47 protein-coding genes and 1 pseudogene (1 of these 48 running past the window's edge) are annotated in these 57,671 nt (G+C 65.1%); 13 read left to right on the top strand and 35 right to left on the bottom strand.

The features are described from left to right. Positions 1-524: 524 nt before the first annotated feature. Entirely contained in the window at positions 525-965 is a 441-nt protein-coding gene (locus tag A9975_RS23750; protein ID WP_183034961.1) for a DUF4399 domain-containing protein, read from the bottom strand. A gap of 54 nt (positions 966-1,019) precedes the next feature. Next, entirely contained in the window at positions 1,020-1,445 is a 426-nt protein-coding gene (locus A9975_RS23755; protein ID WP_150993583.1) for a DUF4399 domain-containing protein, read from the bottom strand. A gap of 422 nt (positions 1,446-1,867) precedes the next feature. Here A9975_RS23755 and A9975_RS23760 point away from each other — a divergent pair, with 422 nt between their 5' ends. After that, positions 1,868-3,877 carry an SUMF1/EgtB/PvdO family nonheme iron enzyme gene (locus A9975_RS23760; RefSeq protein WP_183034962.1) on the top strand — a complete coding sequence of 670 codons (2,010 nt, stop codon included), beginning with the start codon at positions 1,868-1,870 and terminating at the stop codon, positions 3,875-3,877. Positions 3,878-3,902: 25 nt separating this feature from the next. On the opposite strand, the gene A9975_RS23765 is transcribed toward A9975_RS23760, so the two are convergent. Then, entirely contained in the window at positions 3,903-5,984 is a 2,082-nt protein-coding gene (locus tag A9975_RS23765; RefSeq protein WP_183034963.1) for a serine/threonine-protein kinase, read from the bottom strand. A 433-nt stretch (positions 5,985-6,417) separates the two neighbouring features. Between A9975_RS23765 and A9975_RS23770 the strand changes: the two genes are divergently transcribed. From A9975_RS23770 to A9975_RS23785, 4 genes are all read left to right on the top strand, one after another. After that, the gene (locus A9975_RS23770; protein ID WP_183034964.1) at positions 6,418-6,675 is read left to right on the top strand and encodes a hypothetical protein; all 258 of its coding nucleotides are present in this window, start codon (positions 6,418-6,420) and stop codon (positions 6,673-6,675) included. Between the two features lie 58 nt (positions 6,676-6,733). Then, on the top strand, positions 6,734-6,991 hold the full coding sequence (locus A9975_RS23775) for a hypothetical protein (RefSeq protein WP_183034965.1): 258 nt from the start codon (positions 6,734-6,736) through the stop codon (positions 6,989-6,991). A gap of 100 nt (positions 6,992-7,091) precedes the next feature. Further along, on the top strand, positions 7,092-7,355 hold the full coding sequence (locus A9975_RS23780; protein WP_183034966.1) for a hypothetical protein: 264 nt from the start codon (positions 7,092-7,094) through the stop codon (positions 7,353-7,355). A gap of 180 nt (positions 7,356-7,535) precedes the next feature. Next, positions 7,536-7,754, top strand: a complete 219-nt coding sequence (locus tag A9975_RS23785; RefSeq protein WP_174428212.1) for a hypothetical protein — start codon at positions 7,536-7,538, stop codon at positions 7,752-7,754. A gap of 130 nt (positions 7,755-7,884) precedes the next feature. Here the strand turns inward: A9975_RS23785 and A9975_RS23790 are convergent, their stop codons facing one another. The 3 genes from A9975_RS23790 to A9975_RS23800 form a co-directional block, all read right to left on the bottom strand. Beyond that, a complete protein-coding gene (locus tag A9975_RS23790) occupies positions 7,885-8,445 on the bottom strand; it encodes an NADPH-dependent FMN reductase (RefSeq protein WP_183034967.1) in 561 nt (186 codons plus the stop codon). 132 nt (positions 8,446-8,577) lie between these two features. Continuing rightward, positions 8,578-9,654 carry an enoyl-CoA hydratase/isomerase family protein gene (locus A9975_RS23795; RefSeq protein WP_183034968.1) on the bottom strand — a complete coding sequence of 359 codons (1,077 nt, stop codon included), beginning with the start codon at positions 9,652-9,654 and terminating at the stop codon, positions 8,578-8,580. Between the two features lie 87 nt (positions 9,655-9,741). After that, positions 9,742-11,304, bottom strand: a complete 1,563-nt coding sequence (locus A9975_RS23800; RefSeq protein ID WP_183034969.1) for a methyl-accepting chemotaxis protein — start codon at positions 11,302-11,304, stop codon at positions 9,742-9,744. 242 nt (positions 11,305-11,546) lie between these two features. Between A9975_RS23800 and A9975_RS23805 the strand changes: the two genes are divergently transcribed. After that, positions 11,547-12,443 (top strand): sterol desaturase family protein, encoded by an 897-nt coding sequence (locus A9975_RS23805; protein WP_183034970.1) that lies wholly within the window; start codon positions 11,547-11,549, stop codon positions 12,441-12,443. A gap of 105 nt (positions 12,444-12,548) precedes the next feature. Here A9975_RS23805 and typA read toward each other — a convergent pair whose 3' ends face one another. Further along, entirely contained in the window at positions 12,549-14,369 is a 1,821-nt protein-coding gene (typA, locus tag A9975_RS23810) for a translational GTPase TypA (RefSeq protein WP_183034971.1), read from the bottom strand. Positions 14,370-14,592: 223 nt separating this feature from the next. Here typA and A9975_RS23815 point away from each other — a divergent pair, with 223 nt between their 5' ends. The 4 genes from A9975_RS23815 (at position 14,593) to A9975_RS23830 (ending at position 19,618) form a co-directional block, all read left to right on the top strand. Then, entirely contained in the window at positions 14,593-15,072 is a 480-nt protein-coding gene (locus tag A9975_RS23815; protein ID WP_183034972.1) for a MarR family winged helix-turn-helix transcriptional regulator, read from the top strand. 89 nt (positions 15,073-15,161) lie between these two features. Further along, on the top strand, positions 15,162-16,682 hold the full coding sequence (locus A9975_RS23820; protein WP_183034973.1) for an efflux transporter outer membrane subunit: 1,521 nt from the start codon (positions 15,162-15,164) through the stop codon (positions 16,680-16,682). Positions 16,683-16,757: 75 nt separating this feature from the next. Next, positions 16,758-18,011 (top strand): HlyD family efflux transporter periplasmic adaptor subunit, encoded by a 1,254-nt coding sequence (locus tag A9975_RS23825; protein WP_183034974.1) that lies wholly within the window; start codon positions 16,758-16,760, stop codon positions 18,009-18,011. Between the two features lie 2 nt (positions 18,012-18,013). Then, positions 18,014-19,618: a DHA2 family efflux MFS transporter permease subunit gene (locus A9975_RS23830; protein ID WP_255503410.1), complete on the top strand. Its 1,605-nt coding sequence runs from the start codon at positions 18,014-18,016 to the stop codon at positions 19,616-19,618. Positions 19,619-19,797: 179 nt separating this feature from the next. Here the strand turns inward: A9975_RS23830 and truB are convergent, their stop codons facing one another. From truB to A9975_RS23870, 8 genes are all read right to left on the bottom strand, one after another. Continuing rightward, entirely contained in the window at positions 19,798-20,745 is a 948-nt protein-coding gene (gene truB, locus A9975_RS23835; RefSeq protein WP_183034975.1) for a tRNA pseudouridine(55) synthase TruB, read from the bottom strand. Between the two features lie 118 nt (positions 20,746-20,863). Continuing rightward, a complete protein-coding gene (gene rbfA / locus A9975_RS23840) occupies positions 20,864-21,232 on the bottom strand; it encodes a 30S ribosome-binding factor RbfA (protein WP_006162086.1) in 369 nt (122 codons plus the stop codon). A gap of 63 nt (positions 21,233-21,295) precedes the next feature. Continuing rightward, positions 21,296-24,196 carry a translation initiation factor IF-2 gene (gene infB, locus A9975_RS23845; RefSeq protein WP_183034976.1) on the bottom strand — a complete coding sequence of 967 codons (2,901 nt, stop codon included), beginning with the start codon at positions 24,194-24,196 and terminating at the stop codon, positions 21,296-21,298. A gap of 93 nt (positions 24,197-24,289) precedes the next feature. Continuing rightward, positions 24,290-25,765, bottom strand: a complete 1,476-nt coding sequence (nusA, locus tag A9975_RS23850; protein ID WP_043347317.1) for a transcription termination factor NusA — start codon at positions 25,763-25,765, stop codon at positions 24,290-24,292. Then, positions 25,762-26,250 (bottom strand): ribosome maturation factor RimP, encoded by a 489-nt coding sequence (rimP, locus tag A9975_RS23855; RefSeq protein WP_043347318.1) that lies wholly within the window; start codon positions 26,248-26,250, stop codon positions 25,762-25,764. Before rimP ends, nusA begins: the two co-directional genes overlap by 4 nt. Before the next feature lie 330 nt (positions 26,251-26,580). Beyond that, a complete protein-coding gene (gene rluB / locus A9975_RS23860; protein ID WP_183034977.1) occupies positions 26,581-28,515 on the bottom strand; it encodes a 23S rRNA pseudouridine(2605) synthase RluB in 1,935 nt (644 codons plus the stop codon). A 5-nt stretch (positions 28,516-28,520) separates the two neighbouring features. Further along, the gene (gene scpB / locus A9975_RS23865) at positions 28,521-29,597 is read right to left on the bottom strand and encodes an SMC-Scp complex subunit ScpB (RefSeq protein WP_183034978.1); all 1,077 of its coding nucleotides are present in this window, start codon (positions 29,595-29,597) and stop codon (positions 28,521-28,523) included. 591 nt (positions 29,598-30,188) lie between these two features. After that, on the bottom strand, positions 30,189-30,953 hold the full coding sequence (locus A9975_RS23870; RefSeq protein ID WP_183034979.1) for a sulfite exporter TauE/SafE family protein: 765 nt from the start codon (positions 30,951-30,953) through the stop codon (positions 30,189-30,191). Between the two features lie 298 nt (positions 30,954-31,251). On the opposite strand from A9975_RS23870, the gene fnr reads away from it, so the two are divergent. Further along, positions 31,252-31,977: a fumarate/nitrate reduction transcriptional regulator Fnr gene (gene fnr, locus A9975_RS23875; protein WP_150990999.1), complete on the top strand. Its 726-nt coding sequence runs from the start codon at positions 31,252-31,254 to the stop codon at positions 31,975-31,977. A gap of 86 nt (positions 31,978-32,063) precedes the next feature. On the opposite strand, the gene A9975_RS23880 is transcribed toward fnr, so the two are convergent. From A9975_RS23880 to A9975_RS23940, 13 genes and pseudogenes are all read right to left on the bottom strand, one after another. After that, the gene (locus A9975_RS23880; protein WP_043421572.1) at positions 32,064-32,309 is read right to left on the bottom strand and encodes a hypothetical protein; all 246 of its coding nucleotides are present in this window, start codon (positions 32,307-32,309) and stop codon (positions 32,064-32,066) included. Positions 32,310-32,311: 2 nt separating this feature from the next. Then, the gene (locus A9975_RS23885) at positions 32,312-32,527 is read right to left on the bottom strand and encodes a hypothetical protein (protein ID WP_183034980.1); all 216 of its coding nucleotides are present in this window, start codon (positions 32,525-32,527) and stop codon (positions 32,312-32,314) included. Between the two features lie 68 nt (positions 32,528-32,595). Next, positions 32,596-34,095: a cytochrome c oxidase accessory protein CcoG gene (gene ccoG, locus A9975_RS23890; RefSeq protein ID WP_183034981.1), complete on the bottom strand. Its 1,500-nt coding sequence runs from the start codon at positions 34,093-34,095 to the stop codon at positions 32,596-32,598. A 55-nt stretch (positions 34,096-34,150) separates the two neighbouring features. Next, entirely contained in the window at positions 34,151-35,080 is a 930-nt protein-coding gene (gene ccoP / locus A9975_RS23895) for a cytochrome-c oxidase, cbb3-type subunit III (protein WP_183034982.1), read from the bottom strand. A 96-nt stretch (positions 35,081-35,176) separates the two neighbouring features. Then, a pseudogene (locus A9975_RS38590) lies at positions 35,177-35,311 on the bottom strand (cbb3-type cytochrome oxidase subunit 3); the annotation flags it as partial. Between the two features lie 3 nt (positions 35,312-35,314). Next, entirely contained in the window at positions 35,315-35,992 is a 678-nt protein-coding gene (gene ccoO / locus A9975_RS23905; RefSeq protein ID WP_150990991.1) for a cytochrome-c oxidase, cbb3-type subunit II, read from the bottom strand. Between the two features lie 19 nt (positions 35,993-36,011). Continuing rightward, entirely contained in the window at positions 36,012-37,460 is a 1,449-nt protein-coding gene (ccoN, locus tag A9975_RS23910) for a cytochrome-c oxidase, cbb3-type subunit I (protein WP_006162068.1), read from the bottom strand. Positions 37,461-37,640: 180 nt separating this feature from the next. After that, the gene (gene ccoS, locus A9975_RS23915) at positions 37,641-37,787 is read right to left on the bottom strand and encodes a cbb3-type cytochrome oxidase assembly protein CcoS (protein ID WP_006162067.1); all 147 of its coding nucleotides are present in this window, start codon (positions 37,785-37,787) and stop codon (positions 37,641-37,643) included. A 4-nt stretch (positions 37,788-37,791) separates the two neighbouring features. Further along, complete coding sequence (locus A9975_RS23920; RefSeq protein ID WP_183034983.1) at positions 37,792-40,344, bottom strand: heavy metal translocating P-type ATPase; 2,553 nt, start codon at positions 40,342-40,344, stop codon at positions 37,792-37,794. Positions 40,345-40,452: 108 nt separating this feature from the next. Continuing rightward, on the bottom strand, positions 40,453-41,550 hold the full coding sequence (gene zapE, locus A9975_RS23925) for a cell division protein ZapE (protein ID WP_043347352.1): 1,098 nt from the start codon (positions 41,548-41,550) through the stop codon (positions 40,453-40,455). Positions 41,551-41,699: 149 nt separating this feature from the next. Further along, entirely contained in the window at positions 41,700-43,136 is a 1,437-nt protein-coding gene (gene lpdA / locus A9975_RS23930; protein WP_150990985.1) for a dihydrolipoyl dehydrogenase, read from the bottom strand. 143 nt (positions 43,137-43,279) lie between these two features. Next, entirely contained in the window at positions 43,280-44,533 is a 1,254-nt protein-coding gene (gene odhB, locus A9975_RS23935) for a 2-oxoglutarate dehydrogenase complex dihydrolipoyllysine-residue succinyltransferase (RefSeq protein WP_183034984.1), read from the bottom strand. 97 nt (positions 44,534-44,630) lie between these two features. Beyond that, positions 44,631-47,486, bottom strand: a complete 2,856-nt coding sequence (locus tag A9975_RS23940; RefSeq protein ID WP_183034985.1) for a 2-oxoglutarate dehydrogenase E1 component — start codon at positions 47,484-47,486, stop codon at positions 44,631-44,633. Positions 47,487-47,909: 423 nt separating this feature from the next. On the opposite strand from A9975_RS23940, the gene A9975_RS23945 reads away from it, so the two are divergent. Beyond that, on the top strand, positions 47,910-49,571 hold the full coding sequence (locus A9975_RS23945) for a SulP family inorganic anion transporter (protein WP_183034986.1): 1,662 nt from the start codon (positions 47,910-47,912) through the stop codon (positions 49,569-49,571). 36 nt (positions 49,572-49,607) lie between these two features. Here A9975_RS23945 and ugpQ read toward each other — a convergent pair whose 3' ends face one another. The 5 genes from ugpQ to ugpB all read right to left on the bottom strand — a co-directional run bounded on the left by ugpQ (position 49,608) and on the right by ugpB (position 54,711). Beyond that, positions 49,608-50,354, bottom strand: coding sequence for a glycerophosphodiester phosphodiesterase (ugpQ, locus tag A9975_RS23950; protein WP_183034987.1), 747 nt, complete (start codon positions 50,352-50,354; stop codon positions 49,608-49,610). Between the two features lies 1 nt (position 50,355). Then, positions 50,356-51,459: a sn-glycerol-3-phosphate import ATP-binding protein UgpC gene (locus tag A9975_RS23955; RefSeq protein ID WP_183034988.1), complete on the bottom strand. Its 1,104-nt coding sequence runs from the start codon at positions 51,457-51,459 to the stop codon at positions 50,356-50,358. 68 nt (positions 51,460-51,527) lie between these two features. Further along, positions 51,528-52,376 (bottom strand): sn-glycerol-3-phosphate ABC transporter permease UgpE, encoded by an 849-nt coding sequence (ugpE, locus tag A9975_RS23960; RefSeq protein ID WP_183034989.1) that lies wholly within the window; start codon positions 52,374-52,376, stop codon positions 51,528-51,530. A gap of 12 nt (positions 52,377-52,388) precedes the next feature. Beyond that, the gene (gene ugpA, locus A9975_RS23965; protein ID WP_174423278.1) at positions 52,389-53,270 is read right to left on the bottom strand and encodes a sn-glycerol-3-phosphate ABC transporter permease UgpA; all 882 of its coding nucleotides are present in this window, start codon (positions 53,268-53,270) and stop codon (positions 52,389-52,391) included. 124 nt (positions 53,271-53,394) lie between these two features. Beyond that, entirely contained in the window at positions 53,395-54,711 is a 1,317-nt protein-coding gene (gene ugpB / locus A9975_RS23970) for a sn-glycerol-3-phosphate ABC transporter substrate-binding protein UgpB (protein WP_183034990.1), read from the bottom strand. A gap of 176 nt (positions 54,712-54,887) precedes the next feature. Between ugpB and A9975_RS23975 the strand changes: the two genes are divergently transcribed. Continuing rightward, complete coding sequence (locus A9975_RS23975) at positions 54,888-55,679, top strand: HAD-IIB family hydrolase (RefSeq protein WP_183034991.1); 792 nt, start codon at positions 54,888-54,890, stop codon at positions 55,677-55,679. Positions 55,680-55,765: 86 nt separating this feature from the next. Here A9975_RS23975 and ntrC read toward each other — a convergent pair whose 3' ends face one another. Both ntrC and glnL read right to left on the bottom strand, forming a co-directional pair. Continuing rightward, positions 55,766-57,310: a nitrogen regulation protein NR(I) gene (ntrC, locus tag A9975_RS23980; RefSeq protein ID WP_183035096.1), complete on the bottom strand. Its 1,545-nt coding sequence runs from the start codon at positions 57,308-57,310 to the stop codon at positions 55,766-55,768. A 115-nt stretch (positions 57,311-57,425) separates the two neighbouring features. Then, a protein-coding gene (gene glnL, locus A9975_RS23985; protein WP_006157794.1) for a nitrogen regulation protein NR(II) crosses the window boundary here: on the bottom strand, positions 57,426-57,671 show its final stretch. Its footprint extends 906 nt past the window's final position; only the last 246 of its 1,152 coding nucleotides appear in the window; the start codon falls outside the window, past its right edge — the gene reads right to left on this strand; its stop codon occupies positions 57,426-57,428.

Raw genomic sequence — 57,671 nt, forward strand, 5'->3', positions numbered from 1 at the left:
GCTGAAGACAGGCATGAAGGGCACGAAGCCGCCGCGCACGGCGCGCATGGCGCGGGTGTCGAGTTCTTCGGTGACCGACAGGTCCTTGATGGCGAGGGTGGTAGTCATGGCAGTTCTCCTTGGGAGCGATTGGGACTTTGGTTCATTTGGGTTGAGCATCTGTGCTGCGCTCGGGAGGTACAAACGCATGGAGTGTGCCAAGGCGGGCCATGCCATCGCAGATCGCCCGCAAACGCAGGCGGGGCTTGGGAAAAAGATTTATCGAGCCGGAAAAGACATGCCAGCAAGCGGTTCGGGGCGGCCTGGATCTGATGGGTGGCGGCCAACACAACAGACACCATGTGTTTGCTCGCTGGCGACAAACGCTCGCACCGTGCGACGCGCGCGGCCGTGGCAACGAGTTTGCAGGGGAATTGTGCAGCGAGCGCGGCCTGGCAAGCGCGCGATGAGATCAGCAGCGAAGCACGCGCGGCACGCGTCATGCGGCGCCGCGAAAAAACCCGAACCCGAATGAACGTTCGGCGTTACTTCACGTAGATCGTGATCTTCTTGGAGTAGATCGGCGGGTTGTGCGGAATGTGCTTGTCGTCGGCCATCAGCAGTTGCAAGGTATGTTTGCCCGGCGGCAGCTCGATTGTGGTCTCCGTCTCGCCGGCGCCGAAATGCAGATGGTTGCGGTCGTTCGGGATCTCCTTGTCCATGGGCGGCAGGTCGGTATCGATCAGCAGATGATGATGGCCGCTGTTTGGAAACTTCACGCCGCGCGGCGCCACGCCCATGCCGCGCAGCCCGAACCACACCTTGATCGGCTTGCCCGCCGGCAGCACCTGGTTGTTGTTGGGAAAGCCGATGTACAGGTAGGCATTGGCGGGTGCGGGCGTGGCGTCCGCGCTTGCACCGCTCGGCATGCCACCGATCAGAAACAGGCTGGCGGCGAGCGCAGCAGCCGGAATGAGCTTACGCATGGACTGTCTCCCGTATCGTGCCGCCGGCCCGGCGGCCCGGGGCCTTATCGAAACTTATCGAACGGTGATCGTGATCTTCTTGGAGTAGATCGGCGGGTCGTGGGGCTTGTGATCCTTGTCGCCGAGCAGCAACTGCAAGGTGTGCTTGCCCGGCGGCAGCTCGATCCGCGCCTCGGTCTCGCCGGCGCCGAAGTGCAGGTGGTTCCGGTCATTCGGAATCTCCTTGTCCATCGGCGGCAGGTCCGTGTCGATCAACAGGTGATGGTGGCCGACGTTGGCCATGTCGACGCCCTTGGGGGCGATCCCCATATTGCGCAGGCCCATGCGCACCCAGAATTTGCCGCCATCGATCACGGCGCCGTCGGGCGGCCAGATGATGTAGACCTCGGCATTGGGCGGGGATGTCGTGGACAACGAGATCGAAGGCAACGGGGCCAGCAGCGACGCTGCCAATGTGCCGAGCACGGTTCGCCTGTGCATACGTTAGCCCTCCCGAACAGCTTGTCTCGAAATGCGGTGAATTCTTGCTATTGGTGCTTGGCTTCTGGCTGATTCGTTGATTGGCTTCAGGCCGGCGCGCTGCATTTCACCATCCAATTTCGTCATTCAGCTTAGAACGGAAAACAGCAAAAAGATACTTGGCGATACCCTGCGCCGCGTAGGCGCCGCGTGGCTGTGCGCTTGCTGCGCCACCCGGTGTTGCGAAGCACCTCCGGATTCACAATCGCTGTGCTATGGTTGATTGAGCCAGCCCAGTGCCGCTAGCGCTGCATCACGTCGGCGCAAAGGACGAGGCGGTCCGGCCAGGTGATGGCCGGGCATCATCGCTTTCGCGTGCCGCGCCACGCCGTTGGCACGTGGACCGCCGATGCACTTCGGCGCCGTACGAACAAGGCCTGCATATGTGGCGAAAATTCCTTGTCGTGTGCCTGCTCGGGTTGGCTTCGGCCGTGCGCGCCGAAGCCGGTATCGACACGCCAACCCTCCCCCCCCAAGCAACAAGGCAACCGGCCGCCGCCCCCACAGGCGGTCCGGGCAGGCGCCTCGCCCTGGTCATCGGCAACGGCGCCTATGTGGACGAGCCGCTGCCCAACGCCGCCAATGACGCAAGCGCAATGCGCCGCACCTTGGCCGCGCTCGGCTTCGACGTCATGTTCCGCGAGAACCTGGACCGGGAAGGCATGGCGCGCGCGCTTGCCGAATTCCAGCAACGCCTGCAGACCGGTGGCATGGGGTTGTTCTATTTCGCGGGGCACGGCATCGAGGTCGCGGACAGCCCGGTGATGATTCCCATCGATGCCGGCAGCCGTGCACCTGGCCGCTTGCTCACCGCGGGCACCGCGCTTGACGCCGTACTGGCCAGCATGTCGGCGCCAAGGCCGGACATGCTTAACGTGGTGATCCTCGATAGCTGCCTGGACAACCCCTATCGCGGCAGTGCCGTCAAGCCGCCCGCCGCCCCCGCCAACACGCTGATCGCCTATGCCACGGCCCCGGGTGCCGTGGCAGCCGAGGGCGCGCGGCACGGCGCGTTCACCGGCGCCCTGCTGCGCACGATGCGCATGCCCGGCCTTGATGCCGAGGCCGCCCTGCGCCGGGCTGGTGAAATCGTGAGCCAGCAAACCGGGCGGCGGCAACAACCGTGGATATCATCGTCGTTATCCGCCCCGCTTCGATTCGCGGCAAACACCGGAGCCACTACCGGAAGCGACAACATCAAACACGACGACGCAGCCTTCACGCACGCGCACAGGCAAGCCGATCCGCCGATCCTTGCGCAGTACCGCGGCATCCTTCCCAAGGACAGCGACGAGCAGTACGAGCTCAGCTTCTGGGACTCCATCAAGAACAGCAACTTCGCAAGCGACTACGAGGCCTACCTCAAGGCCTATCCAAACGGCCGCTTCGCGCCGCTGGCGCGTGCCAGGATTGAGCGGCTGCGCGCGGCGGGGCCGCAGGCCGGCGCGCCTGCCGAGCGTGCTCGCACGCCAGGCGCCTCATCCGGGCAAGCCACCGCGCAAGGCACCGTCACGCCACCGCCAGTGCGCGCGCAGTCGGGCAAGGTGCAGGTGCCGCCTGCTGCGCCCTCGGCAACCGCACCTGCCGCATCCACTCCACCCGCTCCGGCCGCAAGCGCGCCTTCATCCGCCACGCAGCGAGCTGCCGCGGCCGGCGCCGTGACGGTCGAAATCAAGCCGGGCGAGATCAAGGACTGCCCGGCCTGTCCCGTGTTGCACAGCCTGCCGGCGGGCAGCTTCACCATGGGCAGCAACGGCGGTGACCCGACCGAGAAGCCGCCGCATCACGTCGCCATCGGCCAGCCCTTTGCCATCGGCAAGTACGAAGTCACGGTGGAACAATGGGGCGCCTGCGCCGATGCGGGGGCATGCCAGCGCATCGCCACTGTCGCCAACGCCCCCAGGAACGCCCCCGTGCGCGATGTGAGCTGGGACGATGCCCAGCAGTACGTCGCCTGGCTGAGCAAGGTCAGCGGCAAGCACTACCGCCTGCCGACCGAAGCCGAGTGGGAGTATGCCGCCCGGGGCGGCACCGCGACGCTTTACTGGTGGGGCGACCAGATGCGCAAAGGCACGGCCAACTGCAAGGACTGCGGCGAACCGTGGAATGCCGACGCGCCCGCCAACGTCGGCTCCTTTGCCGCCAATGGCTACGGCCTCCACGACATGAACGGCAGCGTGTGGGAATGGGTCGCCGACTGCTGGCACATCTCCTACAAGAACGCGCCTGCCGACGCACGCGCCTGGGACGAGCCCGGCTGCGGCGTACGCGTGATCCGCGGCGGCTCATGGCATGAAGGCGCGAGCTACATGCTCTCCTCCACTCGCTTCAAGTACAGCGCGAGCGTACGCCAGTCGCAAAACGGATTTCGCGTCGTACGGGACCTGAAGTAGCCGCTGCCAATGGTGCCTTGCCTGGCTAGCGCGGGTTGGTGGATATCTGCACCATGTCGGCACCGATGTGGCTTTCTCCGTGCTTCGCCGCCATCGGACCCAGTTGCCTGTCGAGCGCGCGCAGGTAGTCCTGCCTGGGCTCTGACTCGGGGCGCAGCGCGTCGAACAGCGGCGCAGGCGTGGTGAGCAGCACGATCAGCTCCGTGCCGAACGGCTTCGAGATCACCCAGTCCCCGAGGCTGCCCACGGCAGCGGTGTAGCTGGCGGGTGCCTGGTTGGCCTTGGCACGCTGGCTTGGCACCATATGCACGACTTTGCCATCGGCCATGTAGTAGTCGACGTAGACGTAAGTGTCGTAAGGCGGCGTGGTGATATCCACGATCAGTGGCGTTCCCTCCGTGAGTTGCGCGCCGGGCGCCCGGGTGCGGATCGTGGTCAGCGCGGTTGCGCTGCGGCGCCCCGACCAGTAAGGCGAGATCAGCTTGACCACGTCGCACTTGTCATCGCCCAGTGTCTGCACGTCCAGGTTCAGCGTCTGCGCGCCGGGCACCGCGCTCAGTTCGTCTTTCAGGCGCTTGACGCCAAAGCGCTCCGCCACGTAGCCACGCACCTGCAGTGTATGGTCCTGCCCCGTGGCCGACAGCAGCGAGCAAGGCGCGCGTGCCAGCACCGGCGCCACGGCCTGCATGGAGAGCGCGCGCTCGGGCCGGGCTTGCTCGCCCGGTTGCGCCAGCGGCGGCGACCCCGGCGCGGCGGATGGCGTCACTGCGGCTTGGGGCGTGGCGGGTACCACCGCGCTTGCCGCGGATTGCGCCGCAGGCTGCTGGCCCTCCTGCGCGGTGCGCGCGCGCCACACGTAGTAACCCAGCCCGCCGGCCAGCAGCACGCCGGCCACGGACGCGGCGCCCAGCTTGGCCATTGGCATGGCACCGTGGCGCTCGGCGCCCATCTCGGCCAGGAAGCGCGCCACGGTAGGCGTGCGCGTCGCGCGATCGAAAGACAGCGCCGCGCGCAGTGCTCGCCACTGCCCGCGGCTGAGCACCTTGGGGCGCTGTGGCTTGAGGCCGGCGCCGCGCGCCTGGTTAGCCGACAGCCGCTCATAGGGGTGCCTGCCAGTCAGCAGTTCATAGGTCACGCAGGCCAGCGCGTAGATGTCGTCGCGCGGATCCGGCTCCCGATGCTCGAACATCTCGGGGCTGGCATAGGCGGGGGTCATGCCGCCGAGCGTGCCCGGGTCGAACACGGTCGGGTCCGCGTCGTCCGCCGGCTGCTGGAAGACGCGCGCGATGCCGAAATCGATCACCTTCACTTCGCCGCTATCGGTGAGGAAGACATTGGCGGGCTTGAAGTCGCAGTGGACGAAGCCGCGCTCGTGCGCATAGGACAAGGCACGGCCCATGCCGGTGATGATCGGCAGCGCCTTGGCGTAAGGCATGCCGGCAAAATCTGGCGCGCGCAAGACACGATTGAGCGACTTGCCCGACAGGTACTCCATGGTCAGGTAGACCACCGAGCCATCGCGGTCGAAATCATAGACCGTCACGATATTGCGGTGCGCCAGCGTCTGCGCCTTGCGCGCCTCGCGCTGCAGCGCGATCAGCGATTTCGGATGACCGCGGAACTGCACATTGAGGACCTTGATGGCGATGTACGGCTTGCGGTCCGAGGCCTCGAGCTTGCGCAGATCGAGCGCCTTGTAGACCGTTCCCATGCCGCCCACGCCCAGGCATTCCTCCAGCACGAAGCGGCCATTCAAGGTATCGCCCACCCCTTTGGTCTGCTCCGCCCCGGCAATCGCCTGATCGCTCGCGCTCGGCTGCGGTGGCGAGGAGGGCGCGGACGCCATGCCGGCGTGGCCAGTCTGCACGCGGGTTTCCTCGCCGCCATCCTCGAACTGGGTTGCCCCGCGGCGCTCGATACGCCGCAACACCTCTTCATAAACGCCAGGCGGCAGCGGGAAGCGGGTGTTCTCCTCGCTGAGCATGTCCGCTAGCTGCGTGGCGCTTGCCTGGTCCACGGCCAAGGTGCTGTCAATGCGGGCCAACAGTTCGTCGTGCGACAGACCACCGCTTTGGAAGGTACGTATCAGGTCTGGAATGCTAGGCATCGATGCAGCCACGACGTGATTGCGCGAAGTTGCGCATTGAGCGCCCACTCGCCCGTCTACAGCGAGTACCTGCCCACGATGGATACTAGTGCGCACTCACGCCAATCGCAAACCCCTCGTGCTCTGCATCAACGCCGGCAAGCCACGCAAGCGGCACGACGGCGCCACAAGAGCCACTGCCTGTCGCACATGCGCGAACACCCGGTGTTGTTGTGTTGGCCGCCACCCATCAGATCCAGGCCGCGCCAAACCGCTTGCTGGCATGTCTTTTCCGGCTCGATAAATCTTTTCCCCAAGCCCCGCCTGCGTTTGCGGGCGATCTGCGATGGCATGGCCCGCCTTGGCACACTCCATGCGTTTGTACCTCCCGAGCGCAGCACAGATGCTCAACCCAAATGAACCAAAGTCCCAATCGCTCCCAAGGAGAACTGCCATGACTACCACCCTCGCCATCAAGGACCTGTCGGTCACCGAAGAACTCGACACCCGCGCCATGCGCGCCGTGCGCGGCGGCTTCGTGCCCTTCATGCCTGTCTTCAGCTCGGTCAAGCTCGACTCGACCTTCAATGCCTCGCAACTGATCGGCCAGACCCAGAACGTCGTGAACATGAACGGCAACAACGCCGCCTTCGTGACCGACATCAAGTCCCATGTCGACTCGACGCAAAACGCCACCAACAACATCTACTGAGCCGCGGGCCGCGCCCCAAGCCGAATTCGCAATCCACTGAATACCCCGGAGAACTGCCATGACTACCATCCTCGCCATCAAGGACCTGTCCGTCACCGAAGAACTCGACGCCCGCGCCATGCGCGCCGTGCGCGGCGGCTTCGTGCCCTTCATGCCTGTCTTCAGCCTGACCAAGATCGACTCGAACTTCAATGCTTCGCAGCTGATCGGCCAGACGCAAAACGTTGTGAACATGAACGGCAACAACACGGCCTTTGCCGACGACATCAAGTCCCACGTGACGTCGACCCAGAACGCCAGCAACAACATTTATTGAATGGTCCCGGCACCGGCAAGCGGCGGCCCCGCCGCCTCCGCTGCCAGCCAGTGCCCACCATTTCCAGCAATCAAGTCAAGTGAAGTCTAGGAGAACCATCATGTCATCCATCATCGTGCGCGACCTCGCCCTGAACCAAGACCTCGACAGCAAGTCCCTGGCCGCGGTGCGCGGCGGCAATTCCTGGTTGCAAGGACTGGGCCCGGTGGCCAACGTCAATGTCAACGTCAACCAGAACATCGCCCAGCTGCAGAGCATCAACGTAAACACGCTCAACAACGTCGGCGTGATCGGTTCCGGCTTCGGCCCCCTGAGCGTCGACGTCAACCCGTCGCAGTGGGCCGCCACCCACGCCGCGGTCTGAGCGAGATGCGCCCCCACCCCGTGGAAACCCAAGGGTTTCCACGGCTGTTGCGCACGAGCTGGCACTGCCCCGGAGGTAAAACCCGTGGCCTATACTGATCTGGCTGGGCTTGCCGCATCGCGCGCACCCACCCGGCGAACCCCGGCCGAGCCGGCCTTCGCCACCCTGCAGGAGGAAGTCATGGCGGTCATCGTCATCAAGGATTTGCCGGACAGCGTGGATCTCGACAGAGAAGCCATGGTGGCAATCACAGGCGGCGCGAGAACGCGCGCCGGTCATGCATGGACGTCGCGCAAGCTCGGGGGAGCCTTGCGCGTCATCAGCTATCCGGAGGGCTTTCCAGGCCAACCGCTGGCAGGCACGCAGTCGCGGCCGGCCGGGGACATCAAGCGCAAGTAAGTCGAATCAGAAGCGCAAGGCAGCGATATTCTGCCCTCCGCGCCCGTTGCCCTGTCGGCAACGGGCGTCAGTGTTTCTGGGGAGTGGGTTTTGAGAACCTTGGCGGTTACTTTGCCGGTTACTTTGCCGATTAACGAGCCGCGTTGCGCTCGATCCAGGCGGCATAGGTAGCCAGGTATTTGCCCAGGAATCCACGGGTGGACTCGCTGGCGATGCCGCCCTGCTCGTCGAAGAGCTTGTCGACACCGCTGATGTAGGCTTCCGGTTGCTGGAGGACCGGGATATTGAGGAACACTAGCGACTGGCGCAGGTGGTGGTTGGCGCCAAAGCCGCCGACGGCGCCGGGCGAGGCGCTGATGACGCCGCCAGGCTTGCCGTCCCAGGCGCTCTGGCCATAGGGGCGCGAGCCGACGTCGATAGCGTTCTTGAGCGCGGCAGGCACCGAGCGGTTGTACTCGGGTGTCACGAAGAGCACGGCGTCGGCGCGCCGGATACGATCGCGAAAGGCGACCCATGGCGCGGGCGGGCTGGCGTCTTCGTCCTGGTTGTACAGAGGCAACTGGCCGATTTCGACGATTTCGAGCTTAAGCGCGGCCGGCGCCATCGCGGCGAGCGCGAGCGCCAGCTTGCGGTTGAAGGAGTCCTTGCGCAGGCTGCCTACCAATACGGCTACATCACGTGGAGTACTCATCGCGATTCCTTTCTCGTTCACGGCACTATGGGTGGGCGGAGCCGGCGCTCGCACGCCGCATTGCTGCGCCGCGCCGGCCGGTCCAAGCGTCACTCTAATCCATTTACGTGAGAGGAACCGCCAGTCGCCAGCCTACAGCGCCGCCAGCGGATGCTCACCGTGCGCCCAGGGGCTGTCGAAAAACGCGTGCACGCGCTCGCGGGTGACTTCATCGAGACGCGCAGGCTGCCACTTCGGCGCATGGTCCTTGTCGACCGCCAGCGCGCGAATGCCTTCGACGCCGTCGCCCTGGCGGAACACGTAGTACATCATGTCCAGCTCCATGCGCAGCTCGTCGTTCAGCGCCATGGTGCGAGCGCGGCGGATCTGCTCCAGCGTGACGTTGAGCATCAGCGGCGAGCGCGCGCGCAGCATGGCGGCTGTCTGCGCGGCCCAGTCGGAGCCGGCATCGCTCACCGCTGCCACGATCGCGGTCACCGAGGCGCCGGCAAACAGGCCATCGATCTCGTCCTGCAGCTTGGCCAGCTGGCTTTCGCCCGGCGGGCAGGCGGCGCGGTGCGCCGCGGTGGCCTCGTCGATGCAAGCGAGCACGGCGTCGCCATCGGCAAACTCACGCGCGCGCAGCGCCTGCACCAGTTCCGCCATGGCATTGCCCGGCAGGTAGGCATCCGCCAGGCCTGCGTACAGCGCGTCGGCAGCATGAATCATGGCGCCGGTCAGGCCCAGGTATTCACCCATGCGGCCGGGCGTGCGCGACAGGAACCAGCCGCCGCCCACGTCCGGGAACAAGCCGATATTGGTCTCCGGCATTGCCATCTTGGTCCGCTCGGTCACCAGACGGCGGCGTGCGCCTTGCGAGATGCCCATGCCGCCGCCCATCACCACGCCGTCCATCAGCGCGATGTAAGGCTTGGCGTAGGTATGGATCAAGTGATTGAGCGCGTATTCCTCGACGAAGAACTGATCGAGCGCCGGATCACCGGCGAGCGCAGCCTTGTGGAAAAAGCGGATGTCGCCTCCGGCGCAAAAGGCCTTGCTGCCCGCGCCGGCGATGACTACGGCCGCCACTTCGGGTGCCACCGCCCATGCGTTGAGCGCCTGGGTGATGGCGCGAATCATCTCGAGCGACAGTGCGTTGAGCGCCTGGGGCCGGTTCAGCGTCAGGTAGCCGATGCCACCCCGGATCTCGCTTGTGACCAAGTCAGTCATGTCTCTTTTCTCCGCGAATGCAACCCGCAACTTTACACCAGCCAAGCCGCGCGCCGCCCCCCCTGAGCGGCGTCCGAGACCCTGCGTTCAGGCCACCCGAAAAGCCGACATCAGCCCGGTGAGCCGCTGCGCCTGGTCCTCCAGCGAAGCCGCTGCCGCAGCGGCCTGCTCGACCAGCGCGGCGTTCTGCTGGGTCATGCCGTCCATCTGCGCCACCGCTTGGTTAACCTGCTCGATGCCGCGTGATTGCTCATCGGACGCCGAACTAATGCCGCCCATGATGCCGCTCACGCGGCGCACCGCACCCACCATTTCCTGCATCACCTGCCCCGCTTGCTCGACCATCTCGGCGCCGGCGCGCACGCGCGACACAGAGTCGCTGATCAGCGTGCGGATCTCCTTGGACGCGCCCGCGCAGCGCTGCGAGAGATCGCGCACATCGCCCGCGACCACCGCGAAGCCTCGTCCATGCTCGCCGGCCCGCGCAGCTTCCACCGCCGCGTTGAGGGCGAGGATATTGGTCTGGAATGCGATCTTCTCGATCACGTCGATGATGTCGACGATCTTGTTGGCGCTGGCGTCGATCGCCTGCATGGTGCTGGCTACGCGCGCCACCGCATCGCTGCCACGTTCCGCCAGGCCGGTGGCGCTGCTGGCCAGGTCATTGGCCTCACGCGCGCTATCCGCGTTCTGGCGCACCGTGCCCGTGAGCTCCTCCATGCTGGACGCCGTCTCCTCGAGCGACGCGGCCTGCTGCTCCGTGCGTTGCGACAAGTCGCTGTTGCCGCTGGCAATCTGCTTGCTGGCAGCGGCAATGGAATCGGCCCCGCCGCGCACGTCGCTCACCATCGCGGCCAGGCTCTCTTGCATGCGCCCGAGCATGGCGAGCATACGGCCGGTCTCGCTGCGCTCTGCCTCGGCGCCCGAGCCGGCGCCATCGGTCTTCGCGCCAAGATCGCCAGCGGCGATGCGTTCGAAGCGGGCGATGGCCGTATCGAGCGGCCCCACGATGGAGCGGCGCAGGCGCCAGGCCACCACCGTGCTGAAGCACAAGCCAAAGCCCAGCACGCCGATCGACAGCGAGCGCAGCGTGGTGTAGCGCTCCTGCGACCCGTGATAGACCTCCAGCGCGCCGGCGAGCTGCAGCTTGCCCAACTCGGTATTGACGGCCGTGAAAGCGATATCGAGCTTGGGAATGGTTTCCAGCACGGCGCGCATCACCGCCTCGCGGTCGCCTTGCTTGAGCGCGGCGATCATCGGCGACACACCTTGCGTGAACAACGCCTCGCGCTTGGCGGCAACGTCCTCGGCCGCGCGGGCTTCTTGCGCCGAACGCGGCAGCGCCAGATAGGCCTTCCAGGCCGCATCGGACTGACGCGCAAACCCCTCGGCCGTATCGGCGCGCGCACGGGCGTCGGCGGGATCGGCGGCGAAGGTGGCCTGGTCGAGCAAGACCCGCACGAGCAACTGGTTGGAACGCGCCTCGGCCAGGTTGACCGCGGCGGAGAGCTGATGCTGATAGATCTGCCGCGTGGCGTCATTGCTGCGCGACATGCCAAGCCAGCCTACAGCACCGACAATCAGCAACAATGCATTAGTGACGATAGTCAGAATCCACAATCTTGTACCGATAGTCGTGTTGCGAAACATGAGGGCTCCCCGTTGGTTTTAGCACTGATGCGGCTCCGTTTTTGGCCGCCCCGCTATAACGGCGCCCCTCACCGCTCCTTGACCCCGCGCATGTGGATATTCAGTCGTGCAAAATGGTCAGGAATGCGAATGTGCGCAATCAACGTATCTGGGTGCCTCAGCGTGCGCATTTGGCAACACCGCACGACCGTATAGAGGATCGCCTCCAGGCAAAACCGACAAAATCGGGCAACACTTTGCGCATGACACCGTCAACAATCGATCCCGGCCTGATCCTGCTGGCCTTCGCGCCGATTTTCCTGCTGACCATCGGCGCGGAGGCCTGGTACTGGGCACGCCGCGACCCCGCCATCTACAGCCTGCGCGATACCGCGTCCAACGCCGCGCTGGCGTTGATGCACCAGGCGTCGGACGCGTTCTTCCTGTGGCTGATGGTGCGCACGGTCTACACGTGGAGCTACCAGCATGGCCTGAAGGCGATGCCGCAGACGGTCTGGTCGTTCCTGCTCTTGCTGCTGCTGCAGGATTTCCTTTACTACTGGTTTCATCGCGCCAGCCATCGGGTGCGCTGGATGTGGGCTTCGCACGTCACCCATCATTCGTCAGAGGGCATGAATTTCTCGACGGCGTTCCGCCAGAGCCTGACGTACCCGCTCTCGGGCATGTGGTTGTTCTGGATTCCGCTGGCGCTGATCGGCTTCACGCCCGACTGGGTGATTCTGGCGGTGGGGTTGAACCTGGCCTTCCAGTTTTTCGTGCACACCCGGCTGGGCGGCCGCTGGCACCGGCTTGAATGGCTGTTCAATACGCCGTCAGTACACCGGGTACACCATGCGCGCAACCCGCAGTACATTGACCGCAACTATGCGGGTGTGTTGACCGTGTGGGACCGCATGTTCGGCTCCTTCGCGCCTGAAGAGGCGCCGCCCGAATATGGCATTACGCGTCGCATCGCCAGCCATAACCCGATCACGCTCACCTTCCACGAGTGGCGCGACATGTTCGCCGACGCGTGGCGTCATCGCGACCTGCGCCATCTCTGGAAACCGCCCGAGTGGCGTCATCCGCGCGACCTTGCGGCCGGGGACACGCCGCTGACCGGCACCGCATTTGGGACCGATCGCAGCCAGGACGCATGATGGCTGGACAGGCTGGATAGCCGAAGGCGCCAAGAAAAACGGGCAACAAAAAACCGCGCACAAGGCGCGGTTTTTTGTTGGCAATGTCGCCTGGGACGAAAACGCTTACGCGGATTCGCGCGAAGCACGCTTACGCTCGTGCTCCTTCAGGTGACGCTTGCGCAGACGGATGCTCTTCGGCGTGATTTCCACCAGCTCGTCGTCGGCGATGAACTCCACGGCATATTCCAGCGACATCTGGATCGGCGTGACCAGACGCACGGCTTCGTCGGTACCCGAGGCGCGCACGTTGGTCAGCTGCTTGCCCTTGATCGGGTTCACAACCAGGTCGTTGTCGCGGCTGTGGATGCCGATGATCATGCCTTCGTACAGCGCATCGCCCGGCTTGACGAACATGCGGCCGCGATCCTGCAGCTTCCACAGCGCGTAGGCCACGGCATCGCCGTCGTCCTGCGAGATCAGCACGCCGTTGTGGCGCTCACCCAGGCCGCCTTCGCGCAGGGGCGCGTAGTCGTCGAAGATGTGGCTGATCAGGCCGGTGCCGCGGGTCAGCGTCAGGAACTCGCCCTGGAAGCCGATCAGGCCACGGGCCGGAACGCGGTACTCGAGGCGGGTGCGGCCCTTGCCGTCGGACGCCATGTCGAGCAGTTCGCCCTTGCGGCGGCCCAGCTCTTCCATCACGCTGCCCTGGTGGCCGTCTTCGACGTCCACGGTCAGCAGTTCGTACGGCTCGTGCTTGACGCCGTCGATTTCCTTGAACACCACGCGCGGGCGCGACACGGCCAGCTCGTAGCCTTCGCGGCGCATGTTTTCCAGCAGGATGGTCAGGTGCAGCTCGCCGCGGCCCGACACTTCGAAGATGGTGTCGTCGCCGGTCTCGGCCACGCGCAGCGCCACGTTCGACTTCAGTTCGCGGTCCAGGCGTTCGCGCAGCTGGCGGCTGGTCACGAACTTGCCTTCACGGCCGGCCAGCGGCGACGTGTTGACGCAGAAGTTCATGGTCAGCGTGGGCTCGTCCACCTTCAGCATCGGCAGCGCGTCTTGCGCGTCCGGTGCGCACACGGTGCAACCAATGCCCAGTTCTTCGATGCCGTTGATCAGCACGATGTCGCCGGCTTCGGCTTCCGCCACGATTTCGCGCTCCAGGCCCTGGAACTTCAGCACCTGGTTGATACGACCCTTGATGGGGTTGCCTTCCGGGCCGAACTTGACCACCACGTCTTGCAGCGAACGGGCGCGGCCACGCGAAATGCGGCCTACGCCGATCTTGCCGACATAGCTGTTGTAATCGAGCGAGATGATCTGCAGCTGCAGCGGACCGTCCGGGTTGTCGTCACGGACCGGCACCTTGGCCAGCACGGTCTCGAACAGCGGCTTCATGTCGCCTTCGCGCACGTCGTCGGTCAGGCCGGCATAGCCGTTCAGGCCGGATGCGTAGATCACCGGGAAATCGAGCTGCTCATCGGTGGCGCCCAGCTTGTCGAACAGGTCGAACGTCTGGTTGATCACCCATTCCGGACGCGCGCCCGGACGGTCGACCTTGTTGATCACCACGATCGGCTTCAAGCCCAGCGCCAGCGCCTTGCGCGTGACGAAACGGGTCTGCGGCATCGGGCCTTCGACAGCGTCAACCAGCAGCAGCACGCCGTCAACCATCGACAGCACGCGCTCCACTTCACCGCCGAAGTCGGCGTGGCCAGGGGTATCGACGATATTGATGTGCGTGCCGTCGTATTCGACAGCACAGTTCTTCGCGAGGATGGTGATCCCGCGTTCCTTTTCAATGTCGTTCGAGTCCATCACGCGCTCGACCATTTGCTGGTTGTCGCGGAAGGTGCCTGCCTGGCGCAGGAGTTGGTCGACCAGAGTGGTCTTGCCATGATCGACGTGAGCGATGATGGCGATATTGCGGATGGCGCGGGTCATTGCAGCGTCTCGCTTTGGGGCTGAGCATCAAAAGATAACCCGAAATTATAGCATGCTGCGGCGCAAAACCCGAGGACGACGTTGGGAAGCTTCCCAAGCCGCCACCCCGCCACAAACCCAATTATTGCGATATCCGCAATAGCAAATTGACGTCCTTGCGAATCGGCGAACGTGAACATATAGTTGCCACGGCAAACATTGCACCGACAAGCACCGAGCCGAGATGTCCGAGCAGAGCCAGCCCATTTCCGACGAAGCCTACCCGTTCGACCCGGCCGATTACCGCATGGGCGAGAGCATCGGCTATCTGATGGCACGCGCCAAGAACGTGCTGTCGCACGGCGTGGAGCAGGAGGTCGATGGCCTGGACATCACACATGCCCAGGCCACCTGCCTGATGATGCTGGCCGCCGGCCGAGGCAGCACGGTGACTGACCTTGGCCGCGAGCTCAATTGCGATATGGGCTCGGTCACACGCCTGCTCAGCCGCCTGGAAAAGCGCGGCCTGATCGAGCGCCAGCGCAGCGATGCCGACCGGCGCGTGGTCGACCTGTCGATCACGCCCGCCGGCCAGATCCTCGTGAACCAGTTGCCCCAGATCTATTGCCGCGTGCTGAACCGGCATTTCCGCGGCTTCTCCGAAGCCGAACTACAGACCTTCCGCTCGATGCTGCACCGGATCATCGGCAACAACAGCGGGTAGCGGCCAGGCTTGGCGGCCAGTGACGCTGGCGGCGCAGCGATCTCTCAAATACAAGAACAAACACTAACGCTCTATCGCAGGGCACCCAGATGAACCAAGCTCTCACTTCTTTTTCCGCTTTGTCGCCGCGCGCGCGCGCGGCGGGCCGCCGCACAGGCGCGCTGGTGCTGACCGCACTGGCGGCCGCGGTGCTGGCGGGCTGCGCCGCGTTCGGCAACTCGCACAGCACGCAGACCGTTACCGCGCCGGCCTCGCTCGCCAGCGCCCAGGCCCTGCCCTCGCAGCATGGCCAGTGGCCCTCGCTTGACTGGGTCGACCAGTTCAAGGACCCGCAACTGCGCGCCCTGGTCGACGAGGCGGTAAAGGACAGCCCCAACCTGCAAGCCGCTTTCGCGCGTGTGGAAGCCTCCCGCGCGATGGCGGACGCCACGCGCAGCGCGCTGTACCCGCACGTCGACTTCGACGGCAGCCTGGTACGCCAGCGCTTCTCGCAAACGGACCTGTTTGAAGGCACGCCGCTGGCCGGCTCGTGGCAGAACCAGTCACGCCTGCAGGCCGGGCTCTCTTACGATTTCGACTTCTGGGGCAAGAACCGCAAGGCGCTCGAAGCCGCGCTGTCCGACGACCGCGCCGCCGAGGCCGAAAGCCAGGCTTCGCGCCTGATCCTGACTACGTCGGTCGCCCGCGCCTATGCCCGCCTGGCCGCCTTGTACGCGCAACGCGACGTAGCCGAGCGCGCCATTGCCCAGCGCCGCGGCCTGAGCGACCTGTCACGCGACCGGCTCAACGCCGGTCTGGACACGCAGGTCGAAACCACGCAGGCGCGCGGCACGGTGGCATCGGCACAGACCGACCTGCTGCGCGTGGATGAAGACATCCTGCTGGCGCGCAACCAGCTCGCCGCGCTGCTGGGCAAGGGCCCGGACCGCGGCCTGGCGATCCAGCGCCCGACCATCCTGGCGCAAGGCACGCCGCTGCTGCCGGACAACCTCACCATCGATCTGCTGGGCCGCCGCCCGGACCTGGTTGCCGCCCGCTGGCGCGTGGAGGCCACCAGCAAGGATATCGAGGTGGCGCGCACGGAATTCCTGCCGGCCGTCACCTTGTCCGCTTTTGCCGGCGTTGCGTCGCTGGACCCATCCAACCTGCTGATGAGCATCAGCCGGACCTTCGGCATCGGTCCGGCGATCCGCCTGCCGATCTTCGAGGGCGGCAAGCTGCGCGCCAACCTGAAGGGCAAGTACGCGCAATACGACCTCGCCGTGGCCAACTACAACCAGGCGCTGGTCGATGCGCTGCGCGAAACCGCCGACACGGTGGCCAGCATCCGCAGCGTGGACACGCAGATCACGGCCCAGCGCGAGGCGCTGGCTCTCGCCGAGCGCGCCTACTCACTGTCCACCATCCGCTACAAGGCCGGGCTGGGCACCCAGCTCACGGTGCTCAATGCCGAAAGCAACGTGCTGCAGCAACGCCGCCTTGCCACCGACCTGCAGGCGCGCCGCCTGGACCTGCAGATGGGCCTGATGAAGGCGCTCGGCGGGGGTTACCAGGAGCAAGCCGAAGGCGCCGGGACGGATGCGCAGAAGCCAGCCGAGGCACGCGGCTAAACGGTTATTAGGTGGCTACGGCCAGGCAGCCGGAAGAACAACGAGCAGTACCGACAGCATTCTTAAAAGACGATCATGAGCGATAACAAGCAAGCGGCCCAGACTCCCGCCTCCCCGGCGGCTCCCGTCAACAACAACGGCAAGCGCAAGCGCCTGCTGCTCTCGCTGACCGCCGCGGTAGTGGTGGCCGGCGTGGCCTACGGCATCTACTGGGGCATGTACGCGCGCCACTTCGAGAGCACCGACGACGCGTATGTCGCGGGCAACGTGGTGCAGGTCACGCCACTGGTAGGCGGCACCGTGATTTCGATCGCGGCCGACGACACGCAGCTGGTCACCGCGGGCCAGCCCCTGATCCAGCTCGACCGCGCCGACTCGCAGGTCGCCATGGAGCAGGCCGAAGCGCAACTGGCGCAAGCCGTGCGTGAAGTGCGCACGCTCTACGTCAACAACGGCTCGCTGGCGGCCAACGTGACCATGCGCGAAGCCGATGTGGCCAAGGCGCGTGAAGATCTGAAGCGCCGCGAGGCCATCGCCGGCTCCGGCGCGGTTTCGGGCGAAGAAATCTCCCACGCGCAGACCGCCCTCGCGGCCGCGCAATCGGCACTGCTGGCCATGCGCGAGCAACTGGCATCCAACAAGGTGCTGACCGACCAGACCACGGTGGAGAAGCACCCCAACGTGCAGCGCGCCGCCGCCAACCTGCGTGCCGCCTATCTCGCGTTCGCACGCTCGACGCTGCCCGCGCCGGTGACCGGCTACGTGGCCAAGCGCTCGGTGCAGGTCGGCCAGCGCGTAGCCCCGGGCGCACCACTGATGGCCGTGGTGCCGCTGGACCAGGTGTGGATCGACGCCAACTTCAAGGAAGTGCAGATCACGCATATGCGCGTGGGCCAGCCGGTCACGCTGGAGGCCGACCTGTACGGCTCCAAGGTGACCTACAACGGCAGGGTGGAAGGCTTCTCGGCCGGCACCGGCTCGGCCTTCTCGCTGCTGCCGGCGCAGAACGCCACCGGCAACTGGATCAAGGTGGTGCAACGCCTGCCGGTGCGCATCGCGCTGGACCCGCAGCAACTCAAGGACCACCCGCTGCGGGTTGGCCTGTCGATGAACGTGACGGTGGATGTGCGCAAGGAAGAAGGCGCGGCCATGACCAACGCCACGGTTGCGCGCCCGATGCAGACCGACGTCTATGAGAAGGTCGCGCAGGACGCCGACGCGCTGATCGCCCGCATCATCTCGCTGAACAACGGCGGCCGCCAGGCGACCGAGCCCATGGCAGCGCCGGTATCGTCGGCGCCAGCCGCCGCCAAGCCCGCCAACACCTGAACATGGCTACCTCCCTCCCCGCGCGCGACGGCGCCTCGCATGGCTCAACGGCGCCAGCGGCGCGCCCCGCCGCGCCAGTGCCGTTGTCGGGCGCAAAGCTGATCGTCGGCACGATCGCGCTGTCGCTGGCCACGTTCATGAACGTGCTCGACTCCTCGATCGCCAACGTATCGATCCCGGCCATCTCGGGCGACCTTGGCGTGGCGCCCAACCAGGGCACTTGGGTCATCACCTCGTTCGCGGTGGCGAACGCCATCTCGGTGCCGCTGACCGGATGGATGACCACGCGCTTCGGGGCGGTGCGGCTGTTCATCACTTCGATCCTGCTGTTCGTGATCTCGTCGTGGCTGTGCGGTGTCGCGCCCAACCTCGAAGTGCTGCTGGCCGCGCGCGTGCTGCAAGGTGCCGTGGCGGGGCCGATGATTCCGCTGTCGCAATCGCTGCTGCTATCGAGCTATCCGCCGCAGAAAAGCACCATGGCGCTCGCCCTATGGGGCATGACCACGCTGGTGGCGCCAATCATGGGGCCGCTGCTGGGCGGCTGGATCTCGGACAACATGACCTGGCCGTGGATCTTCTACATCAACATCCCGGTGGGCCTGGGCGCCGCCTATGCGACCTGGACGATCTACCGCGACCGCGAGACGCCGATCAAGATCCTGCCGATCGACCGAATCGGGCTGGCGCTGCTGGTGATCTGGGTAGGCTCGATGCAGCTCATGCTCGACAAGGGCAAGGAGCTCGACTGGTTCCACTCGACCTCGATCGTCGTGTTGACGGTAGTGGCCATTGTGGGTTTCCTGTTCTTCCTGATCTGGGAGAGCTACGAGAAGCATCCGATCGTCGATATCACCTTGTTCAAGGGACGTAACTTCAGCGCCGGCGTGGTGGCCATCTCGGTGGCCTACGGCCTGTTCTTCGGCAACCTGGTGATCCTGCCGCTGTGGCTGCAAACCATTGTCGGCTATACCGCAACAGACGCCGGCATCGTGATGGCGCCGGTCGGGATCTTCGCCATCCTGCTGTCGCCGCTGATCGGCAAGAACCTGCCCAAGATGGACGCGCGCTGGGTCGCGACCCTGGCCTTCGTCACCTTTGGCGTGGTCAGCCTGATGCGCTCGGGATTCACCTTGCAGGTCGATACCCGCACGCTGATGATCCCGACGCTGATCCAGGGCGCGGCGATGGCGATGTTCTTCATCCCGCTGACCTCGATCATCCTGTCGGGCCAGCCACCGGAGAAGATCCCGTCGGCCTCCGGGGTGTCCAACTTCGTGCGGATCACGTTCGGTGCGATCGGTGCGTCGATCTCGACCACCATCTGGGAAAACCGCACGGCGCTGCATCACGCGCAACTGGTTGAACAGGTCAACCCGTACAACCCGACCTATATCGACCAGCTCAACCACCTGATGCAGATGGGCATGAGCCAGGCCCAGGCCAACGGACAAATCGAGCGCAGCATTTCGCAGCAGGCGGCCATGCTGGGCGCCAACGATATCTTCTGGATCTCGGGCGTGCTGTTCTTCGTGCTGATTGTCTTTGTCTGGCTGACCAAGCCTAAGAAGGGAGGCGATCTGGACGCCTCCGCGGCCGGGGCGCACTAGCTGCATTGGTTGCACTCAGTACACGCGCTGCACAGCGAGGCCGATGCCGTCACAGGCATCGGCCTCGTGCTTTCTGGCCCCGCCCCCCTGGCCCCGAGGCTCGAGCCGTCAGGATTTCCTGCCCGATGCAGCCGCATTGCGCATTGGCCGCATTGAGCGCATTGAGCGCATTGAGCGCGTTAAAGCTTGACCAGCCGCTCGGGCCGCAAGGCGCCTTCACGCATGCGCGCCACGCCAAGCAAGCGGCGCGGCTCGCCGCCATAGACACTGGCGAGTTCGTCTTCCGCCAGCGCCACGCCCGCCGGCAGGTCGCGCTGCGCGATGCGCTGGCCCTGCAGGAAGCGCGCCATCGCGGCCTCATCGAGCGTCACCGCTGCGCAGCGCTGCAATAGCGCATCGACCGGCGCGAGCATTCCAGGGCGCTCTTCGTCGGAGCGCTGCTCGATCTGCTCCAGCGTGACCGCGCCTTCCAGGCTCAGGTCGCCCACCGCCGTACGGCGCAGGCCGGTCAGGTGTGCGCCGCAGCCGAGCGCCTCACCGATGTCCTCGGCCAGGGTGCGGATATAAGTGCCCTTGCTGCAGGTCACGCGCATGCTGAAGGCGGGCACCTGCGGCAGCCCGCAATCGAGCAGCGTGATTTCGTGGATGGTGACGCGGCGCGCGGCGCGCTCCACGGTCTGGCCGGCTCGTGCGTATTCGTACAGCGGACGTCCGTCCTTCTTCAGTGCGGAATGCATCGGCGGCACCTGCTCGATTTCGCCCGCGAAGCGCAGCATTGCGGCGCGCAGCGCCGCGATATCGCAGGTTACCGCACGCTCGGCGATCACCTCGCCCTCGGCGTCGCCGGTCGCGGTCTTGAGGCCCAGCCGCACGGTGGCTTCGTACGTCTTGTCGGCCTCGAGCAGGTCCTGCGAGAACTTGGTCGCCTCGCCAAAGCACAGCGGCAGCAAGCCGGTGGCCAGCGGGTCGAGGGTGCCGGTGTGTCCGGCCTTTAGCGCGCGCAGCATGCGCTTGGCACGCACCAGCGCATCGTTGGACGAAAGGCCGAGCGGCTTGTCGAGCAGCAGCACGCCATGCACCTCGCGGCGCGGTTGCCGGGGCGGGCGATTGGTGTTGGGATGGGTCATGACGGGGAGCTATGTGACGCCGGGCAAAGCTTCAGGGCCGGGCGCGACAGACAGGGACAAAGGAGACGCGAAGCAACCAGCGCCAACAAGAAAACGGCCCGTGGTTACGGGCCGTCTTTCAGTCTTCTTTTGCGCGCGTGGAGTTGGCTTCTTTGATCAGCTTGGACATCTCGATCGCTTGTTCCACCGAGGTATCGTGGAAGAAGCGCAGCGTCGGCACGGTATGGATATGCAACCGCTTGTAAAGCAGCGAATGCAGGTAACCGGACTTTTCGTTGAGAATGCCCTCCACTTCCGCGGCATCAGCCGCCAGGACGGTGAAGTACACCTTGGCGTGCGCGTAGTCGGGGGTCAGCGTGACCGACTGCAGTGTGACGAGCCCCAGGCGGGGATCGCGCAGCTCACGCTGGATCATCTCGGCCAGGTCGCGCTGGATCTGGTCGGAAATCCGGAGATTACGAGAGGAGATATTGCCTTTCTTGGCCATTCAATACGCTTGCTGTCGAGAAGGGCAGCGGCGGGCCAGTTGGCCCGCCGCCCGCAACACGCCTTACAGCGTGCGCGCCACCTCGGTGATTTCATACACTTCGAGCTGGTCGCCTTCCTGAACGTCGTTGAAGTTCTTGATCGACAAACCGCACTCGAAGCCTTGCTTGACTTCCTTGACGTCATCCTTGAAGCGCTTGAGCGAATCAAGCTCGCCGGTATGGATGACCACGTTGTTGCGCAGCACCCGTACCAGGGCGGTACGCTTGACCAACCCGTCGGTGACCATACAACCAGCCACCGCGCCAATCTTCGGCACGCGGAAGACCTGGCGCACTTCGACCGTACCCAGCGTGACTTCGCGCTTTTCCGGTGCCAGCATGCCCGACATTGCCGCCTTGATCTCGTCTACCGCATCGTAAATGATGTTGTAGTAGCGAATATCGATGCCGTTGTTCTCGGCCAGCTTGCGCGCGCCAGCATCGGCACGCACGTTGAAGCCGATGATGACAGCCTTCGAGGCCGTAGCCAGGTTGACGTCCGACTCCGAGATGCCGCCCACGCCGCCGTGCACGATCTGTACGCGCACTTCTTCGGTGGAAAGCTTCTGCAGCGATTGCACCAGTGCTTCCTGCGAACCCTGAACGTCGGCCTTGACGATCAACGGCAGCGTCTGCACTTCGCCTTCGCTCATCTGCTCCAGCATCGTTTCCAGCTTGGCCGCCTGCTGCTTGGCCAGCTTGACGTCGCGGTACTTGCCTTGACGGAACAGCGCAATTTCGCGCGCCTTGCGCTCGTCCGGCAGCACCAGCACTTCTTCACCAGCCGCCGGCACTTCGGACAGGCCCTGGATCTCGACCGGAATCGAGGGACCGGCTTCCTTGGTCGGCTTGCCGGTTTCGTCCAGCATGGCGCGAACACGGCCATAAGCGCTGCCAGCCAGCACCACATCGCCACGCTTGAGCGTGCCGCTGGTGACCAGGATGGTCGCGATCGGGCCCTTGCCCTTGTCCAGCTGAGCCTCCACCACCAGGCCCTTGGCCGGGGCGTCCACCGGCGCCTTCAGTTCCAGCACTTCGGCCTGCAGCAGCACTTGCTCGAGCAGGTCGTCGATGCCGGCGCCGGTCTTGGCGGACACCGGAACGAACGGCGAATCACCGCCGTACTCTTCCGGCAGCACCTGCTCGGCCACCAGTTCCTGCTTGACGCGGTCCGGGTTGGCTTCAGGCTTGTCGATCTTGTTGATCGCGACCACGATGGGCACGCCCGCCGCCTTGGCGTGGGCAATGGCTTCCTTCGTCTGCGGCATCACGCCGTCGTCGGCCGCGACCACCAGGATCACGATGTCGGTTGCCTTGGCACCGCGAGCACGCATGGCCGTGAAGGCCTCGTGACCCGGGGTGTCCAGGAAGGTGATCACGCCGCGCTCGGTTTCCACATGGTAGGCACCGATGTGCTGCGTAATCCCGCCGGCTTCGCCCGCCGCAACCTTGGCACGGCGGATGTAGTCCAGCAGCGAGGTCTTGCCGTGGTCGACGTGACCCATCACGGTCACCACCGGCGGACGCGGCAGCTGCTCGGCGTCGGTGTGGTCTTCACCACCCACGACCAGCAGCGCTTCCGGATCGTCCAGCTTGGCGGCAAACGCCTTGTGGCCCATTTCTTCCACCACGATCATGGCGGTTTCCTGGTCCAGCACTTGGTTGATGGTCACCATCTGGCCGAGCTTCATCATCTGCTTGATGACCTCGGAAGCCTTGACGGCCATCTTGTGCGCCAGGTCGGCCACCGAAATGGTCTCGGGGATGTGCACTTCGCGCACCACCGGTTCCGTCGGGGCCTGGAAATTCGTGCCGCGATCGTCTTGCTGGTGACGGTTGCCACGGCCGCGCGGACCGCCGCGCCAGCCGCCAACGCCACCCGACGAATCGCCGCGGGTCTTCAGGCCGCTGCCCTTCTTCTTCGAGCCTTCGTCCTGCCAGGTCGAGGAAGTCCCCGCCTTCACAACCTTGCCGGTCTTCTTGTCGACGGTGGTGGTAGCAGTGGCCGTGGTCGTTGCGGGCTTCTTCTCGTCTTTCTTGACTTCGGTGCCAGGCGGCTTGACCGGTTTGTGCAGCGTGCCGGTCTGCTCGGCCTTCTTTTCTTCAGCCTTGCGTTCCGACGGCGCCTTGAGCACGCGCGCCGGCGCATTCAGCATCTGCTGAATGGCACGGGCTTCGGCTTCGGCGGCCTCGCGGCGCTTGCGCGCCGCATCCTGTTCGGCACGCGCCTTGTCGGCAGCCTGCTTGGCGTCATCGGCGGCCTTCTGCGCGGCAGCGCGTTCGGCGGCCAGGCGAGCCTTTTCGTCTTCGGCCTTCTTGCGCGAATCGTCGTCTTCCGGCGCCTTGGCAGTAGCGGCTGCGCGCAGGGCGGCAGCTTCCTCTTCCGCCTTGCGGGCGGCGAGCTCAGCCTGGCGGCGTTCTTCGGCCTCCAGCGCTTCCTGCTTGGCGCGACGCTCGGCCTCCTCGCGTTCGGCGGCCTCCTGGCGCGCCTTCGACTCGGCTTCCTGGCGTGCCAGCAATTCGGCCTGCAGACGATCTTCCTCGTCCTGGCGTGCCTGCTCGGCCGCATCGACCGGCAGCTCGACCACTTCGTGGCCATCGGCGCCATCGGTGGAAGCCTCGTCGCGCTTGATCAGGACGCGCTTCTTGCGCACCTCGACCTGCACCGTGCGAGTCTTGCCGGTGGAATCAGCCTGGCGGATCTCGGAGGTCTCACGCTTGGTCAACGTGATCTTCTTGCGCGCGCTGTCATCGGCCGCCCCGTGGGAACGCTTGAGGTAATCCAGCAACTTGGTCTTGTCGGATTCGGTGATGATGTCGTCAGGCGTCACCTTGCCCACCCCAGCTGCCTGCAATTGTTCCAGCAGGGCAGCTGCGCTGCGGCTCAGTTCTGCGGCCAGTTGGGCAACTGTTGTGCTTGCCATTCAAACCCTTTCAATGCTTGGTTATACGTCGGGACAATTGTGTGTGGAATGCGCGCTCAAGCAGCCTGGAAAAGCACTACGTGAGCGTGTCCCTCAGTTAAACCAATGTTCCCGTGCTTTCATGATCAGCGCGCGGGCATCATCCTCGCCAAGACCAACCATGTCGACGAGTTCGTCGACGGCCAATTCGGCCAGTTCGTCACGCGTGTGGATATTGCCTTCGGCCAGCTTGCCGATCAGTTCCGGGGTCAGGCCGTCGAGCGAGCGCAGATCCTGCGACACCTCTTCCACCTTTTCTTCCCGGGCCAGTTCCATCGTCAAGAGCGCATCGCGGGCGCGGTTGCGCAGCTCGTTGACGGTATCTTCATCGAAGGCGTCGATTTCCAACATCTCGCTGATGGGCACATAGGCCACTTCTTCCAGCGTGGAGAAACCTTCGTCGATCAAGATGTCAGCCACTTCTTCGTCCACGTCCAGTTTGGCCATGAACAACTTGCGCACCACGTCGCTTTCCTCGGCTTGCTTCTGTGCCGATTCTTCCTGCGTCATGATGTTGATCTGCCAGCCGGTCAGCTCGGACGCCAGGCGTACGTTCTGACCACTGCGGCCGATGGCGACGGCGAGGTTTTCCTCGTCGACCACCACGTCCATGCTGTGCTTTTCTTCGTCTACCACAATCGACTGTACTTGTGCCGGCGCCAGGGCGCCAATCACGAACTGCGCCGGGTCTTCCGACCACAGCACGATGTCGACCGCTTCGCCGCCAATCTCGTTACGGACCGCGGTCACCCGCGTGCCGCGCACGCCGACGCAGGTACCGATCGGATCGATACGCTTGTCATGCGCCACCACGGCGATCTTGGCGCGCACGCCGGGGTCGCGAGCAGCTGCCTTGATTTCCAGCAGGCCCTGCTCCATCTCCGGCACTTCGTTCTCGAACAGCTTGATCAGGAACTCGGGCGCGGTGCGCGAGAGCTCGATCTGCGGGCCGCGTGCGGTGCGATCCACATTCAGGATATATGCGCGGACACGGTCGCCGGTGCGCAGGTTTTCCTTGGGGATGATCTGGTCGCGGGCCAGCAGCGCTTCCACGCGGCCGGACTCGACGATCAGGCCCTTCTTGTCGGCACGCTTGACCGTGCCGGTCATGACCTTCTCGCCACGATCGAGGTAATCGTTGAGGATCTGCTCGCGCTCGGCGTCACGGATCTTCTGCAGGATCACCTGCTTGGCGGCTTGCGCACCGATACGGCCGAACTCGACCGACTCGATCTGCTCTTCGACAAACTCATCCAGCTGGATGTCCGGATCCTGCTCACGGGCCTCGAACATGAGGATTTGCTTGTCCGGCTCCTGCAGACCCTGTTCATCGGGGACTACAAGCCAGCGGCGGAACGTCTCGTGCTCACCGGACTCACGATCGATGGCGACGCGAATATCCACGTCTTCCTCGAAACGCTTCTTGGTTGCCGAAGCGAGTGCCGCTTCCAGCGCACCGAATACCACATCCTTGTCGACGTTCTTCTCACGCGCAAGCGCATCGACGAGCAACAGAACTTCGCGGCTCATTGCTTGTTCCCTTTTTTCTGATTTCCTTTGAAGTCGATCACCGGCACCAGGCGTGCGCGATCAACATCGGATATGGTGAATTCCAGCAGCGCCGTGCCGTTCTGGCCTTCGAACTCGAGGCCAATCTGCTCTGCCCCCGGCTCACCGGTAGGCGTCTGCAGGATGCCGACGAAGTTCTTCTGCCCGTTGACCGGAAGGCGCAAGGTAACCCTGGCTTCCTGGCCCGCGAAGCGGACGAAGTCAGCCAGTTTCTTGAGCGGCCGGTCCAGCCCCGGCGAGGACACTTCGAGGCGCTCGTAGTCGATGTTCTCGACGGTGAGCACGTGGGTAAGCTGACGGCTTACCTTCTCGCAATCCTCAATGACGATGCCGGTTTCAGGCTGATCGATATAGACGCGCATGAGTCCGCCTGGAGCGCGCTCGAGCTCAACCAGCTCGTACCCCATGCCGTTCAGGGTGGTTTCGATCAAATCTGCCAGATGCACTGTATTCCCGAATAATGGCCATCAATACCGTGGCAGACCCAGCCCATCGGCACGGCCGTCTTGGATGACGGCTTCAGCCAGCTTGCCTGCCAGTCATCCCGACCGGCGCGCCGCGAAACACGGCAAGCACACGAAACGGGCGAAGCAAAAAAAAATGGGCGCAATGCCCATCATTCGCCCACCCTTTTGCAGGATGACTTTTGAATAGACTTTGATTATACGCTGTCGCGGTGCAAAAGGCAAAGGCACCCGGCTTTGGCAAGACAGGGATGCGGCCCGTGCCGCTCTTTTCCCTGCCAGGCCCGCCCAAGGCGCCCTGCCTCGCATCACTCAACGATTGCCGTCGCGGCCACCGCCACGAGGACGGCGGTTGCCGTTGGGCTTGCCGGCCTGCGGCATCACATTCCCATTGGCTTCGCCACCACCGCGGCGCTGGGAACGATTCTGACCGCCACCCATGCCACCCATGCCGCCCATACCACCCATGCCAGCGCCACGGCCACCACTGCGGCCGCCGCGGCCCTGGCCGCCCGGGCCGCGGGGGGAACCCGCCGCACCGCCGCCCAGCTTGGTCGTATGGGACGTCAGCAGGGTCGGGCCACCGATGTAGCCCATCGACGTTTGCATCGGATCCGGCTGGCCGCGGCCAGCGCCGCTGCCGCGCGGGCCGTTGCCGCGATTGACGCGCGGCAGGCCGTCCATGCCGGTCGGCATCGGCATGCCGGCAATGGCTGCCTCGGTGCGCTGCTGGCGCCCACCCACCTTACTGCCGCCGCGGGGACCGCTATCCCCCTTGGACGGCGCCTTCAGGCCGATGGATGCCATCAGCGCGCGCACGTCGTCCGCCGCGAGTTCTTGCCAGCGGCCGCGCTTCAGGCCGCGCGGCAGCAGGAACTGGCCGTAACGGGTACGAATCAGGCGCGACACGGTCAGCCCGACGGCCTCGAACATGCGGCGCACTTCGCGGTTGCGGCCTTCGGTCAGCGCCACGTGGTACCAGTGGTTGATGCCTTCGCCACCACCGTCCGCGATGCGCAGGAAATTAGCCTCCCCATCTTCGAGCTTGATGCCATGCAGCAGGCGCTGGCGATCGGCCTCAGCCAGTTCACCCAGTGTGCGGACCGCATATTCGCGCTCCACACCGTAGCGCGGATGCATGAACTTGTTGGCGATATCGCCCGAGGAGGTAAAGATCAGCAAACCCTCGGTGTTGAAGTCGAGGCGGCCCACGGCCACCCACTTCCCTGCCTTGATGCGCGGCAGGCTGTCGAACACGGTCGGGCGGCCTTCCGGATCCGACTGGCTGACGATCTCGCCGGACGGCTTGTGATACAGCAGCACGCGCGGCGGCTTGGACGACACACGGCGGTGGATCAGCTTGCCGTTGACCCGGACCTGGTCGGCCGGCAGGATGCGCTGGCCGATGTGGGCAGGCAGGCCATTGACCGAAACCCGGCCCTGAAGAATCAGCTCTTCCATTTCCCGGCGTGAGCCCAGCCCACCTTCGGCGAGCACCTTGTGCAGCTTTGGCGCATCGTCGTCTGCGGACAGTTCGCGCACCGGCTTGACCCGGGCCTGCGGACCGCTCGACTCTTCCTGGTCATACTGACCGGAAATGACAAAGCGGAACAGGTCCTCACCGCTCGCAGCGGCGGCGGGCGCCTTCTCGGGCACACCCGCGGCCGGGCGCTGCGCCCCGCCCTTGCCCTTGCCGCCCTTGCCTTGCTGGCGCGGGCCGCCTTGCTGCCCTTCGGCGCCGCCGCGGCGGGCCGCGCCTTGCGGCTGCTGGCCTTGCTGCGGCTTGCGCTTGCGGGCGCCGCTCCCATTCGGGTTGGTGCGAGCGCCATCGCGCTGGCGCTCGCCCGCGGCTTCGCTTACACCTTCGGCAGCGTCACCGCTGAAGTTGCGGCGGCCTCGCGGCGCCGGGCGCTCGCCCTGCTGCTCGCCTGCCTGCACAGCCTCGCCTTCCGCGGGCTTGCGCTTGCCACGCGTACGCCCCTTCCTTGCGCCGTCGCCACGCGCGTCCTGCGCGGCACCCGCATCGGGGCTGCTCGCAGGGATTGCCGCCCCGCCGTCCGCGGCACGGTCGCCATCGCGGTCCTGCGCGGCCTGGCGGCGCGTGGCCACCAGATTGCGCAAGCCACGGCGCAGGCCCTTGCGGCGCGGCGCGCCATCGGTGCCATTGCCGGCATCGCCGGCCGGCGTATCCGCCTGGCGGACGTCTTGATCAGAATCGGACAAGGTATTCACATTCGGATGTTGCATGGTGTTCAGTTGGACACGCGCTGGTCGTGCTCGTCGTGCTCGCTGGGGTGCGCCGGATTCGTCGTGGACGCCCCCGGGACTTCGGACGCCTGCTCGCCGGAGGCCACTTGTACGTGGTAACCGTTGGCGGGCGTGTCCGTTTGCTCATTTGTTTCACCGTCTTCGACGGCTTGCTCCTCGGCTGCGTCGCCGGACCGCGTGCCGGCGGGCTCGGCGACCACCGGCTCGCTCCCTGGCTTACCGTCTGGCTCGGGCGTAGCCGGCACTTCCGCCTCGGCCTCGGGCGTGGGTGTGAACCCAGCCTCTACTTGCGCCAAGGCCTCCTTCCTTTCAAACGCATCCACCAAATCGGCAATGCCGTCCGTGGCGCCGGCCGCTAGACCGTCGGGGGCAACCACGCCTGAAGGGGTCGATTCACCCTCCCCGGCATCCGCCACAACCAGCGCGGCAGCGCCGGCCTGATCATCGCCAGGTTCCGCGAATGCCTCTTCGTCGCTATCCGCCGGCACCGTGCCCAGCGCCTCGAAGTCGATCGGCTCCTGATTCAGCATTGCGACCTGCGCCTGGGCCTGGATGTCTTCCAGCGGCGGCAATTCATCGAGCGTGCGCAGGCCGAGGTCATCAAGGAAGTTCTTGGTGGTGGCATAAAGCGCAGGCCGCCCGGGCACGTCACGGTGGCCGATCACCTCGATCCAGCTGCGGTCCTCGAGCTTCTTCACGACTTCGGTGCTGACCGCGACACCGCGGATTTCCTCGATATCGCCCCGCGTGACCGGTTGCCGGTAGGCGATGATCGCCAGCGTCTCCATCACGGCGCGGGAGTACTTGGGCGGCTTTTCTGGATTCAGCCGATCCAGGTACTCGCGCATGACAGGGCGGCTCTGGAAACGCCAGCCACTGGCCAGTGCCACGAGTTCCACGCCGCGTTGCTCCCAGTCGCGGCGCAGCTCTTCCAGCAGCACGCGAATGGTGTCGGCACCGACGTCGTCGGCAAACAGCCGGCGCAAGTCATTGACGCGCAAGGGTTCCTGCGCGCAGATCAGCGCGGTCTCGAGGACGATCTTCGCCTCTTGGGTATTCATGTTGATTGCGTGCAGCCTGTCTTTGCACCTGCGCCCCGGTTGATCCCGGGCGCACTGGAGATTGCGGGTTCAGCGGTAGGGATTGCCACCGCCATCTGGCCGCGCAGCCAACCGCATGCTTGATGCATGCCAGCCGTGCGCCTTCTTTTATTGCATCGGGTGCCGGACCTGACCGGCAGGAGATCGCCCGGCCACCGGCTTTAACTGCCAGTCGACGGAGCCCTTGCGTCGCGCCTTCCCCCTGATGTGGCGGACCTGTCCGGCGCGGCGTTTATCATCGAACGCACCGGGTGCAAGAAAATACGGATATCGGGCCTGCTGGCCTATTTCACCCCGCCCTGCCGTGGCTGGTCTTTTGAACCGAATCTTTTGAACCGGACGGCGGATGGGGAACGGTCCCTGGCGCTGATGCCTGCCTGGGTGTTCCTGGCATGCATCCCTGAGCAGCGGATGCTACCTGACGATGCCACGATGAAATACGCTGCGCGATATCGCTGTTCTTGCGATTGTATGGCATTCCCTGGCAAACCTGCAACCGATTCGCACAGCTACCTCAGCGAGGAAGTGACAGATACACCACGAAACAGCGCTTCAGAAGACCAGGCAGAATCCATGCGCGGCAAGCGTCTCAGGTAAAAGCAGCGCGCGCGCCACCCCGGCCAAGCCAAAGGCCACCACCGCAAGGCCAGCGCCAGCGCGCAACGCCGGGCGCCGCGAAAGCTGCCTGAGATAGCCGGACAGGCCCGAGATCACCAGCAGGTTCGGCAGGGTGCCCAGGCCAAACACGGCCATCACCAGCGCGCCCGACGGGGCATTGCCGGCCAGCAACGCCATGGCAAGAGCACCGTACACCATGCCGCACGGGACCAGCCCCCAGGCTAGCCCCATGCCGTAGCGGCGCAGCAAGCGGCCCTGCCCATGCGCCCGAGCCACAGCTGGCAAGCGCGCCCCGATAGCGCCAAGGCCGCGCAGCAATCCACCCGCGCCCCGGGCGGCGAGCCGCTCCAGCCAACCCGTACCCGTGGTGCGCCCGCGCAACATCCACAAGCCCGACAATGCCAGCATCACACTGCCGATCCCGAACAACCAGCGCTGCAGCGGCAGGTACTGTGCCTTCCAGACGCCAGCGCCAAGGGCGCCCAGCAAGCCTCCCAGCACCGCATACATGCTCAGCCGCCCGGCATGCATGACAAGCAGTTCCAGCAACCAATGGCCGGGACGCCGGAGCACCGTGGCAGGCACGCGCGCAACGCCGCCCTGCTCCGCCGCCAGCGCGATCCCGCCGCACATGGCGGCGCAGTGCACGCCGCCCAGCAAAGCCAGGGTAAATACGCTGATAAGCACGCCTATGGTCAACTTCTCCTCCCAATCACACAATCGCAACGTCCGGCGCGGTAAAATGCGGAGAACGCGCCCCCGCAGCTCCAAGAGGCGCTATCAACATGAAGCTTGGCGCCCGCGTACATCAGCGCGCTCGCAAAACATGACGACGGGCACGGCAAGCCGCGCTGCACAGATAGCGCACTGCCGCAAGACCCGCGCGCCAGGCCGATGTGGATAGCGCTTCCAACCGACGACTCTCAACGTCAAGCTCTCAACTCAATGCGCCTGCCACATCGCGCTTGATTGACTGCGCTAAACCGACAGGCCCCAATTGCTCACCACCATTCCCATTACCGAGATGTCGCCCCGCTGCTCCACTTGCTCGCTCGGCCAGCTCTGCCTGCCCGTCGGCATGTCGCAGCAGGACCTCGAAAAGATGGATACGCTGGTCCAGGACCGGGTGCGCGTACGCAAGGGCGAAACCCTGTACCGCCTCGGCGACCCTCTCACCGCCGTCTACGCGATCCGCTTCGGCACGCTCAAGACCCACCTGACAATGGAAGACGGCCGCTCGCAGATCACGGGCTTCCACCTTCCCGGCGAAGTCGTCGGCCTCGACGGCCTTGGCGAGATGCAGCACGCGTCGGACGCCACCGCGCTGGAAGATACCGAAGTCTGCGTGGTGCGCTTTGGCGATCTCCAGACGCTGTCCAACGTCCTGCCTTCCCTGCAGCATCAGTTCATGCGCCTGATGAGCAAGGAGATCTCGCAGGACCAGGTCATGTTGATCACGCTCGGATCGATGCGCGCCGAGGAGCGGCTTGCCGCTTTCCTGATCAACCTGTCCGAGCGCTTGTCCGCGCGCGGCTATTCGGCCTCCGAATTTGTGCTGCGCATGAGCCGCGAGGAAATCGGCAGCTACCTGGGGCTCAAGCTCGAAACTGTCAGCCGCCTGTTCTCGCGCTTTGCGGAAGCCGGCCTGATCCAGATTCGCCAGCGCCACGTCAAGCTGGTCGACATGGTGGGGATCAAGCAGATCGTCAACAAGTCCTGCTGACGCGCTCGTCGCGCGCCGCCCTCGCCCGCGGCGGATCGCCGCGATGCCGCGCCTGCTGGCCTGAACCGGCAAGGCGCGCATCACAATCACTCCAGCTCGTCCGTGTCCGCCAGCCGCGTGGGCATGGTGTACAGCGTCAAGCCGCTCGACAGCGAGCACAGCACCCACGCGATCAGGAAGCCCACGGTGTAGACCGCCTCCCGCGATGCCTCGACCGGCTGGCCGAAGAAGCGCAGGTCACCGGGATCGACCATGGAGAATACCAGCGCGGTCGTCAGCCCGGCGACCAGGAAAGCGGGCCACAGCACCCACATCAGCCAGCGTAGTCTCATGATCACCTCGCTTGCGCCGCGACCGGCGCTGCCTGGCGCGCGCTGCCCGCCTTCTCGACCACCAGGCCGTGGCGAGCGACCCCTTCCTCAATGGGCGGATCCGGGTGGGTCATGGCCAGCCAGATCGTGACCCCGCAGGCCACCATGGCAACGAACGGCCCACTCATCAGCAGCCACGGCCATGGCTCCTTCCACCAGGGATTGCTTTGCTGCGTCATCTGGCCTCCTCTAGTTCTAGATCGCGTATGTAGCGTACGGATTGGTGTATCCAGCGTCCCCCGCCGCCTCATAGATTGCGCGGCACGATAAAGCTGGTGCTCTGTCGAATCTCCGCGCCATGCGCCCCCGCGCCCTCGTCGGGCACCGCGGTCACCGTGACCTCGATCTTGTGCGTGCCCTGCGCCGCGGACTCGATCGGCACGCGCACCCGGATGGGAATCAGGCGATTGGACGTGGGCTCCAGGTTGCCGGCAGCGTGATCATATTCCACGGCCAGGCCCTTGAGCTCATCGCTGCCCGCGCTGACGGCGACGCGCATTGGCGCCTCTGTCGTGTTGATCAGTTGCAGCCGATACACGTTCTCGATCCAGCGCCCTTCCACTTCCCGCCCCAGCGCGCCGCGGTCGCGGATGATATCGACCTTGAGCGGCGTACGCATGGCCAGCGAGGCCATGAAGCCGGCGACCAGCGCCAGCCAGATCACCGAGTAGATCACCGTGCGTGGCCGCACCAGGCGCTTGCGCGCCACGCTCTCGGAGAGCGCGCTGCGCATGGCGTTCTCGGACGTATAGCGGATCAGCCCGCGCGGGTAAGCCATCTTGTCCATGACCTGGTTGCAGGCGTCGATACAGGCGCCGCAGCCAATGCAGTCGTACTGCAGGCCATCGCGGATATCGATGCCAGTAGGACAGACCTGCACGCAGATGCTGCAATTCACGCACGAGCCCAGCCCGGCGGCCTTGTGGTCCGCCTTGCGCGAGCGGCTGCCGCGCGGCTCGCCGCGGCCCACGTCATAGGTGACCACATAGGTGTCGCGATCCACCATCACGCTCTGGAAGCGCGCATACGGGCACATGTACTTGCAGACCTGCTCGCGCATGAAGCCGGCGTTGCCCCAGGTGGCAAACGAGTAAAACAGCATCCAGAACGTCTGCCACGGACCCAGCGAGAGGCTCAGCACCTGCGCGCCGAGCGTGCGAATGGGCGAGAAGTAGCCGACGAAGGTAAAGCCCGTCCATAGCGCGATCACGATCCAGAGCGTGTGCTTGGTGGCCTTCAGGCGCAGCTTGCGTACGCTCCAGGGGTCGCCGTCCAGGCGGATGCGGGCAAAGCGGTCGCCTTCCACATGCCGCTCGATCCACATGAAGATCTCGGTGTACACCGTCTGCGGACAAGCGTAGCCGCAGAACAGCCGCCCCGCGATCGCCGTGAAGAGAAACAGCGACACCGCGGAGATCACCAGCAGCACGGCAAGGTAGATCACGTCCTGGGGCCACAGCACCAGGCCGAATATATAGAACTTGCGCGCGCCGAGATCGAACAACATGGCCTGGCGGCCATTCCACTGCAGCCAGGGCATGCCATAGAAGAACAGCTGGGTCAGGACCACCATCCAGACCCGCCAGCTCGAGAACGCACCCGACACCGAACGCGGATAGATCTTGCGGCGGACTTCGTACAGGGTCTCGTCCGACGTTTCCGCGTCCGCCGAGTCAGGTGCGGGCGCGCGCAGCGGCGCCCACGCGGCGCCATTCCTTTCAAGCGGCTCCGGTCCGGGGGCGTTCATGGGCGAACACCCTCGCCGCGGTGCGAACCCGGCTGACAAGCACAAGCATGGTGGCTCATTGCCTGCCCCCCTCGCCTGCACCGCCGCCGGTGTTGGACAGGCCCCAGACATAGGCCGTCAACATGCGGATACGCTCCGGCGTGAGGATTTCCTCGTGCGCCGGCATATGGTTGTTATGACCCTTCAGGATGGCATCGACGATGTTCGCCTCCGAGCTGCCGTACAGCCACACGCGGTCCGACAGGTTAGGCGCGCCAAGCGCCTGGTTGCCCTTGCCGGAGGAGCCATGGCAGGCCGCGCAGGTGGACTTGAACGTGCTCTCGCCGCGCGAGGCGCGGATCGGGTCGGAAGACAGGCCGGACAGCGAACGCACGTATTGCGCCACGTCGCCAGCGAGCTTGCCGTCGATGGTCGAGGCGAACGACGGCATCACGCCGTTGCGGCCCTTGGTAATGGTCTGCGTGATGGTCTCGGGATCTCCGCCGTACAGCCAGTCGTTGTCGGTCAGGTTGGGAAAGCCGCGGCTGCCGCGCGCATCGGAGCCGTGGCATTGCGCGCAGTAGTTGAGAAACAGGCGTTGGCCGATCTCGCGCGCCGCCGGGTCGGCCGCCACCTGCTTGACGTCCATCTGCATGTACTTGCCATAGACCTCGCGCTGCAGTTGCTCGGCTGCCTGGCGGTGCGCCTCCAGCTCAACCCGGCTGGAGGTCTTGAGCACGCCGGCGTAGGAACCCAGGCCGGGGTACAGCACCAGGTAACCCAGGCCAAAGATGCATGCCAGCAGGAACATCCACATCCACCAGCGTGGCAGCGGGTTGTTCAGCTCGCGCAGGTCGCCGTCCCACACGTGGCCGGTGTCCTCGGGCGCGCCCACAACCTTGGTGACCTTGCGCTGGGAGAACAGCAGCCACACGCACCAGACGATGCCGACCAGCGCGATGGCGGCAATGTAGTAGCTCCAGAAATCCGTGAAGAAGTCGCTCATGACTCAGTGTTCCTGCGTGGTGTTGTTTGCGCCGCCGGCATGACGCGCGACGCGGTGGCCGGCATCGGGCCTGGCGTCTTGGCGTGCGGCCAGCGGCTCGTCGGGCAAGGCGAACGGCAGCATGGCCGACTCCTGGTTGGCGGCCTTGCGCCCGGACGACCAGGCCCACCAGCAGATGGCGATGAAGGCAGCCATCGAGATCACAGTGGAAAACGCGGTGATCATTGCCATGGCTTACTCCTTGGCCGGCGTGGCTGCGGGCTGCGCGGCGGCCGCGGTATCGACCCGCACATTGCGCTTGGCGATGCCAAGCTCCTGCAGGTAGGCGACCATCGCGTCTTCCTCGGTCTTGCCGGCCAGCGTGGCAGGCGCCTGCTCGATCTCGGCGTCGGTGTACGGCACGCCGAGACGGCGCAGCGCACGCATGCGGTCGCGGACATCGTTGGTCTGCAACGGCGTTTTCTCCAGCCACGGGTAGGACGGCATCACCGATTCGGGCACCACGTCGCGCGGATTGCGCAAGTGGATGCGCTGCCAGTCATCGGAGTAACGTCCGCCCACGCGCGCCAGGTCGGGACCGGTACGCTTGGAGCCCCACAGGAAGGGATGGTCGTAGACCGACTCGCCCGCCGTGGAGTAATGGCCATAGCGCTCGACATCGCCCTGCAAGGTGCGCACCTGCTGCGAATGGCAGCCCACGCAGCCCTCGCGGATATAGATATCGCGGCCCATCAGGCGCAGCGCGGAATACGGCTTGATACCCGCGTCGGGCTCGGTGGTGGAGTGCTGGAAGAACAGCGGCACGATCTGGACGAGCCCGGCGATGCTGACCACCAGGATGGTGCAGATGATCAGCCACCCGATATTCTTCTCCAGGGTCTCGTGCGTAAAGAAGCTTCGTTTTTCGGACATCGTTTCTATCCTGGAATGATCAATGGGCGGAGGCGGAAACGCTGGTCGGGATCAGTGCATCCACGGCAGGCTTGCCGATGATGGTCCTGGCCACGTTGTATGCCATCAGCAGCATGCCGGAGAGGAAGCACAAGCCACCCAGCAAGCGGATCAGGTAGAACGGGTACTTGGCCTTGACCGCTTCCACGAAGGCGTAGGTCAGCGTGCCGTCGGGCTGGGTGGCGCGCCACATCAGGCCCTCCATCACGCCGGCGATCCACATCGAGGCGATGTACAGCACCACGCCAATGGTGGCGATCCAGAAATGCAGCTCGATCAGGCGCACGCTGTACATCTCTTTCTCGCCAAAGAGCCGCGGGATCAGGTAGTAGAGCGAACCGATCGAGATCATCGCGACCCAGCCCAGCGCGCCGGAGTGCACGTGGCCAATGGTCCAGTCCGTGTAGTGCGACAGCGCGTTGACGGTCTTGATCGACATCATCGAGCCCTCGAAGGTCGCCATGCCGTAGAACGACAGCGCCACCACCAGGAACTTGAGGATGGGATCGGTGCGCAGCTTGTGCCAGGCACCCGACAAGGTCATGATGCCGTTGATCATGCCGCCCCACGAAGGTGCCAGCAGGATCAGCGAGAACACCATGCCGAGCGATTGCGCCCAGTCCGGCAGCGAGGTGAACTGCAAGTGGTGGGGACCAGCCCACATATAGGTGAAGTTGAGCGCCCAGAAATGGACGATCGACAGGCGGTAGGAATAGATCGGGCGGCCGGCCTGCTTGGGGATGAAGTAATACATCATGCCCAGGAAGCTGGTGGTCAGGAAGAAGCCCACCGCGTTATGGCCGTACCACCACTGCACCATGGCGTCCTGCACGCCGGCATACGCCGAGTAGGACTTCCACATGCCCACCGGCATCTCGGCGTTGTTGACGATATGCAGGATGGCGATGGTCAGGATGTAGGCGCCAAAGAACCAGTTGGCCACATAGATATGGCGGGTCTTGCGCTTCATGATGGTGCCGAAGAACACAATGGCATAAGCCACCCAGACCAGCGTGATCAGGATGTCGATCGGCCATTCGAGCTCGGCGTATTCCTTCGAGCTGGTGATGCCCAGCGGCAGCGTGATGACCGCGGCCACGATCACCAGTTGCCAGCCCCAGAACGTGAAGGCCGCCAGCGGGCCGCAGAACAGCCGCGCCTGGCAGGTGCGCTGCACGATGTAGTACGAAGTAGCGAACAGCGCGCTGCCACCGAAGGCGAAGATGACCGCATTGGTGTGCAGCGGGCGCAAGCGGCCGAACGACAGCCATGGCGTGTTGAAATTAAGCTCCGGCCAGATCAACTGTGCCGCGAGCAGAACGCCTACGGCCATACCGACAATCCCCCAGACTACCGTCATGACGGCAAACTGCCGCACAACGCCGTAATTGAAGGTGTCGGCGCGAGAATACGCGGCGGTGACAGCCATTCAGACCCCCAGATTGGATAAACATGAATTGATGTTGTGACTGTAGGAAAAGCGCGCGCAAGCTGTCTTGATCTGTATCAAGCGCACCGGAAAGCATGGGAACTCAGGTGCAACGGCGTCTCGCATCCGCACACACGGCAACGCAACCGCGCGCGGGCACGGCCGCATTGCCGCGATCACTCAGGGCTTGTCGTTGTCGAGCAGAATGGCCTCGCCGGGCCGGTCGAGATCGTCGTATTGCCCGGCGTGCAGCGCCCACCAGAGCGCACCGGCGATCACCGCGACCAGCACCAGGCTCATCGGCACCAGCAGGTAGAGCATGTCCATGGCGTCAGTCTCCGGGCTTGCCGGCGCGCAGCAGGCGCCAGGCATTGGCCACCACCAGCAGCGACGACACCGACATGCCGATGCCCGCCATCCAGGCGGTGACATAGCCGGTTGCCGCCAACGGGATGGCGATCACGTTGTAGGCAAAAGCCCAGGTGAGGTTCTGGCGCACCACGCGGCGCGCACGGCGGGCCATCTTGAGCGCGTTCGCGATCTCCGCGACGCGGCCATGGGTCAGCACCGCGTCGGCGCCGGCCTGCGCCAGCGGCGCGCCGCTGCCGATGGCGATCGAGACTTGCGCCTGCGCCAGCACGGGCGCATCGTTGATGCCGTCACCCACTGCCAGCACCACGGCGCCGCCGCGCTGCAGGCGCGCCACGTACTCGCGCTTGCCTTCGGGCGTGACGCCGCCCTCGCGGCGCGGGATCTGGAAATGATCGGCCCACCAGCCGACGGTGGCCGGCGTATCGCCCGAGACGAGATGGCAGGTCACGCCGAGCGCGCACAATTCGTTGAGCAAGCGCGCGGATTGCTCGCGCGTCACATCGGCCAGTTCGAACACCGCCAGCGCACCGGCGGCGCTGCCCAGCCACACCAGCGTGGCGCCGCGGCGCTCGCTGCCGCCGAGTTCGGCATGCCAGTTGGCGGCGCTGCCGTGCTCGCACAGCGCCTCCACGAACTCGCGCCGGCCAAGGCGGTAACGCCGCCCATCCAGATCGGCTTCAAGGCCCTGCCCCGGCACATTGCGCATGGCGTCGATGGCGAGCGTCTCGTGCGCAAGGCCTTGCGCCTGCGCGGCTTCGACGATGCCGCGCGCGATCGGGTGCTCGCCGGAGCGCTCCATGGCCGCGGCCAGGCGCAGGCAGGTGGCGGCATCGGCATCGCCGTTGGACTGCGTGCGCACCAGTGCGAAACGCCCCTGCGTGAGCGTGCCAGTCTTGTCGAGCATCACATCCGTGACGCTGGCCAGGGTCTCCAGCGCGTGGCCGCGCGTGAGCAGCAAGCCGCGGCGCGACAATGCGGCCCCGGCCGCGGCCAGCGCCGCCGGCGTGGCCAGCGAGAGCGCGCACGGGCAACTCACCACCAGCACCGCCACCGTCACAAGCAACGCGCGCGCGGGATCGATCCAGGCCCACCAGACGGCGCCGGTGACGGCCGCCAGCACCAGCAGGATGGCAACGAACCAGCCCGCCACGCGGTCGGCCACGGTGGCCAGGCGCGGCTTCTCGGCCAGCGCGCGGTCCAGTACGGCGACGATCTCCGCCAGCCGGGTGCCCGCCCCTACCTTGGCCACGCGCAGCTCAAGCGGGCTCGCGGTGTTGAAGCAACCTGCCAGCACGGGATCTCCGATGCCGCGCGGCACCGGCCGGCTCTCGCCAGTCAGCATGGATTCATCGAGCTCGCTCGCGCCGGCGATCACCGTGGCATCGGCGGGCACCACCTCGCCCGCCTTGACGCGGATCAGGTCACCAGCGCGCAGGCGTGCCACCGGTAGCCGCTCGCCCGCGCCGCCCTCGGCACACAGGCGCTCGCAGGTGGCAGGCAGTTGCCGCGCCAGCATCTCGGCACCACTGCGCGATGCCTGGCGCACGCGCAGCTCCAGGTAGCGCGCCAGCAGCAAGAACGCCACAAACATGGTGACGGAATCGAAGTACACCTCGCCGGTGCCGCGCAGCGTCGCCACGGTGCTGGCGATAAAGCCCGCCCCCACGCCCAGCGCCACCGGCACATCCATGCCCAGGTGGCGCTGCCGCAGCCCGCGCCACGCCCCGGCGAAGATCGGCGAGGCCGAGTACAGCACCACGGGCAAGGTCAGCACCAGGCTGGCCCAGCGCATCAGCTGCAACTGGCCGGGATCGATGGTGGCTTCATGGGTATAGATGGGCCATGCGTACATCATCACCTGCATCATGCCGAGCATGGCCACCGCCATGCGCATCAGCAGGCCACGGCGCGCGTGGCGGTCCTGCCGGTCCGAGCGCGAAACCTCGAACGGCCACGCCAGGTAGCCGATCCCGGCCAGCGCGGCGAGCAAGGCAGAGACCGGCTGCTCGGCCGCGCGCCAGCGCACCACCACGCGACGCGTGGCCACGTTGGCGATCACCGATTCCACGCCGGGCAGGCTGCCCAGGTGCTGCTCGATCAGCCAGGCGCAGGCGGCGCAGCGGATATTCTCCGGCGCCAGCGTAATCTCGGCGCGGCGTTCGTCCAGCGGGCGCACGAACTGGGCCCGTAACTCCTCGGTGTCGTAGGCGGCCCAGACGGGCTCGGCCTCGCGCCGCGCCGCGTCGTCGATCGGCCGGGCAAAGCGGACCTGGTCGCCATAGAGATGACCGAACCCGGCTGCGTGCAGTGTCTGCGCGAGGGCCTGACAGCCACCGCAGCAAAACGCCTGCTCCTCACCGTTGATGCTGGCATGCAAGGGCGGCTCGCCGGCCACGAGCGGCTGTCCGCAGTGGAAGCAGCCCGCACGCCCGGCGGCCGCAGGCACGCCGCTGGCGCGTGCAAGCGGCGGATTGGGCAGGGCAGGATAGGCAGAGGCTGGGGAAGTCGGCATCGGGACTCTTTTTTACCAACTGCATGGTAAGAGTCCCGGCGGCAAGCCGCATTGATACAGATCAAGCGGGTGGCCAGACGGCGCAAGGCGCGCCGCTTGCGCTGGGTGTCAGGTCAGCGAGGTGTCGACCGTGCGGCGTGGCGCCTCCAGGTATTCGCGTGACTGCATCTCGATGATGCGCGACACCGTGCGGCTGAACTCGTTGGCCATCTGGCCTTCGGTGTAGAGTTCATCCGCCGGCACTTCCGCGGAGATCAGCAGCTTGACCTTGTGGTCGTAGAACACGTCGATCAGCCAGGTGAAACGGCGTGCCTCCGACGACATGCGCGGCGTCATCCTGGGCACGTCGGAGAGGATCACCGTGTGGAACTCGGTGGCGAGCTCCAGGTAGTCGTTCTGCGAGCGCGGGCCACCGCACAACGTATTGAAATCGAACCAGACCACCCCGCCCGCCTTGCGCAGCGCGCGCAGTTCGCGGTGCTCGATATGCAGGATGGGGGATTCGTCGGCCACGCCGGCAATGCCGGTAAAGGCATGGCGCAAGGCCGAGCTGGCCTCGGGTCCCAGCGGCGTGTGATACGCCTCCACCTGCTCCAGCGCGCGCTTGCGGTAATCGATGCCGGCATCGACATTGAGCACGTCGAGCTTGTGCTGCAGCAGCGCGATGGCCGGCAGCACGCGATCCCGATGCAAGCCGTCCGGGTACAGCAGGTCCGGCCGGTAGTTCGACGTCATCACGAACTGCACGCCGTTTTCGAACATCTGCTGCAGCAGGCGGTGCAGGATCATCGCATCGGCCACGTCGCTGACATGGAACTCATCAAAGCAGATCAGGCGGAACCGCCGCGCGATGCGCTTGGCCAGTTCGTCCAGCGGATCCGGGCGCCCGCGCAGCTCTTCGAGCTGGCGATGCACCTCGCGCATGAATTCGTGGAAATGCAGCCGAGTCTTGCGCACCACCGGTACGCAGGTATAGAAGCTGTCCATCAGGAAGGACTTGCCGCGTCCTACCCCGCCCCACAGGTACACGCCCTTGGGCACGTCCGGGTGCACCAGCAGCTTTTTCAGCGTGCTGTTGCGCCGGCTCTTGTAGGCCACCCACTCGTCATAGCATTGCTGCAGGCGCTCGACGGCGCGCAACTGCGCGGGGTCGGTGGTGTAGCCGCGTTGCTTCAGTTCCTGCTCGTAGTACTCACGGACGTTCATGCTGACTGCTTGCGCTGGATGCCGGGAGGCGCCGGCTTGAATGAGGATCGGGGCGCGTGACAGGGCAATTCGCCCCTGCCGCCCCGAAAGCGAAAACGGCGCGCCGCTGGAGCGGCGCGCCGGTACTCGACAATACGAAGGCCGATGCCTTACATATTGAGCTGGCGCTTGTCGACAGCGAGTGCGGCTTCGCGCATGACTTCCGACATCGACGGATGCGGATGGCAGGTGCGGCCGATGTCTTCGCTGGCGGCCTTGAACTCCATCGCCACCACGGCTTCGGCGATCAGGTCCGACGCATTCGCGGCAACCACGTGCACGCCCAGGATCTCATCGGTCTTAGCATCGGCCAGCATCTTGACGAAGCCTTCCGAGTGACCCATGCCCAGTGCACGGCCGTTGGCCATGAACGGGAACTGGCCCGACTTGTACTCGCGGCCTTCGGCCTTGAGTTGCTGCTCGGTCTTGCCCACCCATGCGATTTCCGGGAAGGTGTAGATCACCCACGGAATGCAGTTGTAGTCGATGTGCGGCTTCTGGCCTGCGATGCGCTCGGCAACCGCCACGCCTTCGTCCTCTGCCTTGTGGGCCAGCATCGGACCACGCACCACGTCGCCGATGGCCCACAGGCCCGGCACCTTGGTCGCGCAGTGGTCGTCCACCTCGATGAAGCCGCGCTGGTCGGCCGCCAGGCCGATGGCGTCGAGGCCGAGGTTGTCGGTGTTGGGCACGCGGCCAACCGACACGATCAGGCGATCGACTTCCAGGGTCTGGGCAGCGCCGTCCTTGTCGGTGTAGCTGACGGTGACGTTGTCCTTGCCGGTCTTGACTTCATTGACCTTCACGCCCAGGCTGAACTTCAGGCCTTGCTTGGTCAGCAGCTTCTGCGCTTCCTTGGCCACGCCTTCGTCGGCGGCGCCCAGGAACGACGGCAGCGCTTCCAGCACGGTCACTTCGGCGCCCAGGCGGCGCCACACGGAACCCAGCTCGAGGCCGATCACGCCAGCGCCGATCACGCCCAGCTTCTTCGGCACGCCAGCGAACTTGAGCGCGCCTTCGTTATCGCTGACCAGCACGTTGTCCACCGCGATGCCCGGCAGGTGACGCGCCTTGGAACCCGTAGCGACGATGACCTGCTTGGCCGTCACGACTTCGGTTCCTGCCTTGCCGGCGACCTCGACCTGGAAGCCCTCGGCGGTCTTGCCGACGAACTTGCCGTAGCCCTTGAGCAGCGTGACCTTGTTCTTGCGGAACAGGAACTCGATGCCCTTGGTCATCTTGCCGACGATATCGTCCTTGCGCTTGAGCATCTTGGCCACGTCGACCTTGACATCGCCAACCGTGATGCCGTGGTCGCCCAGGTGATGCTGTACGTTCTCGAATTCTTCCGAGGATGCCAGCAGTGCCTTGGAGGGGATGCAACCCACGTTCAGGCAGGTGCCGCCCAGGCGCGGTTCGTCCTTGGGATCGTCGTAGGCATTGCCTTCGCAGCAGGCCACATTCAGGCCCAGCTGGCCGGCACGAATGGCGGCGATGTAGCCGCCGGGGCCGGCACCGATCACCAGCACGTCGAATTGTTTGCTCATGGAGATTCCTTTTGCAACCGCGGCGGGGCAACGTCGCCCGCCAGGCCGCTTTCAACTCTTCGGTCCGTCATGCCCGCCAGTGCCGCGCCCGATGACAGGCGCGGCGGGAAAAATGCGGGCAAGACCTCAGGCTTTGCAGATGATTACAGGTCCAGCAGCAGGCGCGCCGGATCTTCCAGCGCGTCCTTCATGGCGACCAGGCCCAGGACGGCTTCGCGGCCGTCGATGATGCGGTGGTCGTAGGACATGGCGAGGTAGTTCATCGGACGGATCACGATCTGGCCGTCTTCCACCACCGGGCGGTCCTTGGTGGCGTGCACGCCCAGGATCGCGGATTGCGGCGGGTTGATGATCGGCGTCGACAGCATCGAGCCGAAGGTACCGCCGTTGGAGATCGAGAACGTACCACCGGTCAGCTCTTCCAGCGACAGCTTGCCGTCGCGGGCCTTCGCGCCGAATTCAGCGATCTTCTTTTCGATGTCGGCCAGGCTCATCTGGTCGGCGTTGCGCAGGATAGGCACCACCAGGCCACGCGGCGAGCCCACGGCGATACCGATGTCGAAGTAGCCGTGGTAGACGATGTCGTTGCCGTCGATCGAGGCGTTGATCAGCGGGAACTTCTTCAGCGCGTGGACCGCGGCCTTGACGAAGAAGGACATGAAGCCCAGCTTCACGCCGTGTTCCTTCTCGAAGCGGTCCTTGTACTTGTTGCGCAGGTCCATCACCGGCTTCATGTTCACTTCATTGAAGGTGGTGAGGATGGCGTTGGTGCTTTGCGATTGCAGCAGGCGCTCGGCGATACGGGCGCGCAGGCGGCTCATCGGCACGCGCTCTTCCGGGCGGTCGCCCAGGGCGGCGAAGTCCACCGGGGCGGCAACCTGCTGCAGCGCCGGCTTGGCAGCGGCCGGAGCCGGTGCTGCCTTGGCGGCCGGTGCGGGAGCGGGTGCAGCGGTCGCGGCCAGCACGTCACCCTTGGTGATGCGGCCATCCTTGCCCGTGCCTGCAACCTGGCCGGCGGACAGGCCGCCTTCGGCCATCAGCTTGGCTGCCGAAGGCATGGCCACGGCGCCGGCTGCTGCCGGAGCAGCTGCGGCGGCCGGGGCGGCAGCAGCGGGGGCCGGTGCAGCAGCGGCGGGAGCGACGGCGCCAGCAGTGGCTTCGGTATCGATCTTGGCGATCACTTCGTCGGCAACCACGGTATCGCCGTCGTTGCGGATGATCTGCGACAGCACGCCAGCCGACGGGGCCGGCACTTCGAGCACGACTTTGTCGGTCTCGATTTCAATCAGGATTTCGTCTTGGGCAACAGCTTCGCCCGGCTTCTTCTTCCAGTTCAGCATGGTTGCTTCTGCAACCGATTCAGAGAGTTGCGGAACCTTGACGTCAACAATAGCCATGGTTGGAATTTCCTTGATGTATTCGTTTTTGCTTAAGGCAGGTGGCAAAAAACATGGCGGTGCGCGCTCTTCGCGCGCGCCGCCATGCTGGCCACGATCATTTGGTCAGGACAAAGCCCTTGAGCTTGGAGAACGCCGCATCCAGCAGCGCCTTTTGTTGCTCGTTGTGCTTGGCGTAGTAGCCCACCGCCGGCGATGCCGAGGCGGGACGACCCGCGTAACCGAGCTTCTGGCCTTCCGCCATGTTTTCCATGATGAAGTGCTGGACGAAGAACCAGGCACCCTGGTTCTGCGGCTCGTCCTGGCACCACACGATTTCGTTGGCGTTCGGGTACTTCTTCAGCTCGGCTGCCACTGCCTTGTGCGGGAACGGATACAGCTGTTCCATGCGGATGATGGCCGTGTCGGTTGCGCCGCGTTCCTTGCGGGTGTTGACCAGGTCGTAGTAGACCTTGCCCGAGCACATGATCACGCGCTTGACCTTGCTGGCGTTCAGTTCTTCGTGATCGGGGATGACCGTCTCGAAGTGACCCTTGGCCAGGTCGGACAGCGGCGAGACCGCCTCCTTGTTACGCAGCAGCGACTTCGGCGTCATGATCACCAGCGGCTTGCGGAACAGACGGATCATCTGGCGGCGCAGCAGGTGGAAGATCTGGGCCGGGGTGGTCGGCTGGCAGACTTGCATGTTGTGGTCCGCGCACAGCTGCAGGAAGCGCTCGATGCGCGCCGAGCTGTGTTCCGGGCCCTGGCCTTCGTAGCCGTGCGGCAGCATCAGGGTCAGGCCCGAGGCGCGGCCCCACTTCACTTCGCCGGAGGAGATGAACTGGTCGATCACCACCTGGGCGCCGTTGACGAAGTCGCCGAACTGGGCTTCCCAGATCACGAGTGCGTTCGGCTCAGCGGTGGAGAAGCCGTATTCAAAGCCGAGCACAGCCTCTTCCGACAGCACCGAGTCGATCACCGTGAACGGTGCCTGGTTTTCCGACACGTTCTGCAGGGGCACGTAGCTGCCTGCATCCCAGCGCTCGCGGTTCTGGTCGTGCAGCACCGAGTGGCGGTGGGTAAAGGTGCCACGGCCGGCGTCCTGGCCGGTGATGCGCACCGGGTAGCCCGAAGCCACCAGCGAAGCGAAGGCCAGATGCTCGCCCATGCCCCAGTCCAGCGGCTGGTCGCCGCGGCCCATGTTGGCGCGATCCTTCACCACCTTCTCGACCAGCGGATGCAGCTTGAGGTGCTCGGGGATGGTGGTGATGCGTTCGGCCAGGCGCTTGAGCTCGGTCACCGGCACGGCGGTGTCGGCGGCGTCGGTCCACTTGCGGTTCAGGAACGGCATCCAGTCCACGGCGAACTTGTTCTTGAAGTTCGACAGGACGGGGTCGACCGTGTGCTTGCCCGCGTCCATCGCGGCACGGTATTCCTTGACCAGCTGGTCGCCGAAGTCGGCAGCCACCAGGTTCTGCGCGGTCAGCTTGTCAGCGTACAGCTTGCGCGTGCCCGGGTGCTGGGCGATCTTCTTGTACATCAGCGGCTGGGTAACGGCCGGGGTGTCCTGCTCGTTGTGGCCCAGCTTGCGGAAGCAGATGATGTCGACCACGACATCCTTCTTGAACTCCATGCGGAAGTCCACGGCCAGCTGCATGGCGAACACCACGGCTTCAGGATCGTCGCCGTTGACGTGCAGCACCGGTGCCTCGATCATCTTGACGACGTCGGTGCAATACAGCGTGGAACGCGAGTCGCGCGGATCCGAGGTGGTGAAGCCGATCTGGTTGTTGATCACGATGTGCATCGTGCCGCCCGTGCCGTAGCCGCGGGTCTGTGCCAGATTCAGCGTTTCCATCACCACGCCCTGGCCTGCGAATGCCGCGTCGCCGTGCACTTGCACCGGCAGCACTTCCGCATGGCCCGCGGGCTCGCCGCGGCGTTCCTGGCGGGCCTTGACCGAGCCTTCGACGACCGGGTTGACGATTTCCAGGTGGGACGGGTTGAAGGCGAGCGACAGGTGGACCGGGCCGCCTTCGGTGGAGACGTCGCTGGAGAAGCCCTTGTGGTACTTCACGTCGCCGGCCGGCAGGTCATCGACGTGCTTGCCTTCGAACTCGGCGAACAGGTCAGCCGGCATCTTGCCAAGCGTATTGACCAGCACGTTCAGGCGGCCGCGGTGGGCCATGCCGATCACGATTTCCTGCACGCCCTTGCTGCCGCTGTGCTGGATCAGTTCGTCCATGGCAGCGATGAAGCTTTCGCCGCCTTCCAGCGAGAAGCGCTTCTGGCCAACGTACTTGGTGTGGAGGAAGCGCTCCAGGCCTTCGGCCGCGGTCAGGCGGTCGAGCACGTGCTTCTTCTTCTCGAGGGTGAACACCGGCTTGGAACGCGTGGTTTCCAGGCGCTCTTGCCACCAGCGCTTTTGCGCCTGGTCGCTGATGTACATGAACTCGGCGCCGATGCTGCTGCAGTACGTTTCGCGCAGGTTGTTGAGCAGCTCGCGCAGGCTCATCGATTCCTTGCCGAAATACGTATTGCTGGCGTTGAAGACGATGTCGAGATCGCTTTCGGAGAAGCCGTAGAACGCGGGGTCGAGGTCCGGCAGGGGCGGACGCTCCTGGCGCTTGAGCGGATCCAGGTCTGCCCAGTGCGAACCGATGTTGCGGTAAGCGGCGATCAGCTGCGTGGCAGCAACGCGCTTGCGCCCCATATCGGAGTCGGCCGAGGCAACAATAGTCTTGATCGGGCCCGCCTTGGCACGCTCAGCGAACGAGGCGACGATGGGAGCGTGGGGGATATCGCGGGCGTTGGAGCCATCGACAGCCGGCACGTTCTGCATCGCGTCGAAGTACGCGCGCCAGTTATCGGGAACCGAGGAGGGATTTTCGAGGTAGGCCTCGTACAGCTCTTCTACATAGGGGGCATTGCCGCCGAAGAGGTACGAATTGCTCTGATACTGCTGCATCATGGGGCGCTCACTATTATCCGGGAATGCCGGAATAAAGCGGGTTCATCAACCTTCCGCGACACGGCTTGACCGGTTAGCGGATTGCAAACAACTCTTTCCGGGCAGCAACTGAAACACATTAAATGCATCATTATGCAAACGGCACCGCAGCGGGTGCCGATCTGTTCAGTCGCCCTGAAAGGGTCAGTTGTGCGTGGAAGGACCTAAGTCTTCACTCGCATAAGAATAGCACGTTTGCCGCGTGAGCCGAGGGAAATTTGCCGTAACGCGCGCGGGCCGCTTCGCAGTGTTGCGAAGCGGCCAAGACCGCCTCCCGTAGGAGATGTCGAAACCCATGCGTTCGATAGCATGGAGCCGTAAACCAAAGGAGCGATCCATGCATCTCTTGCCACACCTGCCGCGGGCCAGCGCCCGGCCCCGCCAATGATGCCCTCCCCCACCGCCGACGCCTCGGCGCCGGGCGCTGCTTCCGTCACATGGCGTGCAGACCTGGTGGCCGGCCTGGCCATCGCCGGACTGCTGCTGCCCGAGGCCGTGGCCTATTCCGGCATTGCCGGGCTGCCGCCGCAAGCCGGCGTGATCGCGCTGTTCGCGGGCCTGCTGGTCTACGGCCTGCTTGGCAGCAGCCGCTTTGCCATCGTTTCAGCCACCTCGTCGTCTGCCGCGGTGCTGCTGGCAGTCACCACGGCTGCGGCCGAGGGCGACGCCGGACTGCGCATCGCCCTCGGCGCAGGCGTGATCCTGCTGGCGGGGGTGCTGTTCCTGCTGGCGTCGCTGGCGCACCTGGGGGCGATCTCCAACCTGATCGCCAAGCCGGTGCTGCGTGGCTTCGCGCTGGGACTGGCGCTGACCATCGTGCTCAAGCAATGCCCGAAGGTCCTGGACGTGCATCCGGCGCACGGCGACTTCCTGCGCCTGGCTTGGGAGCTGCTCGCCAGCTGGCGCCACTGGAACCTGGCAGGCGCAGCGGTGGCATTGGTTGCGCTGGCGCTGCTGCACGTGTTCGCGCGCTGGCGCGCCATGCCGGGCGCGCTGCTGGTCATCGCCGCCGGCATCATGCTCGACCTCAGCGGCTGGACCCAGGCACATGGCGTGGCAGCCGTCGGCAACATCGCCCTGCAGTTCTCCGCGCCCCGGGTGCCGGACCTGAGCATGGCCGACTGGATGCGGGTGGGCGAGCTGGCCGCCGCGCTGGCCCTGATCCTGTATGCCGAGAGCTACGGCTCGATCCGCACCTTTGCCATGCGCCACGGCGACATCGTCTCGCCCAACCGCGACCTGGCGGCGCTGGGGCTGGCCAACCTCGCTTCGGGGTTGTTCCAGGGCATGCCGGTGGGCGCGGGGTTTTCCGGGACCTCGGCTAACGAAGCAGCCGGCGCGCAAAGCCGCCGTGCCGGCTTGATTGCGGGTGCCGTGGTCTTTGCCGCGGTATGCACCCTGCTTCCCTGGATCTCGCACACGCCAGAAGCGGTACTCGCGGCCATCGTGATCCGCGCGGTCGGGCACAGCCTCAACCCCGGCAGCCTCAGGCCTTATTTCGACTGGCGGCGCGACCGCCTGGTCGCGGTGACCGCTTTTGCCGGCGTGCTGTTGCTGGGCGTGCTGCATGGGCTGCTGCTGGCAATCGGGGTCAGCCTGGCGATGCTGCTGCAGCGCTTGTCGCGCCCGCAGGTGAGCTGGCTGGGGCGTTGGGCCGATAGCCACGACTTCGTCGACACGGCGCGCCACCCCGAGGCCACTGCGCCCAAGGGACTGCTGATCGCGCGCCCGGAAGTGCCGCTGTTCTTCGGCAATGTCGATAGCGTGCTGGGCACCGTGCGCCAGGTGCTGGCGCGCGAGCATCCCCAGTACGGCCTGATACTCAGCCTGGAAGAATCGTCGGACCTCGACGGCACTGCCCTTGAAGCCTTGGGCGAACTGGCGGTGTTCGCGAAGGCCCACGGCATGCCGCTGCGGCTCGCGCGGGTCAAGGACGAGGTGCGCGACCTGCTGGCGCATGCAAGCAACCCCGCCCTGCCCGAGGAAATATGGCGCGGCTGGAGCGTGGACGATGCGGTGCGCGACGCGTTGGCGCAGCCTGCATGAACAGGCCGCGCCAGCACCGCCGGGCGGACTAGTGGACTAGGCCTGACGCGGCGCGATCAGGTCGACCGCGTCGGTAATCAGTGTGTCCAGTCCCCAGCTCAGCAGTTCCGTCGCGCGCGCCGGGTCATTGACGGTATAGCAGGCCACCCGGAAGCCGGCCGCATGGGCCGCCTGGATGACCTCGGCGGTAAGCTCGCGATGGTTGGCATCGAGCGCCACGCAGTCCAGCCGGCGCAGCCGCTCCAGCCAGTCGGGCGGCAGCTTGTCCAGCAGCAGCGCGCGCGGCAGGCCGGGCGCGGCCTTGCGGGCCGCTTCCAGCGACTCTTCCGAGAATGACGACAGCAGCGGCAGCACATCGCTGCCGGCCCACAGTGCCTGGGCGTCGAGGGCTACCGCCGCGCCGGTGCGCCATTCCGCGCCGGGCACGGGCTTGATCTCGATATTGACGAAGAAGCCGTTGGCACGGGTATAGCGAGCAATCGCCGCCAGCGTGGGCACTGGTTCGCCGGCATAGGCGGGGCTGTGCCAGCTGCCCGCGTCCAGCATCGCGATCTCGCCCAACGTCAGCGCATCGGCCCGCCCCTGGCCGTTGGTGGTCCGGTCCAGCGTGGCGTCGTGCAGCAGCACCGGGCGTCCGTCGCCCGACAGCTTCACGTCGAACTCGAACATGCGGTAGCCAAACGATGCGCCGTGGCGGAATGCCGCCAGGGTGTTCTCGGGTGCGAGCTTGCCCGCGCCCCGATGGGCGACATGGCGCGGATAGGGCCAGGCGGCTAGGGTCATGTCAGGCCTCGATGCGCTTGCCGGAATCGGCGTCGAAGAAATGCAGGTGCTCGGCCGTGGCCGTGATCGGCAAGCGATCGCCGCTGCGCACAGGCATATTGCTGTCCAGCCGCACCACCACCGGCTGGCTGCCCAGCGTGCCGTAGGCATAGGAGTCGGCGCCGAGCGCCTCGACCAGGCGGACCTCGATCTCGGCGATCGCCTCATGCGCCGCGCACGGCTCGATATGCTCCGGACGCAGGCCGAGCAGCGCGCGCTCGGGCAGGTGCAGGCCCATCGGCAGGTGGCCGAGCGTGGCAGGCGCGCCTTGCGCACCCGGCTTCTGCTCCACGCGCATCTGCGCTTCGCCCTGCCCGCCATTGGTCCGCGCCACCGGCACCAGATTCATCGGCGGCGAGCCAATGAAGCTGGCCACGAAGGTGCTGGCCGGGCGCGCATAGACTTCCAGCGGCGTGCCGATCTGCTCCACGCGCCCGCCGTTGAGCACCATCATGCGATCCGCCAGCGTCATGGCTTCGACCTGGTCGTGGGTCACATACATGCTGGTGGTGCGCAGGCGGCGGTGCAATTCCTTCAACTCCAGGCGCATCTGCACGCGCAGCTTGGCGTCGAGGTTGGACAGCGGCTCGTCGAACAGGAACACGGCAGGCTCACGCACGATCGCCCGGCCCATGGCCACGCGCTGACGCTGGCCGCCCGACAGCGCGCGCGGCTTGCGCTCGAGCAGCGGCGCCAGTTCCAGGATGCCGGCGGCGTGCTTGACGCGCTGCTCGATCTCGCTCTTGTCCATGCCACGGATCTTCAGCCCGTAGGCCATGTTGTCGTACACGCTCATATGCGGGTAGAGCGCGTAGTTCTGGAACACCATGGCGATGTCCCGCTCCGCGGGCTCGAGGTGATTGACGATCTTGTCGCCAATATGCACCTCGCCGCCACTGATGGCTTCCAGCCCGGCTACCATGCGCAGCAGCGTGGATTTGCCGCAGCCCGAGGGGCCGACGATGACGATGAACTCGCCATCGTTGATTTCCATATCGATGCCGTGCACAACCTTGACGTTGCCGGCGTAAGTCTTCTGTACGTTGCGAAGCGACAGTTTTGCCATTGCTATTCTTTCTCGCTGGGCAAGCGTGGCGGGCGCGCCATCACATGGGCACGCCCCGCCCCACCCGCTTATTTTTCGGTTTCGACCAGGCCCTTGACGAACCACTTCTGCATCAGCACCACCACGATCGCGGGCGGCACCATGGCCAGCATCACGGTGGCCATCACCAGGTTCCAGTCGGTCGCGGCATCCCCGGAGCGGGAGATCATCTGCGTGACCCCCACCACCACCGGCGTCATCGACTTCTGCGTGGTGATCAGGAGCGGCCACAGGTACTGGTTCCAGCCGTAGATGAACTGGATCACAAAGAGCGCCGCGATGCTGGTCTTGGACAGCGGCAGCACCACGTCCTTGAAGAAGCGCAGCGGCCCCGCGCCGTCAATGCGCGCGGCCTCGGCCAACTCATCCGGAATGGTCAGGAAGAACTGGCGGAACAGGAAGGTCGCGGTCGCCGAGGCGATGATCGGGATGGTCAGGCCGAAGTAGCTGTCCAGCATGCCGAGATCGGACACCACCTTGTAGGTCGGCAGGATCCGCACTTCCACCGGCAGCATCAGCGTGATGAAGATCATCCAGAAGAAGATCTTGCGCAGCGGGAACTTGAAGTACACCACCGCGAAGGCCGAGATGATCGAGATCGTGATCTTGCCCAGCGCGATGCCCAGCGCCATGATCAAGCTGTTCAACATCATGGTGGAGACAGGCGAGGCGGCATTGCCCACGCCGGCTACCAGCACGGTGCGATAGTTCTCCAGAAAATGGCTGCCCGGCAGCAGCGTCATCGGTGCCTGCAGCACCTCGTCGGCGGTCAGCGTCGAGGCAACAAAAGTGACATAGACGGGGAAAGCCACTACCACTACGCCCAGCACCAGCATCAGGTGCGAGAGAAAATCTAGAAAGGGTCGTCGTTCTACCATTTTGCCAATCCTTCAGTACTGCACCTTGCGTTCCACGTAGCGGAACTGCACCACCGTGAGAACAATCACGATCCCCATCAGCACAACCGACTGCGCAGCCGACCCGCCGATATCGAGTCCGCGGAAGCCATCCTGGTAGACCTTGTAGACCAGCGTATTGGTGGCGTTGACGGGGCCGCCATGGGTCACCGCATCGATAATGGCAAAGGTGTCGAAGAAGGCGTACACCACATTGATCACCATCAGGAAGAACGTGGTCGGCGACAGTAGCGGGAATATGATCGACCAGAACCGGCGCCAAGGCCCCGCGCCATCGATGGCGGCTGCCTCGATCAGCGATTTAGGGATGCTCTGCAAGCCGGCCAGGAAGAACAGGAAGTTGTAGCTGATCTGCTTCCACGCTGCGATCAGCACCACCAGCAGCATGGCCTGGTTGCTATTGAGCAAGAAGTTCCAGTCCACACCGAACCGATGCAGCGCGTAGGACACCACGCCCAGCGTCGGGTTGAACATGAACATCCACAGCACGCCCGCCACCGCCGGCGCCACGGCATACGGCCAGATCAGCAGCATCTTGTAGCCACTGGCGCCCCGCACCACGCGATCGGCGAAGTAGGCAAGCATCAGCGAGACCGTCAGCCCGACCAGCGTCACCCCGACGGCGAACACGCCCGTGACGCGAAACGAGTTCAGGTACTGCGCATCACTGAACAGATCGCGGAAGTTCTCCAGGCCGACGAACTGGAGATCAATACCGAAGGCATCCTGCCGCAGCACAGACTGATACAGCGCCTGTCCGGCCGGCCAAAAAAAGAAGATCAGCGTCACCGCCATCTGCGGTAGCACCAGCAGATAAGGCAACCATGAAGATCGGAATACGACCCGTTTTTCCATCACGCATCCAAGCCACCGCTATGCGCGGCGCGTCATCAGTCATAGCCAGTGCGGCGAGGCTGCCGCACAAACCAAAGACGGAGGCACAGCCTCCGCCTCCTAAACACTCAAGAAGCCGCAGCGCTTATTCGCGGACCGTCTTCTGGAAACGCTCCAGCAATTCATTGCCGCGCGCAACCGCCGAATCCAGTGCTTCCTTGGGTTGCTTCTTGCCGGTCCACACTGCTTCGAGCTCTTCGTCGATCACCGTACGGATCTGCGGGAAGTTGCCCAGGCGGATGCCTCGCGACTTGTCCGTGGTCTTGACGATCATCTGCTTGACCGCCACGTCCGCGCCGGGGTTCTTCTCATAGAAGCCCGATTTCTTGGTGAGTTCGTAGGCTGCCATCGTCACCGGCAGGTAGCCGGTCGACTGGTGCCAGTCGGCCTGCACCTCGGGGCGCGACAGATAGGTGAAGAACTTGGCTACGCCCTTGTATTCCTCGGCCTTCTTGCCACCCATCACCCACAACGAAGCACCGCCGATGATGGTGTTTTGCGGGGCGCCCGGCACGCCTTGCTCGTACGGCAGTTGCGCCACGGTGAAATCGAACTTGGCGTTCTTGCGGATATTCGCCAGCGCCGCCGAGGAACCGGTCAGCATCGCGCATTGGCCGGCAATAAACTTCGCCTTCGGCTCGTCCTTGCGGCCGCCGTAGACAAAGTAGCCCTTCTGCTGCATGTCGAGCAGGTTGGCAATATGCTTGACGTGCAGCGGCGAATTGAACACCAGGCGCGCGCCCGTGCCACCGAAGCCATTGTTCTCGGTGGCGAACAAGACGTTGTGCCAGGCCGAGAAGCTTTCCAGATGCACCCACGACTGCCAGTCGGTGGTGTAACCGCAAGAGATGCCGGCAGCCTTGAGCTTGGCGGAATCGGTGGCCACCTCTTGCCAGGTCACGGGCGGCTTGTTCGGATCCAGCCCGGCCTTCTTGAAGGCGTCCTTGTTGTAGTACATCACCGTGGTGGAGCTATTGAACGGGAACGACAGCATCTCACCCTTGTTCGAGGTGTAGTAGCCAGCCACCGCCGGGATGTACATCTTGGCGTCGAACTTTTCGCCAGCGTCCTTCATGACCGTCGCCACCGGCTTGATGGCACCCTTGGCGCTCATCATGGTGGCCGTCCCCACCTCGAATACCTGCAGGATCGCGGGCGCGTTGCCCGAGCGGAAGGCAGCGATGCCCGCCGCCAGCGACTCGTCGTACTGGCCCTTGTAGATCGGTACGATCTTGTAGTCGGACTGGCTGGCATTGAACTGCGTGGCGATCGCGTTCACCTTCTCATTGAGCGCACCTTCCATCGAATGCCACCACTGGATCTCGACGGCGGCATTGGCCGATCCAGCGCCGGCCAGCATGACAAAAGCCGCCAGGGTCAACGCGGTACGTTTTACGGTCATGGAAATCTCTCCTGTTCTATCTTGTGGCATTGGACAAAAATCGTCCGACTGTATGCAGTTTTTGTGACAGGCGGATGTTACCCCGCCTTGTTGGATTGGAAAACCGGGCATTTCTACTAAATTACAATAATATGACAACGATTTATCGGCAGCTTGACAGGGTAGAATCTCGCGCTATGCAAGCCATACAAAGCCTTCCCGCCCCGGCGCTGCGCCGGATTCGCGGCGTACTGACCGATATCGACGGCACCATCACCACCGACGGCAGGCTGCCGGCGGCCACCTACATGGCGCTCGACCGCCTCAAGGCAGCCGGGCTGCACGTGATCCCGGTCACCGGACGCTGCATCGCCTGGGCCGAGATCCTGACGCGGTTATGGCCGGTGGACGCCATCATCGGAGAAAACGGTGCCTTCTACTCCCACCTGCGCGCGGGCAAACTGGTGACCCGTTACCTGGACGACGCCGCCACGCGAGCCGAAAACCTGGCGCGCATCCACGCGCTTGGCAAACGCATCGTGCAAGAGGTGCCAGGCTGCGCGCTGGCCTCGGACCAGGCCTGGCACGCCGCCGACCTGGCCGTCGACCACGCCGAGGACGTCGCACCCCTGCCGCCCGCCGCGGTCGAGCGCATTGCCGGGCTGATGCGGGAAGCCGGCATGACCGCCACGGTCTCGTCCATTCACGTCAATGGCTGGTTCGGGGATCACGACAAGCTCAGCATGAGCCGATTGTGCGCTGCGGAATTGCTGGGGGCGGACCTGGATGCCGAACGGGAGGAATGGCTGTTTATCGGCGACTCAGCGAACGACGCCAGCATGTTTGCTCATTTCCCGCTGTCGGTCGGGGTGGCTAATATCCGCGATATCCTGACGCAGCTGCCAGCCAAACCGGCCTATATCACCGAGGCGGCCTGCGGCGAGGGCTTCGCGGAAATGGCTGAACTTCTGCTGGCCGCGCGCGGCTGACCTGCCAAAGGCGCGCCGTCATAAAAAAAACAGCCGGGCAAGCCCGGCTGTTTTTTTATGTGCTGCAACGACGGGCATGACCCGATTCAATCGAAGCCCAGCTCCTGCAGCTTGCGCGTGATGGTATTGCGGCCAATGCCCAGGCGGGTGGCCGCCTCGACGCGGCGCCCGCGGGTAACGCCCAGCGCAGCCTCCAGCACCGCCTTCTCGAAACGCCGCGTCAGTGCATCCATGACTTCCGGCTGGCCGGACTCCAGCATGGCGCGGGCTTCCCCCGCCAGCAGGTGCTCCCAGCCGGCCAGCGCGCTGGCCGCAGCCGAGCGGCCAGCGTAAGCCAGCGCGGTGTCTGGCTCCCCGCCCAAGGTGGAAGGCGCGGCGCCGTAGTCGACGGCGTCATGGCCGTCGGCATCGTCCGCCCTGCCCTCTGCCCGGAACTCTGCCTGGCGCGCCGCGCCGGCGCCGCCGCCCGGCGCCGTGCCAGTGCCGATCATCTCGGCCGGCATGTCCTTGACCTCGATGGTCTGCGCGGGTGCCATCACGGTCAGCCAGTTGCACAGGTTCTCCAGCTGACGCACGTTGCCAGGGAACGGCAGTGTGCTGACATAGGCCAGGGCCTCGTCCGACATGCGCTTGGGCTCCACGCCCAGTTCCTTGGCACTCTTCTGCAGGAAATGGCGCGCCAGCAGGGTGATGTCTTCCGGCCGTTCGCGCAGCGGCGGCAAGCGCAGGCGGATCACGTTGAGGCGGTGGAACAAGTCCTCGCGGAACAGGCCTTCCTTGACGCGCGTTTCCAGGTTCTGGTGAGTGGCAGCAATCACGCGCACGTTGGCGCGCAGCGGATTGTGGCCACCCACGCGGTAGAAGTTGCCATCCGACAGCACACGCAGCAGGCGCGTTTGCAGGTCGAACGGCATGTCGCCGATTTCGTCGAGGAACAGCGTGCCGCCCTCGGCCTGCTCGAAGCGGCCGCGGCGCATGGTCTGCGCGCCGGTAAAGGCGCCGCGCTCATGGCCGAACAGCTCCGACTCCAGCAGGTCCTTTGGAATGGCAGCGGTATTGAGGGCGATAAAGGGCCCGTTGGCGCGCGGGCTGTGCTTGTGCAGCGCCTGCGCCACCAGTTCCTTGCCGGTACCGGACTCGCCGGTGATCAGCACCGTCACGTTCGATTGCGACAGGCGGCCGATGGCGCGGAACACGTCCTGCATGGCCGGCGCCTGGCCGAGGATTTCCGGCGCGTCGACCAGGCGGTCTTCGAGCTCCTCCTCGCGCAGGCTTTCCTGCAGCGCGCGGCGAATCAGCTCGACCGCCTTATCCACGTCGAAGGGCTTGGCCAGGTACTCGAAGGCGCCACCCTGGAAGGCCGCTACTGCGCTATCCAGGTCGGAGTATGCCGTCATCACGATGACCGGCAGCCCCGGATGCCGCGCCTTGAGCGCTTGCAGCAGGTCCAGGCCCGAGCCACCCGGCATGCGGATATCGGAGATCAGGACCTGTGGTTCATCGTCTTCCAGTGCGGCCAGTACGTCGCGCACGTTGGTGAAGCTGCGTGAGAGCAGGCTTTCGCGGGCGAGGGCCTTCTCAAGAACCCAGCGGATTGATTGATCGTCGTCGACTATCCAGATCGGCTTCATGTGCGTCGCTTGTCTGCTCGGTGTCATTTGGTCTTCCGTGAACCTGGCCGCACACCGCCGGCAAGCCGGTCGGCAGCAATCATTGGGGCAGTTCCAATTGCTGTCGCCGATGCGATCAATGCAGGGGCAGCAGGATACGGAAGTCGGTACAGCCCGGCCGGCTCTCGCATTCGATCAAGCCCTCGTGCTGCTGCACGAAGGTTTGAGCGAGTGTGAGACCGAGGCCGCTACCGCCATCCCTGCCCGACACCAGCGGGTAGAAGATGCGTTCGCGGATATCCTCGGGGATGCCCGGACCGTTATCAATGACATGCAAGTCCAATGCCAGCTTGAATAATCGCTTCGCTATGGTGACCTGGCG

The sequence above is a fragment of the Cupriavidus sp. UME77 genome, from assembly GCF_014170355.1.
Lineage (GTDB): Bacteria > Pseudomonadota > Gammaproteobacteria > Burkholderiales > Burkholderiaceae > Cupriavidus > Cupriavidus basilensis.

Bases quoted from the DNA above. Each gene is read 5' to 3' on its own strand.
- A9975_RS23750 (WP_183034961.1), bottom strand. From the start codon at position 965: ATGCGTAAGCTCATTCCGGCTGCTGCGCTCGCCGCCAGCCTGTTTCTG.
- A9975_RS23755 (WP_150993583.1), bottom strand. From the start codon at position 1,445: ATGCACAGGCGAACCGTGCTCGGCACATTGGCAGCGTCGCTGCTGGCC.
- A9975_RS23760 (WP_183034962.1), top strand. From the start codon at position 1,868: ATGTGGCGAAAATTCCTTGTCGTGTGCCTGCTCGGGTTGGCTTCGGCC.
- A9975_RS23765 (WP_183034963.1), bottom strand. From the start codon at position 5,984: ATGCCTAGCATTCCAGACCTGATACGTACCTTCCAAAGCGGTGGTCTG.
- A9975_RS23770 (WP_183034964.1), top strand. From the start codon at position 6,418: ATGACTACCACCCTCGCCATCAAGGACCTGTCGGTCACCGAAGAACTC.
- A9975_RS23775 (WP_183034965.1), top strand. From the start codon at position 6,734: ATGACTACCATCCTCGCCATCAAGGACCTGTCCGTCACCGAAGAACTC.
- A9975_RS23780 (WP_183034966.1), top strand. From the start codon at position 7,092: ATGTCATCCATCATCGTGCGCGACCTCGCCCTGAACCAAGACCTCGAC.
- A9975_RS23785 (WP_174428212.1), top strand. From the start codon at position 7,536: ATGGCGGTCATCGTCATCAAGGATTTGCCGGACAGCGTGGATCTCGAC.
- A9975_RS23790 (WP_183034967.1), bottom strand. From the start codon at position 8,445: ATGAGTACTCCACGTGATGTAGCCGTATTGGTAGGCAGCCTGCGCAAG.
- A9975_RS23795 (WP_183034968.1), bottom strand. From the start codon at position 9,654: ATGACTGACTTGGTCACAAGCGAGATCCGGGGTGGCATCGGCTACCTG.
- A9975_RS23800 (WP_183034969.1), bottom strand. From the start codon at position 11,304: ATGTTTCGCAACACGACTATCGGTACAAGATTGTGGATTCTGACTATC.
- A9975_RS23805 (WP_183034970.1), top strand. From the start codon at position 11,547: ATGACACCGTCAACAATCGATCCCGGCCTGATCCTGCTGGCCTTCGCG.
- typA (WP_183034971.1), bottom strand. From the start codon at position 14,369: ATGACCCGCGCCATCCGCAATATCGCCATCATCGCTCACGTCGATCAT.
- A9975_RS23815 (WP_183034972.1), top strand. From the start codon at position 14,593: ATGTCCGAGCAGAGCCAGCCCATTTCCGACGAAGCCTACCCGTTCGAC.
- A9975_RS23820 (WP_183034973.1), top strand. From the start codon at position 15,162: ATGAACCAAGCTCTCACTTCTTTTTCCGCTTTGTCGCCGCGCGCGCGC.
- A9975_RS23825 (WP_183034974.1), top strand. From the start codon at position 16,758: ATGAGCGATAACAAGCAAGCGGCCCAGACTCCCGCCTCCCCGGCGGCT.
- A9975_RS23830 (WP_255503410.1), top strand. From the start codon at position 18,014: ATGGCTACCTCCCTCCCCGCGCGCGACGGCGCCTCGCATGGCTCAACG.
- truB (WP_183034975.1), bottom strand. From the start codon at position 20,745: ATGACCCATCCCAACACCAATCGCCCGCCCCGGCAACCGCGCCGCGAG.
- rbfA (WP_006162086.1), bottom strand. From the start codon at position 21,232: ATGGCCAAGAAAGGCAATATCTCCTCTCGTAATCTCCGGATTTCCGAC.
- infB (WP_183034976.1), bottom strand. From the start codon at position 24,196: ATGGCAAGCACAACAGTTGCCCAACTGGCCGCAGAACTGAGCCGCAGC.
- nusA (WP_043347317.1), bottom strand. From the start codon at position 25,765: ATGAGCCGCGAAGTTCTGTTGCTCGTCGATGCGCTTGCGCGTGAGAAG.
- rluB (WP_183034977.1), bottom strand. From the start codon at position 28,515: ATGCAACATCCGAATGTGAATACCTTGTCCGATTCTGATCAAGACGTC.
- scpB (WP_183034978.1), bottom strand. From the start codon at position 29,597: ATGAATACCCAAGAGGCGAAGATCGTCCTCGAGACCGCGCTGATCTGC.
- A9975_RS23880 (WP_043421572.1), bottom strand. From the start codon at position 32,309: ATGAGACTACGCTGGCTGATGTGGGTGCTGTGGCCCGCTTTCCTGGTC.
- A9975_RS23885 (WP_183034980.1), bottom strand. From the start codon at position 32,527: ATGACGCAGCAAAGCAATCCCTGGTGGAAGGAGCCATGGCCGTGGCTG.
- ccoG (WP_183034981.1), bottom strand. From the start codon at position 34,095: ATGAACGCCCCCGGACCGGAGCCGCTTGAAAGGAATGGCGCCGCGTGG.
- ccoP (WP_183034982.1), bottom strand. From the start codon at position 35,080: ATGAGCGACTTCTTCACGGATTTCTGGAGCTACTACATTGCCGCCATC.
- ccoO (WP_150990991.1), bottom strand. From the start codon at position 35,992: ATGTCCGAAAAACGAAGCTTCTTTACGCACGAGACCCTGGAGAAGAAT.
- ccoN (WP_006162068.1), bottom strand. From the start codon at position 37,460: ATGGCTGTCACCGCCGCGTATTCTCGCGCCGACACCTTCAATTACGGC.
- ccoS (WP_006162067.1), bottom strand. From the start codon at position 37,787: ATGGACATGCTCTACCTGCTGGTGCCGATGAGCCTGGTGCTGGTCGCG.
- A9975_RS23920 (WP_183034983.1), bottom strand. From the start codon at position 40,344: ATGCCGACTTCCCCAGCCTCTGCCTATCCTGCCCTGCCCAATCCGCCG.
- zapE (WP_043347352.1), bottom strand. From the start codon at position 41,550: ATGAACGTCCGTGAGTACTACGAGCAGGAACTGAAGCAACGCGGCTAC.
- lpdA (WP_150990985.1), bottom strand. From the start codon at position 43,136: ATGAGCAAACAATTCGACGTGCTGGTGATCGGTGCCGGCCCCGGCGGC.
- odhB (WP_183034984.1), bottom strand. From the start codon at position 44,533: ATGGCTATTGTTGACGTCAAGGTTCCGCAACTCTCTGAATCGGTTGCA.
- A9975_RS23940 (WP_183034985.1), bottom strand. From the start codon at position 47,486: ATGATGCAGCAGTATCAGAGCAATTCGTACCTCTTCGGCGGCAATGCC.
- A9975_RS23945 (WP_183034986.1), top strand. From the start codon at position 47,910: ATGATGCCCTCCCCCACCGCCGACGCCTCGGCGCCGGGCGCTGCTTCC.
- ugpQ (WP_183034987.1), bottom strand. From the start codon at position 50,354: ATGACCCTAGCCGCCTGGCCCTATCCGCGCCATGTCGCCCATCGGGGC.
- A9975_RS23955 (WP_183034988.1), bottom strand. From the start codon at position 51,459: ATGGCAAAACTGTCGCTTCGCAACGTACAGAAGACTTACGCCGGCAAC.
- ugpE (WP_183034989.1), bottom strand. From the start codon at position 52,376: ATGGTAGAACGACGACCCTTTCTAGATTTTCTCTCGCACCTGATGCTG.
- ugpA (WP_174423278.1), bottom strand. From the start codon at position 53,270: ATGGAAAAACGGGTCGTATTCCGATCTTCATGGTTGCCTTATCTGCTG.
- ugpB (WP_183034990.1), bottom strand. From the start codon at position 54,711: ATGACCGTAAAACGTACCGCGTTGACCCTGGCGGCTTTTGTCATGCTG.
- A9975_RS23975 (WP_183034991.1), top strand. From the start codon at position 54,888: ATGCAAGCCATACAAAGCCTTCCCGCCCCGGCGCTGCGCCGGATTCGC.
- ntrC (WP_183035096.1), bottom strand. From the start codon at position 57,310: ATGAAGCCGATCTGGATAGTCGACGACGATCAATCAATCCGCTGGGTT.